Source organism: Bifidobacterium sp. FKU, assembly GCF_026016385.1.
In the GTDB taxonomy this organism is placed as follows: domain Bacteria; phylum Actinomycetota; class Actinomycetes; order Actinomycetales; family Bifidobacteriaceae; genus Bifidobacterium; species Bifidobacterium infantis.
In genome coordinates, this window is sequence record NZ_CP092888.1 from 1,729,763 (window position 1) to 1,787,433 (window position 57,671).

The 57,671-nt window shown below is 59.8% G+C and carries 52 protein-coding genes, 2 pseudogenes and 2 riboswitches (1 of these 56 cut by a window edge); of the genes and pseudogenes, 10 read left to right on the forward strand and 44 right to left on the reverse strand.

Annotated features, from left to right (window positions below; genetic code table 11):
- Positions 1–157 precede the first annotated feature (157 nt).
- Positions 158–331: a zinc-ribbon domain-containing protein gene (locus MMB48_RS11710; protein ID WP_174772733.1), complete on the forward strand. Its 174-nt coding sequence runs from the start codon at positions 158–160 to the stop codon at positions 329–331.
- Positions 332–758: 427 nt separating this feature from the next.
- On the opposite strand, the pseudogene MMB48_RS07905 reads toward MMB48_RS11710, so the two are convergent.
- Positions 759–1,257: pseudogene (locus MMB48_RS07905) on the reverse strand (N-acetyltransferase family protein).
- A 123-nt stretch (positions 1,258–1,380) separates the two neighbouring features.
- Complete coding sequence (locus tag MMB48_RS07910) at positions 1,381–4,623, reverse strand: UPF0182 family protein (RefSeq protein ID WP_032744384.1); 3,243 nt, start codon at positions 4,621–4,623, stop codon at positions 1,381–1,383.
- Between the two features lie 172 nt (positions 4,624–4,795).
- Between MMB48_RS07910 and MMB48_RS07915 the strand changes: the two genes are divergently transcribed.
- Positions 4,796–6,001, forward strand: coding sequence for a glycoside hydrolase family 3 N-terminal domain-containing protein (locus MMB48_RS07915; RefSeq protein ID WP_032744385.1), 1,206 nt, complete (start codon positions 4,796–4,798; stop codon positions 5,999–6,001).
- A gap of 96 nt (positions 6,002–6,097) precedes the next feature.
- On the opposite strand, the gene nadD is transcribed toward MMB48_RS07915, so the two are convergent.
- The 4 genes from nadD to glyA all read right to left on the reverse strand — a co-directional run bounded on the left by nadD (position 6,098) and on the right by glyA (position 10,251).
- Positions 6,098–6,883, reverse strand: coding sequence for a nicotinate-nucleotide adenylyltransferase (gene nadD / locus MMB48_RS07920; protein WP_050496263.1), 786 nt, complete (start codon positions 6,881–6,883; stop codon positions 6,098–6,100).
- Positions 6,880–7,461: a hypothetical protein gene (locus MMB48_RS07925; protein ID WP_012578135.1), complete on the reverse strand. Its 582-nt coding sequence runs from the start codon at positions 7,459–7,461 to the stop codon at positions 6,880–6,882. Before MMB48_RS07925 ends, nadD begins: the two co-directional genes overlap by 4 nt.
- Positions 7,458–8,753, reverse strand: coding sequence for a glutamate-5-semialdehyde dehydrogenase (locus MMB48_RS07930; protein ID WP_032744387.1), 1,296 nt, complete (start codon positions 8,751–8,753; stop codon positions 7,458–7,460). The genes MMB48_RS07925 and MMB48_RS07930 overlap by 4 nt, the downstream gene beginning before the upstream one ends.
- Positions 8,754–8,943: 190 nt before the next feature.
- The gene (gene glyA, locus MMB48_RS07935; RefSeq protein ID WP_032744388.1) at positions 8,944–10,251 is read right to left on the reverse strand and encodes a serine hydroxymethyltransferase; all 1,308 of its coding nucleotides are present in this window, start codon (positions 10,249–10,251) and stop codon (positions 8,944–8,946) included.
- Between the two features lie 223 nt (positions 10,252–10,474).
- Between glyA and thrC the strand changes: the two genes are divergently transcribed.
- Entirely contained in the window at positions 10,475–11,965 is a 1,491-nt protein-coding gene (gene thrC / locus MMB48_RS07940; protein WP_032744389.1) for a threonine synthase, read from the forward strand.
- Positions 11,966–12,026: 61 nt separating this feature from the next.
- On the opposite strand, the gene MMB48_RS07945 is transcribed toward thrC, so the two are convergent.
- Both MMB48_RS07945 and MMB48_RS07950 read right to left on the reverse strand, forming a co-directional pair.
- On the reverse strand, positions 12,027–13,172 hold the full coding sequence (locus MMB48_RS07945; protein WP_032744390.1) for a DUF1648 domain-containing protein: 1,146 nt from the start codon (positions 13,170–13,172) through the stop codon (positions 12,027–12,029).
- Between the two features lie 2 nt (positions 13,173–13,174).
- Entirely contained in the window at positions 13,175–13,624 is a 450-nt protein-coding gene (locus MMB48_RS07950; protein ID WP_012578140.1) for a GntR family transcriptional regulator, read from the reverse strand.
- Positions 13,625–13,949: 325 nt separating this feature from the next.
- On the opposite strand from MMB48_RS07950, the pseudogene MMB48_RS07955 reads away from it, so the two are divergent.
- Positions 13,950–14,269, forward strand: a pseudogene (locus MMB48_RS07955) (cation transporting ATPase C-terminal domain-containing protein); the annotation flags it as partial.
- 11 nt (positions 14,270–14,280) lie between these two features.
- Here the strand turns inward: MMB48_RS07955 and MMB48_RS07960 are convergent.
- From MMB48_RS07960 to MMB48_RS07975, 4 genes are read right to left on the reverse strand one after another with little or no spacing between them, the layout of a single operon-like run.
- A complete protein-coding gene (locus tag MMB48_RS07960; RefSeq protein WP_025262895.1) occupies positions 14,281–14,994 on the reverse strand; it encodes an ABC-2 transporter permease in 714 nt (237 codons plus the stop codon).
- Positions 14,995–14,996: 2 nt separating this feature from the next.
- Positions 14,997–15,710, reverse strand: coding sequence for an ABC-2 transporter permease (locus tag MMB48_RS07965; protein ID WP_003828859.1), 714 nt, complete (start codon positions 15,708–15,710; stop codon positions 14,997–14,999).
- A gap of 6 nt (positions 15,711–15,716) precedes the next feature.
- Entirely contained in the window at positions 15,717–16,637 is a 921-nt protein-coding gene (locus MMB48_RS07970; RefSeq protein WP_014485765.1) for an ABC transporter ATP-binding protein, read from the reverse strand.
- A 21-nt stretch (positions 16,638–16,658) separates the two neighbouring features.
- Entirely contained in the window at positions 16,659–17,033 is a 375-nt protein-coding gene (locus MMB48_RS07975; RefSeq protein ID WP_003828856.1) for a GntR family transcriptional regulator, read from the reverse strand.
- A 540-nt stretch (positions 17,034–17,573) separates the two neighbouring features.
- Here MMB48_RS07975 and MMB48_RS11715 point away from each other — a divergent pair.
- From MMB48_RS11715 to MMB48_RS07985, 3 genes are all read left to right on the forward strand, one after another.
- Entirely contained in the window at positions 17,574–17,984 is a 411-nt protein-coding gene (locus MMB48_RS11715; protein ID WP_080714792.1) for a response regulator, read from the forward strand.
- Between the two features lie 100 nt (positions 17,985–18,084).
- A complete protein-coding gene (locus tag MMB48_RS07980) occupies positions 18,085–18,276 on the forward strand; it encodes a LuxR C-terminal-related transcriptional regulator (protein WP_168928608.1) in 192 nt (63 codons plus the stop codon).
- A complete protein-coding gene (locus MMB48_RS07985; RefSeq protein WP_032744391.1) occupies positions 18,266–19,534 on the forward strand; it encodes a histidine kinase in 1,269 nt (422 codons plus the stop codon). The genes MMB48_RS07980 and MMB48_RS07985 overlap by 11 nt, the downstream gene beginning before the upstream one ends.
- 841 nt (positions 19,535–20,375) lie before the next feature.
- Here the strand turns inward: MMB48_RS07985 and MMB48_RS07990 are convergent.
- From MMB48_RS07990 to MMB48_RS08010, 5 genes are all read right to left on the reverse strand, one after another.
- Positions 20,376–21,620, reverse strand: coding sequence for an MFS transporter (locus MMB48_RS07990; protein ID WP_032744392.1), 1,245 nt, complete (start codon positions 21,618–21,620; stop codon positions 20,376–20,378).
- Positions 21,621–21,680: 60 nt separating this feature from the next.
- The gene (locus MMB48_RS07995) at positions 21,681–22,436 is read right to left on the reverse strand and encodes a 7-cyano-7-deazaguanine synthase (protein ID WP_080714794.1); all 756 of its coding nucleotides are present in this window, start codon (positions 22,434–22,436) and stop codon (positions 21,681–21,683) included.
- Positions 22,437–22,863: 427 nt separating this feature from the next.
- Positions 22,864–23,511, reverse strand: a complete 648-nt coding sequence (locus MMB48_RS08000; protein WP_032744394.1) for an HAD family hydrolase — start codon at positions 23,509–23,511, stop codon at positions 22,864–22,866.
- Entirely contained in the window at positions 23,508–25,310 is a 1,803-nt protein-coding gene (recN, locus tag MMB48_RS08005) for a DNA repair protein RecN (protein ID WP_032744395.1), read from the reverse strand. The genes MMB48_RS08000 and recN overlap by 4 nt, the downstream gene beginning before the upstream one ends.
- Entirely contained in the window at positions 25,310–26,332 is a 1,023-nt protein-coding gene (locus tag MMB48_RS08010; protein ID WP_032744396.1) for an NAD kinase, read from the reverse strand. Before MMB48_RS08010 ends, recN begins: the two co-directional genes overlap by 1 nt.
- Positions 26,333–26,614: 282 nt before the next feature.
- On the opposite strand from MMB48_RS08010, the gene MMB48_RS08015 reads away from it, so the two are divergent.
- Positions 26,615–27,292, forward strand: coding sequence for a hypothetical protein (locus MMB48_RS08015; RefSeq protein ID WP_032744397.1), 678 nt, complete (start codon positions 26,615–26,617; stop codon positions 27,290–27,292).
- Here MMB48_RS08015 and MMB48_RS08020 read toward each other — a convergent pair.
- The 27 genes from MMB48_RS08020 to MMB48_RS08150 all read right to left on the reverse strand — a co-directional run bounded on the left by MMB48_RS08020 (position 27,274) and on the right by MMB48_RS08150 (position 56,070).
- A complete protein-coding gene (locus MMB48_RS08020; protein WP_032744398.1) occupies positions 27,274–28,047 on the reverse strand; it encodes a TlyA family RNA methyltransferase in 774 nt (257 codons plus the stop codon). The two genes, MMB48_RS08015 and MMB48_RS08020, sit on opposite strands and share 19 nt — an antisense overlap.
- Positions 28,048–28,152: 105 nt before the next feature.
- A complete protein-coding gene (locus MMB48_RS08025; RefSeq protein WP_007051152.1) occupies positions 28,153–28,299 on the reverse strand; it encodes a hypothetical protein in 147 nt (48 codons plus the stop codon).
- Between the two features lie 4 nt (positions 28,300–28,303).
- Positions 28,304–29,344 carry an HAD-IIA family hydrolase gene (locus MMB48_RS08030; RefSeq protein ID WP_032744399.1) on the reverse strand — a complete coding sequence of 347 codons (1,041 nt, stop codon included), beginning with the start codon at positions 29,342–29,344 and terminating at the stop codon, positions 28,304–28,306.
- Between the two features lie 8 nt (positions 29,345–29,352).
- The gene (locus tag MMB48_RS08035) at positions 29,353–31,185 is read right to left on the reverse strand and encodes a tetratricopeptide repeat protein (RefSeq protein ID WP_032744400.1); all 1,833 of its coding nucleotides are present in this window, start codon (positions 31,183–31,185) and stop codon (positions 29,353–29,355) included.
- Between the two features lie 27 nt (positions 31,186–31,212).
- Positions 31,213–32,535: a tyrosine--tRNA ligase gene (gene tyrS / locus MMB48_RS08040; RefSeq protein ID WP_007051155.1), complete on the reverse strand. Its 1,323-nt coding sequence runs from the start codon at positions 32,533–32,535 to the stop codon at positions 31,213–31,215.
- 125 nt (positions 32,536–32,660) lie between these two features.
- Positions 32,661–33,428 carry a putative ABC transporter permease gene (locus MMB48_RS08045; protein WP_032744401.1) on the reverse strand — a complete coding sequence of 256 codons (768 nt, stop codon included), beginning with the start codon at positions 33,426–33,428 and terminating at the stop codon, positions 32,661–32,663.
- Complete coding sequence (locus MMB48_RS08050; RefSeq protein WP_080714796.1) at positions 33,425–33,958, reverse strand: HD domain-containing protein; 534 nt, start codon at positions 33,956–33,958, stop codon at positions 33,425–33,427. Before MMB48_RS08050 ends, MMB48_RS08045 begins: the two co-directional genes overlap by 4 nt.
- 157 nt (positions 33,959–34,115) lie before the next feature.
- Positions 34,116–34,472, reverse strand: coding sequence for a rhodanese-like domain-containing protein (locus tag MMB48_RS08055; protein WP_032744402.1), 357 nt, complete (start codon positions 34,470–34,472; stop codon positions 34,116–34,118).
- Positions 34,473–34,528: 56 nt separating this feature from the next.
- A complete protein-coding gene (gene thiF / locus MMB48_RS08060) occupies positions 34,529–35,338 on the reverse strand; it encodes a thiazole biosynthesis adenylyltransferase ThiF (RefSeq protein WP_032744403.1) in 810 nt (269 codons plus the stop codon).
- Between the two features lie 77 nt (positions 35,339–35,415).
- On the reverse strand, positions 35,416–36,285 hold the full coding sequence (locus MMB48_RS08065) for a thiazole synthase (protein ID WP_080714797.1): 870 nt from the start codon (positions 36,283–36,285) through the stop codon (positions 35,416–35,418).
- Positions 36,286–36,296: 11 nt separating this feature from the next.
- A complete protein-coding gene (thiS, locus tag MMB48_RS08070) occupies positions 36,297–36,491 on the reverse strand; it encodes a sulfur carrier protein ThiS (RefSeq protein ID WP_032744404.1) in 195 nt (64 codons plus the stop codon).
- 174 nt (positions 36,492–36,665) lie between these two features.
- Positions 36,666–36,769: riboswitch (TPP riboswitch) on the reverse strand.
- A gap of 70 nt (positions 36,770–36,839) precedes the next feature.
- Positions 36,840–38,312: an argininosuccinate lyase gene (gene argH, locus MMB48_RS08075; protein ID WP_032744405.1), complete on the reverse strand. Its 1,473-nt coding sequence runs from the start codon at positions 38,310–38,312 to the stop codon at positions 36,840–36,842.
- Positions 38,313–38,487: 175 nt separating this feature from the next.
- On the reverse strand, positions 38,488–39,726 hold the full coding sequence (locus MMB48_RS08080; RefSeq protein WP_012578162.1) for an argininosuccinate synthase: 1,239 nt from the start codon (positions 39,724–39,726) through the stop codon (positions 38,488–38,490).
- Between the two features lie 82 nt (positions 39,727–39,808).
- Complete coding sequence (locus tag MMB48_RS08085) at positions 39,809–40,321, reverse strand: arginine repressor (protein WP_013411018.1); 513 nt, start codon at positions 40,319–40,321, stop codon at positions 39,809–39,811.
- On the reverse strand, positions 40,318–41,283 hold the full coding sequence (gene argF, locus MMB48_RS08090; protein WP_012578164.1) for an ornithine carbamoyltransferase: 966 nt from the start codon (positions 41,281–41,283) through the stop codon (positions 40,318–40,320). Before argF ends, MMB48_RS08085 begins: the two co-directional genes overlap by 4 nt.
- 43 nt (positions 41,284–41,326) lie before the next feature.
- Entirely contained in the window at positions 41,327–42,622 is a 1,296-nt protein-coding gene (locus MMB48_RS08095; RefSeq protein ID WP_012578165.1) for an acetylornithine transaminase, read from the reverse strand.
- On the reverse strand, positions 42,612–43,568 hold the full coding sequence (gene argB / locus MMB48_RS08100; protein ID WP_032744406.1) for an acetylglutamate kinase: 957 nt from the start codon (positions 43,566–43,568) through the stop codon (positions 42,612–42,614). Before argB ends, MMB48_RS08095 begins: the two co-directional genes overlap by 11 nt.
- Positions 43,569–43,704: 136 nt before the next feature.
- Entirely contained in the window at positions 43,705–44,880 is a 1,176-nt protein-coding gene (gene argJ / locus MMB48_RS08105; RefSeq protein ID WP_032744407.1) for a bifunctional glutamate N-acetyltransferase/amino-acid acetyltransferase ArgJ, read from the reverse strand.
- The gene (gene argC / locus MMB48_RS08110; RefSeq protein WP_032744408.1) at positions 44,877–45,971 is read right to left on the reverse strand and encodes an N-acetyl-gamma-glutamyl-phosphate reductase; all 1,095 of its coding nucleotides are present in this window, start codon (positions 45,969–45,971) and stop codon (positions 44,877–44,879) included. The genes argJ and argC overlap by 4 nt, the downstream gene beginning before the upstream one ends.
- A 98-nt stretch (positions 45,972–46,069) precedes the next feature.
- Positions 46,070–46,756 carry a hypothetical protein gene (locus MMB48_RS08115; protein WP_032744409.1) on the reverse strand — a complete coding sequence of 229 codons (687 nt, stop codon included), beginning with the start codon at positions 46,754–46,756 and terminating at the stop codon, positions 46,070–46,072.
- Positions 46,757–46,786: 30 nt separating this feature from the next.
- Complete coding sequence (pheT, locus tag MMB48_RS08120) at positions 46,787–49,396, reverse strand: phenylalanine--tRNA ligase subunit beta (protein ID WP_032744410.1); 2,610 nt, start codon at positions 49,394–49,396, stop codon at positions 46,787–46,789.
- Between the two features lie 7 nt (positions 49,397–49,403).
- Positions 49,404–50,459 (reverse strand): phenylalanine--tRNA ligase subunit alpha, encoded by a 1,056-nt coding sequence (gene pheS / locus MMB48_RS08125; RefSeq protein WP_154536061.1) that lies wholly within the window; start codon positions 50,457–50,459, stop codon positions 49,404–49,406.
- Positions 50,460–50,524: 65 nt separating this feature from the next.
- A complete protein-coding gene (locus MMB48_RS08130; RefSeq protein ID WP_032744412.1) occupies positions 50,525–51,403 on the reverse strand; it encodes a TrmH family RNA methyltransferase in 879 nt (292 codons plus the stop codon).
- A 100-nt stretch (positions 51,404–51,503) separates the two neighbouring features.
- Entirely contained in the window at positions 51,504–52,331 is an 828-nt protein-coding gene (locus tag MMB48_RS08135; protein WP_032744413.1) for an energy-coupling factor transporter transmembrane component T family protein, read from the reverse strand.
- Complete coding sequence (locus tag MMB48_RS08140; RefSeq protein ID WP_032744414.1) at positions 52,328–53,803, reverse strand: ABC transporter ATP-binding protein; 1,476 nt, start codon at positions 53,801–53,803, stop codon at positions 52,328–52,330. Before MMB48_RS08140 ends, MMB48_RS08135 begins: the two co-directional genes overlap by 4 nt.
- Positions 53,803–54,402, reverse strand: coding sequence for an ECF transporter S component (locus MMB48_RS08145; protein ID WP_032744415.1), 600 nt, complete (start codon positions 54,400–54,402; stop codon positions 53,803–53,805). Before MMB48_RS08145 ends, MMB48_RS08140 begins: the two co-directional genes overlap by 1 nt.
- A gap of 104 nt (positions 54,403–54,506) precedes the next feature.
- Positions 54,507–54,611, reverse strand: a riboswitch (TPP riboswitch).
- Positions 54,612–54,702: 91 nt separating this feature from the next.
- Complete coding sequence (locus MMB48_RS08150) at positions 54,703–56,070, reverse strand: dipeptidase (RefSeq protein ID WP_012578175.1); 1,368 nt, start codon at positions 56,068–56,070, stop codon at positions 54,703–54,705.
- Between the two features lie 91 nt (positions 56,071–56,161).
- Between MMB48_RS08150 and MMB48_RS08155 the strand changes: the two genes are divergently transcribed.
- Both MMB48_RS08155 and MMB48_RS08160 read left to right on the forward strand, forming a co-directional pair.
- The gene (locus tag MMB48_RS08155) at positions 56,162–56,785 is read left to right on the forward strand and encodes a DUF3043 domain-containing protein (RefSeq protein WP_032744416.1); all 624 of its coding nucleotides are present in this window, start codon (positions 56,162–56,164) and stop codon (positions 56,783–56,785) included.
- A 148-nt stretch (positions 56,786–56,933) separates the two neighbouring features.
- On the forward strand, positions 56,934–57,671 hold the 5' end (the start) of the coding sequence (locus tag MMB48_RS08160; RefSeq protein WP_032744417.1) for a dihydrolipoyl dehydrogenase family protein. The gene runs 753 nt beyond the window's last position; 738 of the gene's 1,491 nt are visible here — the first part of the coding sequence; the start codon lies at positions 56,934–56,936; its stop codon lies off the right edge, out of view.

A 57,671-nucleotide genomic window follows, 5' to 3' on the forward strand; every position in this document is an offset into this window, starting at 1 on the left:
ACAAGAGATGGGGACGGGTGAATCACGTCTATTAGGAGATACCGCCAGCGACCTTTTCGCGCTGTTTGCCGTTGAGGTACCAGTAGGCCAGCGCCACGAACAGGGCCGCCGAGGATATTGCCGAGCGTGGCTGCGGACAGGTTATAGAGGATGCCCGATGGTGTCTTCACCTGCGCAACCAACTAGCGATGGATTCAACGCGACATCAGCCGTATCTCCCCTGCCTGCGCCGTCACCTGAACATATTGCAAAGCGCTATTGCACCAATTGCGGCACGCCTTGCCGAGTCTCCGCACGATTCTGCCCAAACTGCGGCAAACAGTTGGACTGATATGTCCGCCAATGCCGTATATCGGGCATCGGCGACGAGCCCTGATTGTGCAACGCCCCACGCTTCCCTGCAACCGGATGACATATTGCGGGACGGCAGCGGATTTTGGGCGTTTCTGGCGTGGCATCCCGCAAGCGTTATCGCACGTTATCTGCACCGAATCATAAGAATGGCAGAATTCCAATGATTTCGCAGGCAGAGTTGCGGGACGCTAGCTATGTGCATCGTTTGACGTGTGTGGCATCCCACGTGATTGCGGGACGCCACGTCAAAACGGACGAAAATCGCGTGCTGTCCCGCAGTTTGCCGTTATCTGGGATAAGCGCGTCCGATATATGGCGTTCGAGGAAAAGAGCTGATCCGATACAACTTTTTAGTGTTATAGGACACCGGAATCCATGGAGAGCAAGGGTAAACCGCCTCGGTGCTACAGGTCCAAATACCAGTAGGACATGTCCCGCATGGTGCCGGTGGAGTCGGTGGCAGCGGCGGGCATGAGTCCGAATTGGGTGAAGCCGAAGCGGTGCATGAGGGCAATGGAGCCGGCGTTATCGGCGAAAATGATGCCGCAGGCCTTTGCGCATGTGGCGGGCCCGCGCCTCGGTGAGCAGCCTGTCAAGCATGAACGTGCCTACTCCCCTGCCTTGCCATGCCGGATCGATGTAATAGGCCAAATCGGTGACACCGTCATATCCAGCGCGGTCATAGAACACGGAGAGCGCACCGAAGCCGATGATTGAACCGTCTTCCGATTCCACAACAAAAACGCCGTAGGGCGGCGTATGGGATTCGACCCAGGCGCGGCGTTGGTCGAGGGTGCGCGGGGTGAGGTCGGCGGTCGCACCGCCGGCCATCACTGAGGCGTTGTAGATGTCGGTGATGGCTTGGATGTCGGATTCGACGGCCGGACGGAAGGTGTATGGCATGAGGTTCCTTTGAATACGCAAATAGCCCGTCCTTATGATAAGGACAGGCTATGTCAGTTGAGGTAACCGACTCCCGTCAGTCGCCTTCTGCGATAGCTCCCCTCACCCTGAGGGGAGCCGGAACTACTTGTCGAGCTCGATGGCCTTGTTGAGGGCGTCTTCAAGCTCCTTCTGCGCCTTGCCGTAGGCGGTCCAGTCGCCGTTCTTCATGGCGGACTGGCTGTCCTTCATGGCTTGGGCGGCATCGTTCAGCGCCTGCTGGAGTTCGGGGCTGCGGTCGGAAGACGAGCCGGAATTCGACTTGCCGTCCGTGGTGCCGGACTGGCCACCATTGGTATCGGAACCAGATTGGTCACCGGATGTGCCGCCGGAAGCCTGGTCACCAGACGATCCGTCACCGGACACGTTCTCAGCATCGCCTGCGGCCGCACCGGAATCACCACCGAACACCTGATCCAAGGCCTCATCCAACGTATCCGCGAATCCAACCTGATCACCGAACGCGACCAGCGTCTTCTTGAGCAGCGGGAATGAAGTCGCGCCCGAAGACTTGACGTACACAGGCTGCACGTACACCAGTCCGCCACCGAGCGGCAGAGTAAGCAGGTTGCCGCGCATCACTTGCGTGTCGCCGGATTGCAGCAGGTTCAGTTCCTTGGACACGTCGGCGTTGGCGTTGAAGTTGTTCTGCGCCTGGCCGGGGCCCGGTACGTTCGAATCCTTGGGCAGCTCCTGCAATCGGATGGTGCCGTAGTTTGAACCTATCTTGCCCTTCTCATTGCCGGCATCCGAGTCGACCGACAGGAAGCCGGTGAGGATCTCACGGGTGGACTGTCCAGCCGGAATGTAGGTGGAGGTCAGCGAGAACACCGGTTCCTTGGTGCCACCGGTCTGCAAGGTCAGGTAGTACGGCGGCTGCAGGATGTCCTGGTCCTGCTGGGACTGGGATTCGGTCGGGTCGACCGGCGTCTGCCAGAAGTCCTCGCCGGAGTAGTACTGGCTGGCGGAGGTCACGTGGTACTTGGAGAGCAGCTCGCGCTGCACCTTGAACAGGCTTTCCGGGTAGCGCATGTGGCTCATCAGGTCGCCGGAGATATCGGAGAGCTGGTGGTACTGGCCGGGGAAGATCTTCTCCCATGCCTTGATTACCGGGTCGGATTGATCCCATACGTACAGATCCACGGAACCGTCGTAGGCGTCCACGGTGGCCTTGACCGAGTTGCGGATGTAGTTGGCCTTCTGCGAGCCCAAGGATGAGACCGTTGCGGAAGAGACGGTGGTGGAATCCTTGGTGGCGGAGCCGAGGTCGGTCATCTGCGAGTATGGGTAGGCATCAGAGGTGGTGTAACCGTCGACGATCCACTTGACGCGGCCATCGACCACGGCCGGATACACACGGCCGTCAAGCGTCAGGTACGGCGCCACCTTGGCCACGCGCTCCTTGGGGGAACGATCGTAAAGAATCTGCGATTCGCTGGTAACACGGTCGGAGAAGAGAATCTGATCGGAGCCGAAGCGGATTGCGTAGAGAATACGGGAGAACAGATTGCCAACCGAGGGGCCGCCGTCGCCCTTGAACGTGGTCAGGGCACCTTCCGAACCGGTCGGGTAGTCGAACTCCCAAGCCTGCGTGCCCTCCGGTGCGCCGACGATCGAGTATTCGGTGGCGTTCGGCGAGAAGTAGATGCGAGGCTCATACTTTTCGGATTCAGTGAGCTTGCCCTGAGCAGGGATGCCGGATTCGAAGAATTCAGGCTGGCCGTCGGCGGTCACCTTGTTACCGTAAGCGGCCACCACACCGTAACCGTGGGTGTACACGGTGTGATCGTTGACCCAATTGCGGTTGTCGTTGCCAGACAGGTCAAGCTCGCGGGCGGCAATCACGGTGTCTTGGGAAACGCCGTCGATCTCGTACTTATCGACTGCCAAAGTGTCGGCGAAGGTGTAGTACTGCTTGGACTGCTGCAGCTGCTTGAATGTGGGGCTGACGACCTGCGGGTCGAGCAGACGAATCTGCGCGGTGGTGTCGGCCTCCTTGGCCAGAGCGCCCTGCTCGCCCTTGTCGGTTACCTTGTATTGCTCGGTCTTGAGCTTGTCAAGACCGTAGGCGGCGCGGGTGGCGTCGATATTGCGCTGAATGTAGGTGGATTCCATCTCCTGTGCGTTCGGGTTGACGCGGAAGCGCTGCAACAGCACCGGCCATGCCACGGTGAGCACGAGACCCACCACGACCACGACGGCAATGGAGGTCACCGGCACACGCCAGGCCTTGAGCGCGGCGGAGGCGCGCACGCCGATGGACGCCTGGCCTTCGAGCGTGTGGGAGCGCATGAGCCAGATGCCCAGCACCACGCCGAGAATGGCGGTCAGCGCGGCCATGATGAAGGTGACGGGGATGTGGGCGTGCACGGTGGTGTAGGAGGCACCGGTGATATGCGAACCCTGCCCGGTGAGCTGGTCGAATACGCCGATCACCTGGCGCACTGCCCAAGCGAACATGTTGAGCATCAGCCAGATGCCAAGCTGGCGGCGGCAACGCTTGGTGATGGAGAACAGGCCTCGGCCGTTGGCCGGCATAGTGATGCGGATACCGCCCATCAGTACATGCGTGACCACCGAGAACACGAGGCCCACGCCCAGCAGCACGGCCACGGCGGCGAGCACGAGCTTCAGGCCCGGTAGCACAAACACGTAGAAGCCGTTGTCCAGACCGAACTGCGGATCGGTGGTGCCGAACGACTGCGCGTTGAACATGAGCAGAATCTCGCTCCAGTTCGCGTTGAACTGGGAACCGAAGATGACGCCGACGATCAGCGAAATCACCACGGCCACGCGGCGAGCGGTTTTCGAGCTGACGGATTTGCCCACCTCGACCACATCGCCGTTAATACGAATGGTGGATCCGTCTGCCGAATCAGGGCGTGCCCGGATAGCCAGCCATGCAGAGACGAAGCCGGTCAGGGCCATGAGCAGCGCGTAGGCCACCCACAGGCCGATCTTCACCCCGAGCTGGGTCCAGACCACGGACTGGAAGCCGAGCTGGCCGTACCACATCAGGTCGGTGATGAATCGGGACAGGCCGAAGAACAGACCGACGATGATGGCCAAAGCCAGCACCACGCCGATTAGAATCTTGCTGCCACGGCTGGCTCCTGAGCCACCGGACGCTGGCTTACGGGTGATACGCGGATTGGCCGGGCCACGTGGAGGGCGGGATGACCCGGAGGGGCCGGCGTTGGTGTTGCGGGCCGGACCGTCCCCATCGGCCTCGACATCGAGGATGATCGGATCGTCATTGTTCGCACTATTGCGTCGTGAATCGCCGCCATTGCCGAACAGTACTGAGAAAGGATCGTTAAAAGACATAACTCAAGCCTATCGGAAGGGCGGGAGGTAGGTTATGCCCTGAGCACAGAATGAGGCAGCGTTCTGTTCTACGTTCTGTTCTACGCTTGCCGGTATGAACAGACAACGGCCACATCATATGCGTCCCTCAGTACACGCCACACGCCAACTTCGGCACAGGAGCACTCCAATCGTGGCGACAGTATGTGCTTTGGCAGTGGTGTTGGCCGGCATGGCAGCCTACGGATGGCATGTCGGATGGTTCGCCAAATCCACATCAGACGGCAACACCGCCACTCCCCAGACCTCCCGGACAAGTGCGTTACCACGCACCGACGTTCCTTCCCCGAAGAAGAACGACGCCCCGGCCGCACAAGCCCAACGTGCGGTATCCGCCATGACACTTGAGGAACGTGTGGGACAGTTAGTGATGGTGCCGTTGTTCGCCGGTTCCGATCCCTCCTCGTTGGCTTCAACAATCGCCGACGAGCACATTGGCTCGGCCATTCTCATTGGCAATTGGAATACCGGCGTCGATACGGTCAAGACCGCGACCGCGCAACTCCAAGGATATGCGCCGGCCGGCAATCGTCTCATCATCGCCACCGATCAGGAGGGTGGTCAGGTACAGCATCTGACTGGTACCGGTTTCGACACAATGCCCAGTGCCGTTGAGCAGGGCACAATGTCCGCTGACGCATTGCGTCAATCGGCAGGCACGTGGGGTTCGCAATTAGCTGCTGCTGGCATAAATGTCGATTTGGCACCGGTGCTCGGCACGGTGGTGGGCGATCGTGCCTCGAATGCTCCGATTGGCGCGCTGGATCGTGATTTCGGATTGGATGCGGCCGGTAACGCCGAGCATGGCATCGCCGTTATTGAGGGTTTGCGAGGCGCTCAGGTCGGTGCGGCGGTCAAACACTATCCTGGGTTGGGCGCGGTAAGCGGCAATACCGACTTCACCACCGAAGGCATTCTGGATACGACCACCACGTTGGACGGGGCCGAGGCAGGTGCCTTTGACCAGGCGATCACCAAGGCCGATCCTGCAATGGTGATGATGTCGTTGGCCACGTATCAATCCATCGATCCGAATAATCCGGCGGTGTTTTCTTCTACGATTATCGACGGCCATATTCGCAACGCCCTGAAATATACGGGCGTGGTGATTTCGGATTCGATATCTGCCGAAGCGTTAAGCAGCTACGATGTAAGCCAATTGGGAGTAAAGCTCGTCGAGGCGGGCGGCGACATGTCCTGCATCGGTCAGACGGATTACGTAAAGCCAGTTGTGGACGGCCTCAACGAACGGGCGAAGTCCGATCCGGCTTTCGCTTCGAAAGTGACGGCGGCGGCGACTCGCGTAATGACATTGAAAATCAAGATGGGACTGGCCTGACCGTTCATCCCTGTACTGGCGAGGATTCATGCGCGCTGATTCGCGCTAATCCTCACCAGCCCTCGTACAAATGCACACTAGTCCTCGTACGAATCGTCAGTCCTCGTATGAATACAGACCATGCTTGCCGATGTATTGCACCACGCCGTCAGGCACCAGATACCAGACCGGCTCGTCGTGTTCAGCGCGGCGGCGTACATCGGTCGAAGAGATGGCCAAGGCCGGGATCTCAAGCGTATCGACCTTGCCTTCGGGCAAGGTCACGCCGTCCGGGCTGAAGTAGCCGGGGCGCGTGACGGCCACGAAGTGGGCGAGGTCCCACATGAGGTCGGCGTCCTTCCACTGCATGATTTCGGCCACGGCGTCGGCGCCGGTGATGAAGAACAGCTCGGCGTCGGGATGCTGGGCTCGGATATCGCGCAGAGTGTCGATGGTATAGGTGACGCCCGGACGGTCGATGTCGACACGCGAGACGGTGAATTTGGGGTTGGATGCGGTGGCGATCACAGTCATCAGATACCGATCCTCGGCGTTGGTGACGTGCTTGTCCAGCTTGAACACAGGTCGGCCAGTGGGCACGAAAATCACCTCATCGAGGTCATACACCCAGGCGACTTCAGAGGCGGCGACCAAGTGGCCGTTGTGGATCGGGTCGAACGTGCCGCCCATGATGCCGACGCGCAGGCGCGTATGCCAATTGCCACGTGCGGAAAGCCGGCCTTTGCCATGGCTGCTGGCCCCGGCCGGTACGGACAGGTCGGACATACGCCGTTCGGTTTCGCCTTGGGTGACGGCAATGATTTCGGCGGGTTCGGCGGATTCCACTGATTTTCCGGACTGAACTGACGCAGCCGTTTTGTGGCTGCCGGCAATAACACTCATGCTTGGCCGCCCTCGCTGGCGGCATCATCAGCGGATTCGGTTTCCTCTTCGATTTCGCCGGCGGTGGGATTGTCTTCCTTGGGATCGATCTTGCCCATGTCTTCATCCCATTCGTCTTGGACCACGCGGCGAATCTCGGCGAAGGTGGGCAGCGGGAAGTCCGGCTGGTAGAGGCGGCGGACCTCGGCCACACGCTCGGTGATGCGGATGAGCGTGTCGGTCATGCCGTCAAGGTCACCGTCGTGCTCCATCTGGCTGTATCTGCCGATGTAGCCTTCCATGAGTTCCATGTGTTCGCGCACGATCTTGAGCTGGGCATCGTTGAGGTCCACGACTTCGGGCGAATCGGTCTCGGGCCAACCGATGAGCACGGCGTCCGCGTATTCGAGCGACGCACGCTGGGCGGCGGAGGCGATGCCATCCTCGATCTGCACAAGGAACACGTAGCGGACAATGCTCAGACGTTCGGCCGCGATCTTCAGGCCGAGCTTGGGATCGTTGAGGTCGATGTCGGGCCGCAGTTCGCTTGCCTTGTTTGCCGTGTCAGCCGTGATGTTCATGTTGCCGTCCTCGTTCATGCGCGCACCTGTCCTGTTCCGTAACCGATCCACTTGGTGGTGGTCATCTCCCGCAATCCCATGGGACCGCGTGCGTGCATCTTCTGCGTAGAGATGCCAAGCTCAGCACCAAAGCCAAACACGCCGCCGTCGGTGAAGCGGGTGGAGGCGTTGACCACGACCACGGCCGAGTCGATGCGCTTGGTGAATTCCTCGATGGCCGCATAATCCTCGGCGATGATGGATTCGGTGTGGCCTGTGGAATGCATGTTGATGTGGTCGATGGCCGCGTCCAGGTCCGGCACCACCTTGATGCCCATTTTGAGGGCCAGGTATTCAGTGTCCCAATCCTCTTCGGTGGCGTGGTTGAGGTCAAGGCCCTCGATTGCCGCGCCGGAGATGATGTCGTACGACGTGGTGTCGGCCTGCAGTGCAACGTTCGCCTCGGCCAACGCGACGGCGATCTGCGGCAGGAATTCGGCGGCGACATCCTTATGAACCAATAGCTTTTCGGCGGCGTTGCACACGCCCACGCGCTGGGTTTTGGCGTTGATGATGATCGGGATGGCCTTGGCGAGATCACCGGACTTGTCGATGTAGATATGCACGTTGCCGGCGCCGGTTTCGATGACCGGCACTTTGGAGTTGCGCACGACGGCTTGGATTAGACCCGCTCCTCCTCGCGGCACGAGCACGTCGATATGGCCTCGCGCCTCCATCATGGCGGTAGCACCGGCGCGTCCGTACTGGTCGACGGACTGCACCAGTGCGGATTCGAAACCGTGGGCTTCAAGCACCGAGGCGATGACGCCCAGCGTGGCAGCATTGGTGCGTTCGGCGGCGTGGCCGCCTCGCAGCAGCGCGGCATTGCCGGACTTGAGGCACAGGCTGGACACGTCCACAGTGACGTTCGGCCGGGCCTCATAGATCATGCCGATGACGCCCATCGGTACGCGCGTTTGGGTAAGGCGCAGACCGTTGGGCAGGTTGTATCCGCGCACGATTTCGCCGACCGGATCGGGCAGGGTGGCCACATGGCGCACGCCTTGGGCGGCGGCGGCCACGCGCGGCACGTCGAACAGCAGGCGGTCGAGCTTGCCCGCGTCCATGCCGTTTTCCTTGGATTCGAGCATGTCCAGCGCGTTGGCGGCTTCGATGTCCGCGGCGTGCTCGTCCAGCGCGTCCGCAATGGCGAGCAGCAGTTCATTCTTGGCTTCGGTATTTGCCTGTGCAAGACGCTCCTGTGCGCGTGCGGCCTGATCGGCCTGGCGGCACACCGCGTCGAACACCTCAGGACTCAATTCATCGCTCATAACAGTCAAGCGTAACTCACAACGCGGCTGATTGCTTACTCCGACCCGCTTGTTATGGGATGTCTGACGTTTTGAATCGCAAACAGAACCGGCTCCCCTCCATCTCAGGCGGGAAGCCGGTGATGTGATGCGCTCCGGTCAGCGAATCATCACTAACCGGTACACCACGGTGGATTAGCGAATCAGCAAATCAGTGAATCTGGTCCAGGTCGGGGTAGAGCGGGAAGTCTTCGGCGAGCTTGTCGACGCGGGCCTTCAGCGCGGTCACGTCGGCGGACGGGCCGGCGGCGAGCGCGGTGCCGATGATGTCGGCCACCTCCTCATATTCCTTCGGTCCGAAACCGCGCGTGGCCAGGGCGGACGTGCCGATTCTCAGGCCCGAGGCCACCGAGGCCGGGCGCGGGTCGAAGGGCACGGTGTTGCGGTTGATGGTGATGCCGCAGGCGGCAAGCAAATCCTCGCCCTGTTGCCCGTCCATCTCGCTGTTGCGCAGGTCGACCATCACCAGGTGCACGTCAGTGCCGCCGGTCAGCACGCTGATGCCGTTGGCCTTGACATCGTCGGCCAGGAGACGTTCAGCGAGAATCTTGGCGCCGTCGAGCGTGCGCTGCATACGGTCTTTGAATTCGGGGGTGCCGGCCACCTTGAAGCTCACGGCCTTACCCGCGATCACGTGCATGAGCGGACCGCCCTGCTGGCCGGGGAACACGGAGGAGTTGAGTTTCTTGGCGTATTCCTGCTTGGCGAGAATGAAACCGGAACGCGGACCGCCGAAGGTCTTGTGCGAGGTGGAAGAGACCACGTCGGCGTATGGCACGGGGCTCGGGTGCAGGCCTGCGGCCACGAGTCCGGCGAAGTGGGCCATGTCGACCCAGAATTTGGCGCCGACCTCGTCGGCGATCTCCTTCATGGCCTTGAAGTCCTCGATGCGCGGGTAGGCGGACCAGCCGCCGATGATCATGGCCGGGTGGGTTTCGAGCGCGCGCTGGCGGATGATTTCCGGATCGATGCGGAAGGTCACGGGTTTCACGCCGTACGCCTCGGCGTGGTAGAAACGGCCAGAGAAGTTGATTTTCATGCCGTGGGTCAGGTGGCCGCCGTGGTCGAGGGCCAGACCGAGCACGGTGTCGCCGGGCTTGACGAGCGCCTGGTAGACGGCGGCGTTGGCCTGGGCGCCGGAGTGCGGCTGGACGTTGGCGTATTCGGCGCCGAACAGGGCCTTGGCGCGTTCGCGGGCGATGGTTTCGATCTGGTCCACGTATTCGCAGCCGCCATAGTAGCGGTGGCCGGGGTAGCCTTCGGCGTATTTGTTGGTCAGCACGGAGCCCTGGCATTGCAGTACCGCTCGCGGCACGAAGTTCTCAGAGGCGATCATCTCAAGGCCATTGCGCTGGCGGCCCAGTTCGGAGTCCAGCAGTTCGGCGATCTCAGGATCGGTTTCGCAGATCGGCGCGTTGAAAGCATCGGTCGCTTTCTGCGCAAGGGGTGAAGCGGTCATGGGTGCTCCTTTGGTATGTGCGACAATTGATTCGCCGCTGTCGCCTTACTGTATGGCCCGTTTGCAACCGGCCTGTTTCATGATATGGCCGGTCCCCGTTCGATGGCAATGGTGATTTTCGCCGGTGCGACCGGTCGGCTACGCGAGACGGACGACCCTTCTGCCCACGGCCCACGCTAGACTGGTGTGGATTCATCATCCCTTTCAGGCAGAAGGATTCATCGTGACAACCACCTTCCATTCCACCCGCAGCACCACCGATTCGCTGACCGCCAAGCAGGCGATTCGTAAGGGCATCGCCGATGACGGCGGCCTGTTCGTTTCGGACGCGTTGGGCAAGACCAAGGTGGACGTGGCCTCCCTGCCGGGCAAGTCGTACCAGCAAATCGCCGCCGAGGTGCTGGGCGCGCTGCTGCCGGACTTCACGGCCGAGGAGCTGGGCCAGTGCATCGCCGACGCCTACGGCGAACAGTGGTCCGATGAGCGCATCACCCCACTCAAGCCCCTGGGTGACGATTACGTGCTCGAACTGTTCAACGGTCCGACTTCCGCGTTCAAGGACGTGGCGCTGCAGATCCTGCCGCGCTTCATGGCGCACACCACGCCGGCCGATGGCGACGCGGACGAGAAAATCATGATCCTCACCGCCACCTCCGGCGACACCGGCAAGGCCGCGCTGGCCGGTTTCGCCGACGCCCCGGGCACCGCGATCACCGTCTTCTACCCGGAAGGCAAGGTCTCCGAGGTCCAGGAGCTGCAGATGACCACGCAGGCCGGCGCCAACGTGCAGGTGGCCGCCGTGGAAGGCAACTTCGACGACGCCCAGTCCGCGGTCAAGCGCATCTTCGGCGACCGCGCCCTGGCCGAGCGTCTCGCCGGCAATTCGCACGTGGTACTTTCCTCCGCCAACTCCATCAACGTGGGCCGTCTGGTGCCGCAGGTCGTCTACTACTTCTCCGCTTACGCCCAGCTGCTCGCTGACCAGGTGATCAATGTCGGCGATGAGGTCGAGTTTGTGGTCCCGACCGGCAATTTCGGCGATATCCTCGCCGGCTACTATGCCAAGCTGCTCGGTCTGCCGGTCAAGCACCTCGTGGTGGCTTCCGACAAGAACAACGTGCTGTTCGACTTCCTGACCACCGGTACCTACAACCGCCAGCGCCCGTTCTTCCAGACCATCTCCCCCTCGATGGACATCCTCATCTCCTCCAACCTGGAGCGCATGCTGTACTACTTGTCCGAGGGCGACACCCGTCTGATCTCCATGCTGATGAACGACCTCAACAAGTGGGGCACGTACGAGATCCCGGAAGAACTGCTGGCCAAGATTCGTCAGATCTTCGGCACCGGTTGGGCCGATGAGGATCAGGTACGCGAGTCCATCAAGCACTGCTGGGACGAGAACCACTACGTGATCGACCCGCACACCGCCTGCGGCTACTACCTGCTTGAGCAGATGCCGCGAGACCCGCTGACCCCGCGCGTGCTGCTCTCCACCGCCAGCCCCTACAAGTTCCCGCGCGTGGTGAACGAGGCATTGGGCTTCGACGCCACCGGCACCGACTTCGAGTGCATGGATGTGCTGGCCCACGAGACCGGCACCACCGCCCCGGCCGCCCTGCGTGGTCTTGAGACCGCCGACGTGCGGTTCAAGGACGTCGTGGCCATCGACGGCATGGAGGACTACGTGGAGAAGGCCGCCCAGGCGCTGTAAAACATACCAGCACATTGGCTCCCCTCAGAGCGGGGAGCCATTTTTTACATCAGAATTGCGTTTACATCAGTATCGCGGCGACTGGCAGTCCTATGGCGATTGCCAACAGCACGATAGTGCCGATGATCACGCTGGGGCGTGCGAGGTTGACGGTCCAGCCGACGCCGAAACGTTTGGGGATCATGATGGCAGGATCGTCACGGTTGATGTAGATGATGCCGCCAATCCAGTGCAGGTCATCGTCATACGGCATGGCATTATCGTCCGAAATGTCACCGCCGTCACTGTGCCGAACACCGGCATAGACGCGCGCCCCGTTCTGCCCGTAATACACGCCGATCATCAGCGCGCCGACCAGAGCCGCCACGGCGATGAACATGCCGATGATGCCGATTAGATTGATATCCAGCACGCCAATGGTGACAAGCTGAACGCCTAGGCCCAATCCACCGGCTGCCAGCAGTCCGATGACCAGCACGTAGATGCTCCAGACCCGCGAGAACACACCATAGGCATACCCGGTGGCGGCGGGGTGGTCGGGATCAATCGGGTGCTTGGCGTAGATGATCGCGGCATGGCTGGCCACCATCACCGCTGCCAGCACCACCTGCGCGAGCACGGCGTACCAAATCACCATCGGACTCTTCTCGGCCCAACCGTTCACATTGCCGGCGATATCCGCATGAATCGGCACCCGCTCCGGCATCCGGTCATAGCCCAGCAACCCGACAGCAATGGTGACAGCGAGACAAACGACTTGCAGCAATTCCCACTTCAAGCTCATCGGGTCGGGATTGTCCCGCTCACCTATCAATGCTGCACGGCGGGCACTGGACGCCTCCCATCCCTGATCGACTTTGATGGATAGTACTTTGCGGCGAAACATCTGCTGCAGCACGAAACCACATATCGCAATCGCCACCGCTGCGATGGACACAGTCCAGAACGCCGCGTCGACTCCGCAGAGTTGCCAAACGGCCAGCGAGACCAGTATGGCGCATACGCCAAGCGCCACCGTAATTCCCGAAAACGCGACTTTAAATCCGCGAATGCGCGTATTGACATGGGCGGCGGCCGGCACTGTGACACCGAACACCTCATGCCGGTCGGTAACCCATGGAACCCCTGCCAGGCCGGCGGTCACTATCACCGGCAACAGTAAAAACGCACACAACGCGATGTTCATCGACACGACTGTATTATTCATCGTTATCTCCCCTGATTTCCTTTTGTTGCACCGTCAGTAACGCTCTGCGAGGAGCGCACGCCGTATGCCCGTTCGCATTGCCGTTTGGTGGCATCGAGGAATGCGGCCGAATCACCGCCGCGCGCCCTGTAGGCCAAGGCAAGGCGATAGAGTTCCTCGCCCATCCGCTCATCCTGTGCTTCGGCAGTTCGGTTCGGTGCTTCTCCCCCGCCGTCATGCTCGGCGACGGTTGCACCGGCACCACGACGCATAACGATGTATCCCTCGTCACGCAACAGCGCATAGGCCTTGTTCACCGTGTGCAGGTTGATGCCAAGGTCCACGGCCAGCGAGCGCACGGACGGTAACGAGTCACCTGGCGACAGCTCATCGCCCGCGATGGCTGCGATGAGCTGCCTGTGCAGCTGCTCGTAAATCGGCACGTCACTGCGCTGATCGATTTCCACAATCACGGTCAATTCCACCCCTCTCAAGAACTGTTCTATTTGTTCTACATCAAATATAACAGTTTTGCCGTATGAGTCAAGATATGCGAATCTCGGTTGAACATCCGGCAATGGGCCAACGGCGTGTTGCTTGAATTTTCTAGGAAGGCGGGAATCGCCATGCTGCCGGCGAATGGGAAAATCCATGTGGCTTGTCAGATTCTGTTCCTGCAACTGAATAGTCCCATGAGGGAGTAGACAGCATTGCGGCGAAGGGCTCGGCCCAAACCGCAATAAAGCGTGCCGAGCGCCAAAGCCGCCAACACCGGTATGACGCCGCTGCAGGAGAAGCTCGCGAAGCTGGACGAACTTCATGGGCGGCACCGCCGAACAGCAGTCGACCATTCTGTTCACGCTGTTCGTGGTATTCCAGCTGTTCAGCAGTCGACCATTCTGTTCACGCTGTTCGTAGTATTCCAGCTGTTCAACGCCTTCAACAGCCGCGAGCTGGGCAACGCCAGCCTGTTCGCCAATCTGCTACGCAATAAGGTGATGATCGGCGTGTTCGCGCTGATGTTCGCACTTCAGGTGCTGGTGGTGCAGTTCGGCGGAGCGATGTTCCGCACCGTGCCGCTGCCGATCGACATGTGGCTGAAGATCATCGCGGTCGGACAAATGCGCGGCTAGAGTTCTTTGGCTCGGTAGATGCGGATGGCTATAAGCATGGAGCCAAAATATGCGAGCAGACACAACACGGCGAGAACAAGCGCCGTATGCCACCAGATCGTCAGGAAATCGGTAATATTCAGCAAAAGCCATTGCCAGTCAACAGGCAATCGGGCCAGCAGCGCAATGACGGCATACAAGCCAACCATGACCGCGACAGAGGCCACCATCATCTTGCGGAAGGTGAACCGGTATGCACAGGCCAGCAGCACCGACCCAAGAATGATAGCCAAAGCGAAGATGAAAGCACCTGCTGCCAAGGTACCGATCCACCCCATATCTGCTATATCGCCAAAGACAATGAAGACGCCGCCGCATATCACCACGTCCAAAGCCCAGAGCAGGCCAACCACCAACAGAAAAAGGTACCGACCTACAACTTGTGCAGTGCGTGAAACAGGAATCAGCCCTCGCATGGCACTGTGCCCTGCAGATTCCTCGGATGACGCAGGCCCCAATGCACTCATACATGCCATCGTCGATGCCAAACCTCCGAGTCCGCCCATCAGACCACTGGCAACGTGTTCATCGACGTGGGTCGATATCATCACCAGCGATACCACGATAGACAGCATCGGGAGAGCCAGCAGAAATACCATATTCGCCACGCTAAACAGACCCATCCCGGCACAATCGAATCGACATTGCTTTACTACGGATTTCCAGTTCATCGTCACCATTCCCTTGAAGCAAATATGCGAGAGGCAATTACATACGAGATTCCATATGCCACAACCGTCGTTGTCAATACCGCAATAACCAGCCACAATCGTTGCGCGATGATGGCATTCGCGGCATGGGCCAATCCTCTGGTCACCGAAGCAGGCAAAATAGATAGCAGTATGGATACAGCCAATGCAACGACATAGATCACCATCATCGTGACTTGAAGACCGCCTAGTTTGGTCCACAGATAACCCGTGGGCACGATAAGCGCGACCATCAGCGCGGTGCAGAAACCTCCCAACGGCGCCGCCCACAGATTGCCCGCGAATGACCAATCTGGATTGACCAGCACTTGCAACCCGTCAATCAGAACAATCATCGCTATCGACAATACGGAAATCACCAATCCAACCACATATCGCGCGGCCACCTGACTCTTCCTCGAAGCCGGAATAATGCCACGAAGTCGATATCCGTTCTGTAAGTCAGCAACCGCCATGGTTAGCACCCACATGGCGCAGGTGAATACCGTCATGATGACACCCATGCGATAGCCGAAGCCATCACCATAAGCTTCACCTTGAAAGATGACGGAGAACAACGGTGCCAACAACAACGAGAACACAGTCCGTACGTCGACGCACAGGTAGGCCATATCGACGCGCAATGCAGTGGTCAATGCATGTTGCCGAGACCGCGACACCCTCAGTATTGCCTCCATGGCCGCTCACCTCCCGCTCAAGTCACGATTGGAATCATGGGCATTGGTCAGTCGAATGATGTCATCAATGGAAGCCGATTCAACGACAAGCCCCGAAACCACCGACGCAACAGCATCAAGCCTGTCTGACCGGACCAGCGCATCGAATCCGGTGGCATACGTATGTGAGCCCAGCACTACGTCCGCAGGCAGTTGTGCCAGTTCGTCTGGACCGCCCTTAATCAGGCGGAACGATTCCTCAAACTCGTCTTTCGGACCGGTGTAGTAGAGACGGCCATCGGTGATGTAGGTAATGAAGTCAGCAGCACGTTCGAGGTCGGCAGTGATATGGGTGCTGAACAGTACCGAATGCTCGCCATCCTCAATGTAGGCATGCAGGATATCCATGAGTTCGTCGCGGGCAAGCACATCGAGTCCACTGGTCGGCTCGTCGAGAATCAGCAGCTTGGCATCATGACTCAATGCGATGGCCAGCATCAGCTTCATCTGCATGCCGCGGGAAAGATCCTTGATATGTTTCTTGCCGTTCTGTGCGTCACCAAGGCCAAAAGTATCCAGATACTTGTGATAGCATCCACCGTCCCATGATGGATACAGTGGCGCAACGATACGTTCAATGTTCTTGACTTGCCACTGTTCATGCATGTAGCTGAAGTCAAACACCACGCCGAGTTGTTCTTTGACGGGCTCCTCGTTGGCGATGTTGTCGAGGCCGAGCACGTGAATCGAACCGGCGTCGCGGTGGATCATGTTGAGGATGAGTTTGATGAGGGTGGATTTGCCGGCGCCGTTCGGGCCGATCAGTCCCATGATGTAGCCCTTGGGCAGGTCGAAGGTCACGTCGTCCAGCGTGAAGCCGGAATCATAGTGTTTGGTGACGTCGGTGACCTGCAACGCCATCGCGTCGGATTCGGATATGGCGGTCATGTCCATGGTCCTTTCTTGAGGTTATTCCTTGCGGTATTCCTCTTCGAGCATGCGGTCCAATGCGTTCAGCGGAATGCCGGCGGCTTTGGCGCCCCGGCTTGCCTCGGCCAGGCTTTCACGAATCTGGGTTTCGAGCTGACGTTGCATCAGTTCGTTGCCCTTGTCCATCACGAAAGTGCCTTTGCCTTGAATGTTCTGTACCACGCCCTCATCGGCCAGTTCGTTGTACGCCCTGGTGACGGTGAGTACGGAGATGCGCAGCTCCTTGGCGAGTTTCCTCAAGGAAGGCAGGGCCTCGCCCGCCTTCAACTCGCCGCTGAGCACCGCCGAACGGATTTGGGTTTTGATTTGCTCGTAGATGGGTTCACCGGACACGGATGAGATGATCAGTTTCACCTATGCCCCTTTCGATTGTGGTTGACTAGCACCCCAGCTGTTTAGCTGTTATACAACACAGTATAACTGTTCTGCTTAACTGTCAAGGTGTGTTACATAACAGTCGAACAGTAAGCAACAAGCAATGAGCAGGCAAATCCTTTGACAACGGCCGCTTTCCATTGAACAGACACGCCACGAACGCTATTTGTGCGTTGTCCAATTCCGATGAGAGCAGACGGGCGGCCTCACATTCCTTCAACCTGAACCGTTAGAACAGACGATGGAATTCGGCTGGTTCGTCCCCCGCTCCATTTCGTGGAGCGTTGATCACGGACAGCCGAATGTCCACTTGGTTTTTTCTCTCGGGGTTCTCAGCGACTTTCCATCAGGTGAAAAATCGAGAGGAGCAAAGCATCGAAGAGCAACCGCAGGAGAAAAACGTCAAGCGTAAAGAACAAATCAAAATATGACCAGCGGCTATCTGTGTCTATCCAACGAATAGGTCGTTGCAACCTATTCATAAAAAGAGACATACCATAACTATATATTATCGACAAGATGAATAATGAGCCGAGAGAAGAGGACTCTTCCGTGGAATGCTACCATAGCACGGCGGTTGCATCAGCCGCCACCCATATTACACTGCTGGATAATGACGCAATTGTGTTAAAAGGATTACAACAGATTATCGAATACAATCACTTAGGAAGCATTACGTGGACCACTCGGAGCGGGAGAGAGGCTGTACAAAGATGCTCAAGTGCCGTAGATACACCGCATTTGCTGCTGTTTGATATGTCTCTTGACGGAATGTCTGGTATAGACGTATGCCGTCAGATTCGCAAAAGAAGCGCATCCGTGCTGCTACTTGGCATCACGGCTTTCCCCCCTAGAACGGTACATTTCTCGGCTGATTCAGGCTGGGGCGCAAGGACTAGTTGCAAAAGACGAAGAAAGACAAATCGCTGAAGTTACGCGTTGGGTATTAAATAAGGGGGGCTGCGGAAATGGGTTCGAAACGGCCCGTAATGCGCATATGCGACTGAAACACGAGACAAATGACATCCGCATGCTGTTATCCGACAGAGAAGAAGAAATCATGATTCTTCTCAGCAAAGGACTATCCATATCAGAAGCCGCGAATCGCATGCAAATTGGACAGGCTAGTGCAGCAACATATCTTAATAGAGCTCGTCGTAAGCTCAAAGCGGAAACAGTGCGCCAAGCAGTAGCTATCTGGACAGGTGATTATGAACAGTAACATCAAAAAACATCCATTCAGATTAATTATAGTGTTACTCTCCTTATTTTTTTCGATAATTGATTGGACAGAGAGACCCACCACATCTGCGTATGAAATATTATTTGGCTTCATCCACATCGGATTGCTGTTAATCGCCCTATGGTTCCCACGCATTAGTTTCGTAGGATTAATTTTTATGGAATCAGTTGCGTGTAGCTTACCTGTCCTAAATGGGCCAAGCCGTTTCTGGGGCATCTATTGCACTATCGGACTCACTGCATATGAAACGGGTATCTCTATCACGACAGTTTTAGGTATATTTGTATTCTTAGGAATTCAATGCTATCAGATAGCGCGATGGAATAATGGCGAGATAGACATAATCAGCATAACAGTGTTTCTGATGTATGCAGCAGCCACCGTGATTGTCGGATATGGTTTTCATTGGTGGAAGACGACAAATGAACAACACCTTCAAAATTATCAAAGCAAAGAGCACGAACTGCAACATTCTTTTTCTCTGCAAAATAGCGACAACGCTATCATGCTTCATGACTCCGTTGCCCAGTGTTTGACGAGTATACGATTGATTGCGCAACGGCAATCAAATGATCCCCAGAATGATGCCTGGGAGAAGATAGATAAAATTGCACGAAAAGGATTAGAAGCAACCAGAGATATTATCGATACAATGATTCAAGATAATAATGAAAATGGAATACCCATAGAGTCGTCCGAATGGTGGTTAGCGGTAAAACGGTTAACCGACGAATGCGACTATATACTCCACCAACATGGGTTTACTGGCACTACTGAAATCATTAATGGTGGGTTTACGGTACAGCAACAGGTGACCGTAAAGAATATCGATATTCTGCATGAAGTACTGAGAGAACTATGCTCCAACATTATTAAACACGCGCCAGAGTATAGCGAATTCCAGTCCAGCATAGCCCTGCAGAAATCACAAACAGAAATAGTCATGTCCAATAGCATGTCCACAATACCGGACGAAGAAAGGTCGGGCCGCGGGCTAGAGTCACGCAGGCGCAAGCTTAACCTAATCGGTGGTGAAATTGATCACGAAGTGGATGGCGACACATGGATTGTTTATGCGCGTATACCTTTAACTATGGTTTCACCGGACAAAGCAGCCACGGAATCCATGGAGGACAACGAACACGAGAAATATTCACCGAGGAAAAGGGGAAAGACGCGCTCTGTTGAATGCCAAAGGGAACAGATGGCACGGAAGGAGCACAAAGCGCAAAAGTAGTGATTACAGATATAACGAAGCTCATTAATACTCCTAGAACAATAACAACTGGTTTAATTGAAACCTATTATATAGGTACAATGACCGAGTCGTATGGAACCGTGTAATCGTCAGAATTACATCATAATTACCTGAGAGGATGTCATATGTATTGAAGGTATTTAGCGACTTACCTCTATATGCGCACGTTCTACAATCATATAAAAGTCATGTATTTTGCGAAGACATTAATGGAGAGAACCCTAGCCCAACTTCGCGCTTCATAACCGATTTTTAGCATAGCAGCAGAGGGTATCCAAGACACTAATATTTATCATATTCTACCATCACCAGAAAAAAAGGGCTTCCTGTTTTCCGAATGTTCGACTAAACAAGCAGATTCACAGCACCGAATGGATACCCAACCACAACAAACATATCAACACATCCAGCCGGATAACACCTTGAATCGTTCACTGTCAGGGAGTACTAAATACCCCATAAACTCCATCTCCGTTCATCGAAAAACGATGTTTGTCACGGGAAACCCCTATGCGAAGCAATACGAAACGGCATGTTCTAGCCGCCTCCAAGAACGTTTATTGGTCAAAAGACGACGGCACACCTATGTGAGCGATGACATTAATGCCCGAACATGGCAACTGTTGAGACGTAACGCGCAAAGCGCATCTGGTAAGGTCAGTTATCAGCTAGTTCACGATATCTTTGTTTCCCCAAACGACGTAGTATACTGCTTCACCGTCCTTGGCGTTTCGCGTAAACGGACCTTTTCAGGATGTTCGACCTTGCACCGTGTGGGCCGCAATCGGCTATATCGTTGTGAACATCGAGCTAATGGCGATTAAACATCGCTACTATTAATAATCCCTGAGGAATTCGAACGGTGATCTATAAGGTAACAAAATGGGAAAACAATGATGACCAGGACAATCATTATTGAGGAGGATACAGTAAGTACGACGGCAGCATGAATAGTGCCAGTGAAGCCGTATAAACCGTAGGCGAGAGGAATTAGACCGAAGCTAATTGCATAATCAATTGAGGAAACTCGTCCCATGTGCCGCTTATCGACGCATGTCTGCATAGTAGATCCCCAGAACACGCCAGACAATTCCAGTCCAAGCCCAGCAACAAATGACGCCACATACCACAGTACTTGGATGTCCAAAGTACCTACAACAAAAATCGGCATAATAGCTAAAGCGCCAAATAACACTGATTTAGAAAACATGTGCCTAGGCCTTTCCAACTTTAACGCGATGAGACTGCCGCAAATGTATCCAGATGAGGTGATAGATGCCATCAGGGACCATGCGCCCCGGCCACTCTCTTGCACGACCCACAAGGGCATTGTGACGTCTGTTGCCCCGGATTGTACGGCAAGGAACAACGCCCAGAACGGCACTCCCACTGCTAACCAAATATAAGTATGGAACAAACTGGGAATAGAACGTAATGCAGAAATCATGGAAGCATCATCATCGTTGTTATTAGCCTCGTCATCGCAGCTGGGCATGAGTTTCAACGATAGAACAAGCGGCATGGAGACAGCCAGACACACAGCACCATCCAGAAATAGAAAAGAAGGTGATATCAGTTGAGCAAGCCATGCACCAAGAAGTGGACCGACCACCGAGCCGGCATTGCGAAACGTACGTATCAAGCCGTTGGCACGTACAATATCTTCAGGGGGAGCAACCGAAGGCAATAAGGCGAACAAGGCTGGCGAGCCGACCGCACCAATGATACCTGCGGCCAAACTGATTGCTTGCACGGGCCATCCAAGACCACTCAACTGCACGACCCATGTTCCGACTCCATAGGAAATAGCTAGACCACCCAGCATTCCTGAGGCAAGAGTTTTCCGCGGCAATCGATCCGCTAAAACACCACCCAGAAAAGCCATGACCAAGGTGGGCAGCGTCTTGAACATGAGTACCAAGGCTAGGCCCAAGCTGTCAGATGAAGCTGCTCCAGTGAATACAACACCGCATGTGAAGAACGCCGAGGACATTGCTTGCATGCCCTGGACCAATGCCAGTTTGGCTACCTGCCAGCGTACGACACTCCCGACATTCTTCACCATGCTCGAACAGCCTCCTTTTGTTTTATCATGTATTTAAAACGTAACTATATTGCCTTTTATTCAGGCCACTACCGAAATATGCTTTGGGGATTCTAAAATATTCACTTCTTCGCGAGATTCGGCGAAAATATCGTGCTCATATAAGACGGGATCTTTAATTCCAAGAATCTCAAAAGAAGTTCGTCGATCACGACACGGGTCACATACTCCACAATGAACTGTCCCGCCCAAGGCACAGCTCCACGTATCGCCGAACGGCACGCCAAGACCCATACCTTTTTGAATGACGGCACACTTATTGATACTAAGATAAGGAGTATGGAACGTTACCCCGTATTCATCTCCTTCACATTCTACGGTAACCGTATGAAGAGCTTCAAAATATGATGCATGATTATCGTGGAACACAGCATCGTTACTATGAACTGCGTAATAAACATCAACGATATCATGCTTAAGCGCCCATGAAGCCATTAGCATAAGCGCAATTGCCGATCCAAAAGGCTGAACATGCTCTTCCTTATTAGGGGCAACGACAAATGGCCCAAATGCTTTGCGGAGGAACTGAGGCTGAGGCAATTCATAGAAACGCTTCAATTGCTCGGAAAAATCATATTGATAATGATGGAGTCGTTCAGAGTGGAGATTTGTAACGATTCTTTGCGCATGTTGACTCTCATTACATCCCTCAGTTTCACCAAAATTGAAAGTAACGGCATATATTTCTTTCCCCTGATTTAATAGGTCATACAAGAGAGTAGTAGAGTCCGGGCCTCCTGATAGAAGCAACGCGACACGATTATGATTCTGAATCATTGTTTAATCCTTTGACTTTGTGAAATTCAGCGAATCTGTTGAACTTCTGTATAGAAGTTATTCTGTTAATCGACGTTTGAGAAGTAGTCATGTAAACGTCACAATGACAAATGCGCGACGATTCCTGGGTCTGATGAAAGATCTTGGTGCTTGGCTTTCAGAGTCTCTCCTCATTTTTTCAATTGTTGTATGTCGTTTCCGTGCAACAATACAGCACCGAAACACAGCCAGCGCCTACAATGGCCTCGGAAAGGGGGACTTATGCCGAACAACGCCGTTACGCTACACCACACCGAACCGACCGATTATCCGGAACAAGGGCGAGGAACTGGAGCGGCAGCGGTTTGAGGCGCAACGGCGGTCGGATAGGATCGCGCGGCGGTAGGGGCTTCATATATGGCTCCCCTCAGGGAGGGGAGCCAGTTTTTTACAACACCCGTGGGGCGTTGTGGAAATCGAAGAGGACGCCGTCGGCGAGCCGGCAGATTTCGGGCCAGTCGGCCGCGGAGGAATCGTCGTGCATGGCCCAGACCGTCATACCGACCGATTTGGCCGATTTCATGGCGACCAGCAGGTCCTCGAACACCGTGCAATCGGTAGGTTTGACGCCCAGACGTTTAGCGGCAAGCAGATAGACGTCGGGCTGGTCCTTGCCGACGTCGTTCACATCGTCAACAGAGACGATGTCATCGAATAGCCCGAACATGCCCACATGCCGCAGCGCCGGTTCACGCAGGTGCGGGGGCAGCGAGGTGGCGACGCCAAGCTTGACGCCGGCGGCCTTCAGGTCGTGCAGATAGCCGAGCGCGCCCGGCTTGGCCTCCACCGTGGTGGAGTAGGCGACACTGGCCATGTCATCCCACTCCTGCATAAGCTCCTCGGGGGTATCTTTCAGGCCGAATCGCGCGATGGTGTATTCGGCGATCTGGCGAAACTGCATGGCGGAGACCGTGGTCGTGTAGTCGGGCGGAACCGCGATGCCACGCTTGTTGAGGAAGTCGATGTCGACTTGGTCCCAGACTCCCATGGAGTCGAGGAGGGTGCCATCGAGGTCGAATATGGCGGCTTTGGTCATAGGACACTTTCCTTCAACAGTTCTCGGGCGTGGTCTAGGGAGGCTTCGGATTCGCTGCCGGAGAGCATGCGGGCGATTTCGTGGACGCGGGTTTCGCCGTTGACTTCGGCGATGGTGGTGACCACGCCCAAATCGTCGTCATCGGCATCCGGCGGCTCCTTGGTGACCACGAACTGCGCGTCCGCCCACGAAGCGACCTGCGCCAAGTGGGTGACGACGATGACCTGCGCGCTGCGGGCCAGCCGTGCCAGACGTTTGCCCAGTTCGACCGCGGCCTTGCCACCCACGCCGGCGTCAACCTCGTCGAAGATGAAGGTCTGGTCGGCACCGCCGCGCGTGTCGGCGGCCACCAGCTCCAAGGCCAGCATCAGTCGACTCAGTTCACCGCCCGAAGCGCTTTTGCCCATCGGCAACTGCGGCGACCCCTCGAACGGCGTAAACAGGAACGCGATATCGTCGCGACCATACGGGCCGAGCGGATCATCGGCCTTGTCTCGCGGCGTGACACGCACTTCCAAGGAGGCGCCCAGCATGGCGAGCGAGCCGAGTTCTTCAGTGACGCGCGCGCCCAAGTCGGCAGCGGCAGCCACGCGCGCGGTGCTCAGCACGTCGGCGGCGGCGAGGGCCGCAGCGTACAGCGTCTGCCGTTCGGATTCGAGTTCGGCGACCTTTTCCGGCGAGGCGTCCAGATCCTCCAGATCGAACGCCGCCTTGTCCCGCCAAGCGAGCACGTCGGCCAAGGTGGGGCCCCACCGACGGGTGAGGTCGCCAAGCTCGTGGACACGGCCGTTGATCTGGTCCAGATCCTCCACGCTGCCTTCGTCGCCCAGCTCCTGGCTCAGGGCGAACACCACGTCGCCCAAATCGGCATTGATGGATTCAAGCCGATCGGCCTGCTCGGCGAACGTGCCGCCGACGCGAATCGCGCGCAACGAGGTCACCGCATGATTGATGAGTTCCACGGCCGAAGCGCCGTCGGCGGCGTCCACATCCACCTGCGAGGCATCCAGCGCGCCCAGCGCCGAACCCACGCCTTGGGCGATGTCAGCCGCGTTTTCGATGCGTTCGCGGCGCGCCTTCAGCTCCTCGTCCTCCCCCGGCTGCGGGTCGGTTCGGTTGATGCGGTCGATGGATTCGCGCAGGTAGTCGGCCTGTTGGCGGGCAGAGGATTCCTGCGAGCGCAGGCGTTCCAGCCGCTCATCCATGGCGGCCAGCGCATCCCACGCCTTGCGGTAGGCGGCCAGTTCGGCTTCGTCTCCGGCCACCCGGTCCAGAAACTCGCGTTGCCGTGCGGCGGCCGCGATTTTCAGCTGATCGGTCTGGCCATGAATGGTAACCAGTTCGCCGGCGATGGCCCCCAGCACCGAACGCGGTACGGACTTGCCGCCGAGCACGGCCCGCGAACGTCCGGAAGCGCGTACGGTGCGGGAAAGGAACAGTTCGCCGTCTTCGGGGTCGACGCCCGCGTCATGGGCCTTGGTCACGGCCACGGCAGCACCGGTGAACCCGCTGTCGGCATCGCCAGAACCGGCATCGTCACCGGCATCGTTGGTGTCGCCGGAATGTTCAGATGCGACGGCATCATCCGAGAGCGCGAAAATCGCCTGGGCCCAAGCCTCGTCCGCCCCGGCCGAGACGCGCGAGGATTCGGCGGCCCCGCCGGAGACCAGTCGGATCGCGGAGAGCAGCATGGATTTGCCGGCGCCGGTCTCACCGGTGATGGCGGTCATGCCTGCGGCCGGCGCAATGGCGGCTTCTCGAATCGGCCCCAGATTGCGGATATCGAGTTCTTCGAGCATCAGGCTCCTGCCTTGCCGTCACGTTCGCCCGGCTTGTCGGGCTCGGTACCAGCGACGCCAGCGTCACCGGCAACGGCAACGCCAGCCGCATACGCGGCCGCCGGGAACGTGTGCCCATGATGCAGCGACTGCCCCGAGGCCTCGTTGCGCGCATGCTCGCGCCAACCGACCACGGGCAGATCGAACTTGGAGACCAGACGGTTGGTGAACGGCATGCCGGAGAGTCGAGCGAGGCGCAAGGTATCGCGCGATTCGCGCACCATGACGCGCGTACCCTGCGGCAGGGCGCGCTGACGGCGTCCATCGCAGCAAATCCAGCCTTCGGACATGGAATCGTCCAGAATATCGATGGTAAAGGTCGAACCGGAGCCGATGATCAGCGGCCTGGCGAACAGGGCGTGCGCGGCCAACGGAATCAACTGCAGGGCCTTGACGTTCGGCCACATGACCGGACCGCCCGCGGAGAAGGCGTAGGCGGTGGAACCGGTGGGCGTGGAGACGATGACGCCGTCCGCGCCGAACGAGTTCATCTCCACATCGTCCACGCGGATGGACAGTTCGACCATCTTGCCCCGGTCGGCGCGTTCCAGCGTGATGTCGTTCAGCGCCCAATCCTCAATGGGCTTGGTGGCGCCAGGCAGCCAGACGTCCACATGGGCGATCATGCGTTCGTCGATCGAATAGTCGTGGGTGGCGACCCGGCGGATCGCCTCGTCGATCTGGAAGCTTTCGAATTCGGCCAGGAAGCCGACATGCCCCATGTTCACGCCGAGAATCGGCACCTGGGTGCAGTGGACGAGTTCGGCGGCGCGCAGTATCGTGCCGTCGCCGCCCAGGACCACGACGATTTCGGTGTCGTCCGACACGCACGGCGGCTGCACGCCGAAATCGGGGGCCTCGGTGTTGTCGATGATGGTGACTTCGAAACCGGCCACTCGCAGCTGGCTCACCGCCTCGGCCACTACGGTTCCGGTCTGCCTGAGCCTGGTATGCGTCACCACCACCGCGTTGCGCTTGGCCATGGCATCCTCCTGTCGATTCGGTCGCACTGCTCATTATTCTAGCCGCAGACACCGTCATCACTCGTACAGGTGTTCGAAAAGTGCTGCTTCGTGGCGCGTCGCCGGCAACGTTCCACAGAGCCGATTATCGTAAGGCTTCGGCATGCAATGGCATACAGCCGTGCAATCACCCCCCCCATCTGCTCACATCGTGACCGATATAACCCCCTCAACATGGATGCGCTCATTATTGTGGCAATAAGCCATAAAGCTGTACGTCCATATTGAGGGAGTTTTATCATCATGGGCAAGCATACGCAGAATTGCACGTTGATAGGCAAAGGAGTCTACGGCACCATAGGAGTAGACCAACGTTCCCGTCTTGCCGATGGCGCGCATTTTCACACCATGATTGTGACCAGCACCCTCGAGGCCTCAGTTATAGAAGGGGACAAACTGGTCATCAAGAGTGGCATTGTGCGGTGTGATGGTGATATTCGCGTATCCGGCATCAGTGGCAGCGGCGACATCGAAGTCGGCGGCGACATTATCTGCGATGAAGTAACCTTTACCGGCAAACTACGATGCAACGGCGATATCGTCTGTTCCGGAAATCTGTCCGTCAATGGCTCCCTGCAAGACCCCCGTCATATTAGCGGTCAGACAGTTCACTTGAACGGTGTGCTGAAAGGTCATGACATCAACAGCAGGGCGCTGGAAGTTCATCCACTGCGCAGTACGATGTTTTCTCGTTTTGATATGGATGGGTATGAGGATGGCAGCACGGTTCGTCATATCACAGCCGTCACGGTTGAAGCCAACCATCTGCAATGCCAGACTTTGACGGCGGACTCCGCCATGCTACGCAACGGCAGTGCGGTGGAAAGCGCCACGTGCGCCACCGCAATAGGTATCGACCGTACCTCCAGCGTGCTGCTGGTGAACGGAGACTGCCAACGCATTCATCTCAAGACAGCGTAAAGCAGGTATTCCTCATTACCGTGGGTGCCGATGATGGGACTATCGGCAGTGGCCACCACGTCAAGTCCGTGCTGTTCAGCACAGGCGACCACGTCGTGTAATGCCCGCTCCCGCAATGCCGGATCTTCCACGATGCCGTTTTTGCCGAGTCCTGCCCGGCCGACCTCGAACTGCGGTTTGACCAGTAACACAATCTGCGCACCGGGAGCCGCGATGCGCGCGATTACCGGAATCACATAGGTCAGGGAAATAAAGGAGACATCGGAGACGATCATCGCCGGCCGGTAAGGCAGGTCGTCGGCCTCAACTTCGCGAATGTTGACGCCGCTCATTTCGATGACGTGCTCGTCATTGGCGATGCGCGGGTCGAGCTGGCCGTGGCCGACGTCGAGCGCCACGACTTTGGCCGCTCCCCCACGCAACAGTACGTCGGTGAAGCCACCGGTGGAGGCACCGATGTCCAGACATTCCAAGCCTTCCGGCCCGGTAAGGCCATTGTCGGCAAAGGTTTCGAACGCGCCCAAGAGTTTGTAAGCGCCTCGGGAGACGTAGTCGTCGCCCTTATCCACGGCGAGTTTGCTGTGCCCGGCTTTGACCATGAACGATGGCTTGGTGATGGTCTCGCCGTCCACGCGCACATGCCCGGCTTTGATGAGTCGCTGCGTTTTGGCCCGCGATTCGACCAGTCCCGAAGCCACGAGCATCATGTCGAGTCGGTCAAGTGGGGTCGCGGGATCGATATGTTGCTTGGTCATATACCTTCCTTCCGACCCACCATCTACCAACGGGGTGGCTCGGCATGGAGCCACCATCCAGCACTTCACGTCATCTTCCGCTGGCGGGAGAATGAATCTCCTCTGCTAGCTGCGGCTGTTATCAAGCTCGTGTTGTAACGATTCCAGCACGTTGCGATAGGTCTCAAGCTTGCGGTCGTTGTCTTGTTCATCGATATCCGCAAGTTCGGGGTATCGCTCGGTGACCGGCGCGTGTTCGCTATCCGTAGGCATAGGACTATGCCTCGATGGCGAACACCGGTACCGTGGCCTCGCTGAGCTGTGCGCCTTGGTCGGCGGCTTCCCATGCGGCGCATACGGCGGCACGCAGGCCGTCCATACTGGTGGGGTCGCTGACGTGTACCTGGCCGTTTTCAAACCAAGCGCTAGCCTTGCGGCATTCCCAAGTACCGCTCTCGTCGCGGACCGGCTCCGGTTGAGCTTCGCCGAGTTCACGCAGATCAAGGGCGATGAATGTGGGCCTCAGGTGTGCCGGTGCCAGCATCAGTTCGGTCGGGTTGGTGACACCGGTCAGCACCGCCAGCGAATCGTAGTCACCGCGGTTACCGGCCTCGATATCGGTGTCGAGGCGGTCGCCAATAGCGATGGACGCCTCCTTGGGCACCAGATCGTGGCCTTCGGCGGCGTTCAGTTCGCGGGCCTCATCGTACATGTACGCTTCCGGCTTGCCAGCGGAGGCGACAGGTTCGACGCCGGTGGCCGTGATCACGGCGCGAATCATCGATCCGCAACCGGGGGCGATGCCCAGTTCACGAGGAATCGTCAGGTCGCGGTTGGTCACGAAATACGTGGCTCCGGCCTCGACCGCGAACGCGGCGTCGGCCATCATCTGCCAGGTCATATCCGGATACCAGCCCTGAATGACGGCCTGTGGGCGGTCCTGAGGACCGTCCACGATGGTCAGGCCGTTGCGGGTGACCTCATCGCGCAAATGCTCGGTGCCCAATACCTGTACGCGCGCGCCGGCGGGCAACGCCTTGGCCACCACACGGGCGGCCACCACCGAAGAGGTGATGACCTGCCACGGCTCCACGTCCAAGCCGAAGCCCTTGAGCTGGTCGGCCACCACGTGCTGGAAGCGCGAGGAGTTGTTCGTGGTGTATTCGATGGTCATGCCGGCGGCTTCGGCCGCACGAATGGAATCGGCCGCGTATTCGACCGGATTCTTGCCGCGATACACCACGCCATCGAGGTCCAGCAGCGCAAGCTGATAGGCCTCGGCGAGCGGGCGATCGGTGCCTTTGAGGAAACGGGTCATTACGCCGCTCACTCCTCGGTTTCGGTCTCGGTCTCGTCGGACTCAGCCGGTTCAACGGCATCGTCAGCGGACTCGGAAGACTCCTCAGCTTCAGATTCCTCAGATTCTTCCGATGCATCCTCGGACTCAGCATTTTCGACATCGGCCTCATCAGACTCGGCATCGCCGTCTTCAGCCTCGTCGTCCTCATCGCCGTATTCCTGCTCCAGATCCGGGGCGTACTGCGCCTCGTCCGGATCGATGCCGAGCTTCTCGAGCACGTCGGAGTCGTCGGTGATGTCTTCGAGATCGTGGTCAATCACCACGTCGTCGCTGTTTTCGTCAATCTCCTCGTCGGCATACTGATCCTCAAGACGGTCCAGCAGGTCATTAAGCTGCTCGGCTTCCTTGCTGCGGCCGGCCTCTTCAAGGAAGTACTGCTCGGCCTGCACGGCACGCATACGGTACTCACCCGGCAGACCCTGAGAGCGGCCGACGGTATGAACCACTTCAATGGCCTTGTCCCACATCTCCAAATCGCCAAGGGCACCGGCATACACCAGGAACATCTCGACCTTGGGAGCGCCATGCAGCTGCTTGCCCTCATCGGACAGCGCCAGTTCCACGGCCTTCTTCGGTTCACCGACACCACGCTCGCAGTCAGCGATGAACGGCAGGTAGTCGAGGAAGCCGTTCATACGGTAGGCGGTACGGAACTCACGCAGGGCCAGCTTGTAGTCGCCCTGACGGTAGGCCACGAACGCGAGCGTCTCGCGGGCAAAGTCGATGCGGGAGGCCTGACGGGCCACCCACTTGGCGTGCTCCAAGGCAAGTTCGGGATCGCTCTCCTCCAGCGCGAAAGCGGCGAGGATGTGCAGACCAATGTTCTCCGCATGCTCCTTGGACAGGCCGCGCAGACGTTCGCGCTCATCCTTGGACAGCATCGACCATTCCATGCCCTTGGGCATCTTGGGCTCGTCGGGACGACGGTCGGTGTACGGGTTCTGCGAGGGGAAGCTCATCGTGCCGTCGGAGTTACGGCGCGGACGCCTCATGTATTCAGAGCGCTTCTCCTCACGGTACTGGCGCTTCTCTTCCTGCGAAAACTCGCGGAATTCGCCGTCACGACGGTTGTTGTCGCGGCGATCGTCACGGCGGAAGTCACGACGATCATCGCGGCGGTCGTCCCTGCGGAAGTTGCGGCGGTCGCCATCACGGCGATCGTCGTCGCGACGGAAGTTGCGACGCTCACCATCGCGGTGGAAATCACGGCGATCGTTATCCCTGCGGTCATCGCGACGGAAGTCACGACGGTCATTGTCACGACGGAAGTCACGACGGTCATTGTCACGACGGAAATCACGACGGTCCCCATCGCGACGGTCGTCCCTACGGAAATCTCGGCGGTCGTCGTCGCGGCGGAAGTTGCGACGCTCACCATCGCGGTGGAAGTCACGGCGGTCGTCGCGGCGGAAATCACGACGATCGTTATCACGGTGCTGGTAGCGCGGATTCTCGCCGTTCTCGCCTTCGTGGGAACGGTAGCCGCCTTCGCGGCGCGGCTTGAAGCCTTCGCCGTCACGGCGCGGACCATTGCCGCGGTAACCGCCCTTGTGGAAGCCGCCGGACTTGCCGTACGACTTGCGGTAGCCGCCTTCGCCATCGCCGTCGCGGCGCGGCGCGTAGCCCTCGCCATCCTCACGGCGACGCGGCTTGAAGCCCTCACCGTCATGACGCGGCTTGAAACCGCCCTTGCCGCGCGGCTTGAAACCCTTGCCGCCGCGGTTGCCCGGTCGGCGATCGCCATACCCCTTATGGCCGCCGCCGTAGGACTTGCCGGAACGCTCGTTACCTTCTGCCATTACTTGTTTTCCTTAATTCGTTGTTGATTAACGGTTTTCCACGGCGCCGAGCGCCTTCTTGCCACGACGGATGAGCGCGAAGCGGCCTGCCAGGAAGTCGGCTTCGGCCAGCACCTGCTCCTCATCCTCGATACGGTTGTTGTTGAGATACACGCCACCGGACTTGATGGCGCGGCGTGCCTCGGAAGCGGACTTGAACAGTCCGGCAGCCTGGGCGGCGTCGATTACGCGATCGCCCGGCTTGGAGACGGGGAAGACGTGCTCGCCGTTCTCGTCGACCACCTTGAAGCCGTCGAGCACGGATTCCAGCGTTTCCTCGTCGATGTCTTCGAGGTTGCCACCGCGGCCGAACAGCGCACCGGAAGCATCGATGGCAGCCTGGGTAGCGGCCTCGCCATGCACGAAGCTGGTGACCTCCCAGGCGAGGGTCTTCTGGGCCTCGCGCTTGCCGGGGTTGGTCTTGGATTCCTCGACCAGTCGTTCGATTTCGGCCTTGGGCAGGAAGGTGAACGCCTTCAGCAGGCTTTCCATCTCCACGTCCGGGCGGTTGATCCAGAACTGGTAGAACTTGTACGGGCTGAGCATCGTGGCGTCGAGCCAGACGGCGTTGCCCTCGGACTTGCCGAACTTCTTGCCGGAAGCATCAGTGATGATCGGGCTGGTGAACACATTGACGTCCACACCGCGCACCTTGTGGATCAGGTCCAGACCGGAGGTGAGGTTGCCCCACTGGTCGGAGCCGCCGAGTTCCAGCGTGCAGTGGTATTCGTCAAACAGGTGGAGGAAGTCGTTGCCCTGCAGCACCTGGTAGCTGAACTCGGTGAAGGAGATGCCTTCCTCAGAGTTCAGGCGGCGGGCGACCGTGTCCTTGGCGAGCATGGTGCCCAGACGGAAGTTCTTGCCGACGTCACGCAGGAAGTCGATGACGGTCATCGAGGCGGTCCAATCGTAATTGGACACGAAACGTACGGCGTTCGCGCCTTCGGTGTCCAGAATGCCGCCGATCTGGTTCTTCAGACGATCGGCCCAGCCGGCCACCACGTCCTTCGGGTTGAGCGTGCGTTCGCCGGACTGGCGCGGGTCGCCGATGAGTCCGGTGGCGCCGCCGACCAGGGCGATTGGATGATGGCCCGCAAGCTGCAGGTGACGCATGTTGATGAGCTGCACGAGGTTGCCGATATGCAACGATGCAGCGGTGGGGTCGAAGCCGCAATAATAGGTGATGGGCTCGCCGTTCAGTGCTTCTGCGAGTCGATCCCGGTCCGTGGACTGGGAAATCAACCCGCGCCATTCCAGTTCCTCAAGCAGGGTGTTGAAACCCGCTTCCTTGAAGTCGGTGACGTGAGCCATAGCTTGTCGCTTCTCCCTATCGAATTGTGAATGAGACTGCCCAATTGGGCACAGTCAAGTTTCGCAGAACATGGCGACAGTGCCGAACACCAGCCGAGCCGCGCGATTCAGTAAAACGCCTTATTCTAGCGGCGCGGGCCCATAAGTTCGCGCAAAGAGTCGATGATGTCCTGACGATCCGGCACCTGGAACTTCGGGAAGGACTTGAGCATACGCTTCTGCTGTGCGTTGATGACGCCATTGACGGCCCAGCGCAGACGCTCAACCGTATCCTGCGAAAGCTCACGCATCCTGTCGGATACCGCACTGGAGCCCCGCTGCCACGTGTCACCGGCGCGTGCCGCCACATCCTGCACCACCTGAGCGACGGAATCGAGCACCTGCTCGAATCCGAGCATGCCCGCAACCGTGACCGCCAAGTCGATGATGGTGATCAGGGCCAGTACCGTGACCAGCGTATGCAGCATCGGCAGCGGAATCATATCCGTGACCCGCTCGACATATGGCTGCGAACCAAGTACCACGCCCACGCCGCCGAGGCCGAAAATCAACGCGCCCAGCAGGCAGACGCGGCCTTGGAGGTTGAAGCGGAAGTTCGAGTAATCCCACCAGCGGGCGTGGAACAGCTGCTCCATGACCCATGAGGTTGTGTATTCGAGTATCGTGGCGCCCACCATCGAAATCAGGAAGATGATGATCGGGTTATGTACGTTGCCGAGAATGGCGACGCCGAGTATCGCGCCGGTGCCGTAGATCGGGCACAGCGGGCCGTTGAGGAACCCTCGGTTGACCAAGCGGTGCTGTTGGCAGGAGACGAGAATGGACTCGTACATCCAGCCGACGAAACTGTAGAACAGAAACCAGAGGAAATAATGTTCGAGTGTGGTGATCATCGACGGGCTTCGATCTCGGCGTAAGGCTTCGCGGCGGGCAACGCGCGCTTGTTGAACCGGTCGAACGAGAAGGTCTCGGCGGTGGCGGAGCATTTGTCCGCCAAGGTGACCAGATAGCCTTCGATATAGCGCGGCGGCACCAGGGTCATCGGGAACATGTGGTTCTCGATGCTGTTGCGTTCGATATCGTTGAGCTTGAAGTCCTTCAGGGCATTGGCCAGGGCGGCGTGGCCATGGGTGAAGCCATGCCACTGGTGTTCGCCGTTATCCCAGTCGTGCCAGTCGTACAGGAAGTAATCGTGCAGGAGGGCCGCGCGAATCAGGGATTTGAGGTCGACGCGGTACCACAGGTGCGCGCGGTCGGCCATCCACACAGCCAGGCAGGCGACACGCACGGAATGTTCGAACGTGGTGACGTTGCCGTGCTGGTAGTAGCAGCGTTCGATCTGCATGTGGCGATGCTCGATGACCTCACGGCCGTGCTTGGCGACCAGGCGTTGAATCTGCGTTCGGGTGAGCAGATGTCCCACGGTTTCGACCCTCCGTTCGGGTTGGTTCAGTGCAATCCCTTGTTGTGAATTACGATTACCCGACGATATTCAAGAATCCATCGAGTAATACCGTGACCGATTGTAGGGCACACGTATGTCCGTGCACACTCATCCAAAAGAACGACAACGGGAACCGTTAATCGTGGTGGGTTTCAAGATAGTCGAGATAACCCTGAAAACCGCCATCTAGGCTTGCTACATCGTAACCGCGATCGGCAAGGATTTCAGCTACTTCCTCGCTCCACCATCCTTGAGCACAATAGACTACGACAGTTCGATCTGTGGGCACGGTTTTGAGCACATGGGCCAGAGGGTCGAGTGGTGCATTGATGGCACCTTCGACCGGGTGGGCGGCGAAGTCGGCTGGTTCCCTCAAGTCGAGCAGCGTGACCGTATTCGGGTCGAGCTTGGCAAATTCCGCCGGCGTGATGCGGCGGTACGATGATTCACTGCTCTCATCGTCAACGACCGCATTATGCAAGGCAATAGGCATGTTCTTCCCCTCTCGTTCTGATCTTGGCTCCCCTCAAGGAGGGGAGCCACATAGCTCTAAATCGCGCAGGCCGGCTGAATATAGTTGGCCGGATCAATAGCAGTAATGGTCGGCTGCTCACCGCACACCGGGCAATCCGGCACATGCTTTGGCAGTGGGACCCGTCGAATATTCATGGTCAGCGCATCCACGGTGAGCATGCGCCCCACCAACGGCTCCCCCACGCCGGCAATCAACTTCACGGCTTCGGTGGCTTCCAGACTGCCGATCACACCGACCACCGCGCCCAGCACGCCGGCCTCCTTGCAGGTCGGAATCTCACCGGCGGCGGGCATGTCGCGGAAGATGCAGCGGTAGCAGGGGCCTTCGCCGGGAATGACGGTCATCACCTGACCGGCGAATCCGACCACTCCGGCATGGATGTACGGCTTGCCGGCCAGCACGCAGGCGTCATTGATGAGGAATTTTGCGGCGAAGTTGTCGGTGGCATCGATCACCAGATCGTACGGTTTGATGAGGCCGGCGATGTTGCTCGCGTCGACGAGCTCGTAGTAGGTGTCGACCGTCACATCCGGGTTGAGCGCGCGGATGGCTGTGGCCGCGGATTCCACTTTGGGCGCTCCGACACGTGCGGTGGTATGGATGATTTGGCGTTGCAGATTGCTCATATCCACCACATCGCCGTCCACCAGTCCGATATGGCCGACGCCGGCCGCCGCCAGATACAGGGCGGCCGGAGAACCAAGCCCGCCCGCTCCGATGATGAGCACGCTGGAGGCCAACAACCGCTTCTGCCCTTTGACGCCCAGCCCCTTCAAAATCAGATGGCGCGCGTACCGCTCCACCTGTTCATCAGTCAATGCCATGTTTTCTCCATGTTTCCAGCTCCCCTCAGTCCGCTACGCGGCCAGCTCCCCTCAGAGAGGGGGAGCTAATAAAAGTGTCAGTGCAAATACCCCGTAGTCGGGCTGGACGGCACAGCCTGTCCCTCGGTCACCTTGCCAAGGCCAGACAAATACGCCGCACGGCCGGCATCGATGGCGTGCTTGAACGCCTCAGCCATCAGGGGGATATTGCCGGCAGAGGCAATGGCCGTGTACGCCATCACCGCATCCGCACCCATCTCCATCGCATCGCAGGCCTGGCTCGGACGGCCGATACCAGCGTCGATGATGACCGGCACATGCGCGTTGGCGATAATGATTTCGATGAAGTCACGCATGCGCAGGCCCATATTGGAGCCGATCAACGAACCGAGCGGCATAACGGCAGCGGCACCGGCCTCCTCCAGCTGACGGGCCGCAATCGGGTCCGGGAACATGTAGGGCATGACCACGAAGCCTTCCTTGGCCAGCATCTCGGTGGCTCGGATGGTTTCGGCGTTGTCCGGCAAGAGGTACTTGGTCTCGTGTTCGATTTCGACCTTGACGAAGTCGGTGTGGCACACTTCGCGTGCCAGTCGGGCGATACGCACGGCTTCCTCGGCGTTGCGCGCGCCGGAGGTGTTGGGCAGCAGCGTAATGCCTTCGGGAATGTAGTCGAGCACGCTGTTCTCGGTGGTCTGCGCGCGGCGCAGTGCCATGGTGACGATCTGCGTGCCGGCATGTTCGACCGTGGCCTTGATGAGGTTCAGGTCGTAGCGGCCGGAGCCCAGGATGAATCGCGACTGGAACTCGTGACCGCCCAAGTTCAGCGGCTTGTCTTTCACCGGGAGAATCGGCGCGGCGGTGCCGACCGGATTGGTGACGGCGGGCTGCGGCGGCAGCGGAGTCGCCTCAACAGATGCTTCAGTAACCGGATTAATATTGCTCATAGCTTTTCCTTTCATCCACCCTGTACAAACTGCACAATTTCCATGACGCACTGGTCGTCGAGCATGGCGTCGGCACGCTTATCGCGCGGGATAATCTCACCATTGAGTTCGATGGCCACACGCTCGGCGCGGAATCCGCGCGCTTCGAGATAATCGGCGACGCTGACCGGCGTCTCGAGCGTGACCTGCTCTCCGTTGACCTGCATAATATCCTTTCAGATAGTAAAAAAGGGTGCACGAAACGAACCGTACCTTAAGTGGTGCGCCCATTCATGAACCCAATCATGCGACCGTTCGACCGTTGTGATGTATTGGCTCCATCACGACCGTCTCACGGCTGAATTATGCAAACGGAATGAAAGCTGTATTGGAGAACCCGGCAAATCTGCAACAACGATTCCTTACGGCGGCATGACCCGCGTCAAGTTCCCCGGTCGAAGTCTGGCAACTTCCTCTCAGCCTCACGGCTCCCGTTCGTTACGATTTCTCAGTGTATGCCGTTGCAGTGACAACAGCAAAATAGAGCTCCCTCTGACGAGGGAGCTCTATTGGGACTAGAACGTGCCGGGGGCTTTGTAGGCGGAGCCATCCGACGTGGATGCGGGGAAGAGCTTGAGTTCTTCGACCTCGGCCTTGGCGTCGGCGATCTGCTCGCGCACGCGACCGTAAGCGGTGCCGCCCTTGCCGTTGCGGGAGTCGACCGAACCGTGGCTGGAGAGCACTTCGCGTACTCCCGGAGCCTTGTCGGCCGGCAGGAACGCGGCGAAGGTCTCGATGAAGTCATTGTCGGTCAGATCCCACAGTTCCTGGCCGCGGCCTTCGGCGAGCTTGACGCAGGCACCAGAGAGCTCGTGCGCGTGGCGGAACGGCACACCGTTCTTGACGAGCCATTCGGCGATGTCGGTGGCCAGCGCGAAGCCGGTCGGAGCTTCCTCTTCCAGGCGGTCGCCGTCGAAGTGCATGGTCTTGACCATGCCGGTGAAGGCGGGCAGCAGCACTTCGAGCGTATCGACCTGGTCGAACACGGCCTCCTTGTCTTCCTGCAGATCGCGAGCGTAGGCGGTGGGCAGGCCCTTCAGGGTGGCCAGCAGACCGGTCAGATCGCCGATGAGTCGGCCGGACTTGCCGCGGGCGAGCTCGGCGATGTCCGGGTTCTTCTTCTGCGGCATGATGGAGGAGCCGGTGGAATAGCCGTCGTCGAGCTTGACGAAGGCGAACTCCTGGGTGTTCCAGATGATGATCTCCTCGGACAGGCGGGAGATGTCCACGCCGGTCATGGCGGCCACGAACGCGAATTCGGCCACGAGATCACGTGCGGCGGTGCCATCGATGGAGTTGTCGGTCACGCGGGAGAAGCCGAGCTCACGCGCCACGGCCTCCGGGTCGAGGCCGAGCGTGTTGCCGGCCAGCGCGCCGGAGCCGTACGGGGAGGCGTTGATGCGCTTGTCCCAGTCGATCAGTCGCTGCACGTCGCGGATCAGCGGCCAAGCGTGGGCCATGAGCTGGTGCGCGAGCAGCACGGGCTGGGCGTGCTGCATGTGGGTGCGGCCAGGCATCACGGTGCGGCCGGCCTTTTCGCTTTGCTCGATCAGGGCGTTGACGAGGTCAAGCAGGAGTCCGGCGATTACGCGGGAGTGGCGGCGCAGCCACATACGAATCAGGCAGGCGATCTGGTCGTTGCGGGAACGGCCGGCCCTGAGCTTGCCGCCGAGTTCGTCGCCGGCAATGTCAATCAGTCCGCGTTCGAGGGCGGTGGCCTCGTCCTCATCGTCTTCGATGGGGGCGAAGGAGCCGTCATCGACGTGGCGCTGGAGCGTGTCGAGCGCATCCTCCATGCGCTGCAGCTCGTCGGCGGTCAGGAGTCCCGCACGGCCGAGAGCACGGGCGTGGGCGCGCGAACCGGCGATATCGTCGTCGGCCAAGCGCCAGTCGAACTGCGTGGACTTGGACAGTCGGGCCAGTTCCGGCGACGGACCAGACGTAAAGCGACCACCCCACAGGGCCAGATGTTCGTTGTTCTCAGTCATGAAGGCTCCTTGAAAAGTGAAAATAGCTGTGTTTAAGCGTAGCAATGTGTTCAAACATACAGTTGCCCCCGCTGGCGAGGGCTGTCACATGGAGTGTGACTGAGGACAGTCCTTTCAAAGACCACTCCCAGTCAGCTATGCCGACAGCCTCGCAGCGGGGGCGACTGAGTAAGAATCACTCGACGGTGTTCTTCGGGACCTCGATGCCGTTGCCGAACTTGACGTCGCGCGCTGCGGCCACGCGGGACGGCAGACCGTAGATGTCGATGAAGCCGTTGGAGGACTTCTGGTCGAAGGTATCGCCGGAATCGTAGGTGGCGAGCTTGTAGTCGTACAGCGAGGAGTCGGAACGACGGCCGGTCACGACGGCGCGACCGCCGTGCAGGACCATGCGAATCTCACCGGACACGTACTTCTGGGTGTCCTCGATGAACGCGTTGAGCGACTGGGTTGCCGGGGAGAACCACTGCGCGTCGTAGACCAGCTCGCCCCAGCGCTTGTCGATGTCGCGCTTGATGCGGTGCTGTTCGCGTTCGAGGCAGCAGTTCTCGAGTTCCTGATGCGCGGTGATCAGGGCCACGGCGCCCGGCGCCTCGTACAGCTCGCGGGACTTGATGCCGACCAGGCGGTCCTCGATGAGGTCGATGCGGCCGATGCCCTGGGCTCCGGCGCGGCGGTTCATCTCTTCGATGGCCTGCAGCGGGGTGACGTCACGTCCGTCGATCTTGACCGGCACACCTTCCTTGAACTCGATGACGACTTCATCTTCGACCGGCGGGAAGGCCGGGTCGTCGGTGTAGGAGTAGCAGTCCTTGGTCGGGCCGTTCCACGGATCCTCAAGGAAGCCGGTCTCAATGGCGCGGCCCCATACGTTCTGGTCGATGGAGTACGGGGACTTCTCGGTCTGGGTGATCGGCAACTTGTGCTCCTTGGCGAACGCGATCTCGACATCGCGGGTCAGGGACAGGTCACGAATCGGGCTGATGGCCTTCAGCGTCGGGTCAATGGAGGCAATGGAGACCTCGAAACGAACCTGGTCGTTACCCTTGCCGGTGCAACCGTGGGAGATGGTGTCGGCACCGAACTGGTGGGCGGCGCGCACGAGGTGCTTGGAGATCAGCGGACGGGAGATGGCGGAGACCAGCGGGTAGACGCCTTCGTACATGGCGTTGGCCTTGAGGGCCTTCATGCAATATTCGTTGGCGAACTCGTCACGGGCGTCGACCACGTAGGATTCAACGGCACCGCAGGCGAGGGCGCGCTGCTTGATGGTCTCAAGGCTTTCACCACCTTGGCCGACATCGAGGGACACGGCCACGACGTCCTTGCCGGTGCGCTCCTTCAGGTACGAGATGGCGACGGAGGTGTCAAGACCGCCGGAGTAGGCCAGAACAATGCGCTTGTTATCTGCCATTGGTTCCCTTTCGTTCAAGGTCTGAAAAACAAACTGATGCAAGTATATACAGAGGACTGTATATTTATGCACGGCGTGTTGGTTATTTGGAAGCGAGGCTTAGCAGCCAGTCGGAGCGGGAGACGGCGGTGTCGTCATTGGTGCAAATCACCATGACGGTGTCGTCTCCGGCGATGGTGCCCAGCACGCCTTCGATCGGCTGCTTGTCAATCACCGAGGCCACGTATTGTGCGGCACCGGAAGGCGTGTGCACCACAACCAGATTCCCGGCGGCGGCCACCGAGGTGACCAGTCCGTTCAGCACGCGGGACATCTGTGCCTCACCGCGCTCCCCTACATCCTCACCTTCTGAAGCAACGACGCTGCGACCCACCGTGTAGGCCACCGTGCCGTCCTTCAGCCGGGTCTTCACCGCATGCATCTCGTCAAGATCGCGGCTCAGGGTCGCCTGAGTCACCGCAATGCCCTCGTCGATAAGGATTTTGGACAGCTGTGATTGCGAGGTGATGATATGCGTGGCGAGCGCCTGTTCTATGGCACTCAGCCGCGCCGCCCTGGTGGCAGGGCGCTGCAGGGACGGACCGGTTTCACTCATGCGAGCAGGCTTTCGTCTCCACGGGCCTTGCCGGTCAACCAAGTCAGCAACGCTTTCTGTGCGTGCAGACGGTTCTCGGCCTCGTCCCACACCACGGACTGCGGGCCATCGATCACTTCAGCGGTGACTTCCTTGCCGCGGTAGGCGGGCAGGCAGTGCTGGAAGAGCGCATCCGGCTTGGCCAATGCCATAAGTTCGGTGTTGACCTGGTAATCCCAGAACGGCTTGGAACGGATGGCGTATTCGGCCTCCTCGCCCATGGAGACCCAAGTGTCGGTGAACACGCAGTCGGCGTCCTTCACCGCTTCCTTGGCATCGGTGGTGACCAGGATGGAGCCGCCGGTCTCGGCCGCGACGCGCTTGGCGTCGGCCACGATGTCCGGGCGGGGCAGGTAGCCGTGGGGGCCGGCCACGCGCACGTCCATGCCGGCCACGGCACCGCCGAGCAGGTAGGAGTTGGCCATGTTGTTGGCCGCGTCACCGAGGTAGGCGATGGTCTGGTTCTTCAGGTTGTCGACGCCGCCTCGGTGCTCGGCGATGGTCTGGAAGTCGGCGAGAATCTGGCAGGGATGGAAGTCATCGGTCAGGGCGTTGACCACCGGATGGGTGGAGTACTTGGCCATTTCTTCGACGCGGTCCTGGCCGAAGGTGCGCCACACCACGCCGTAAGCCATGCGGTCGAGCACACGAGCGGTATCGGCCACGGGCTCGCCACGGCCCAGCTGGGAGCCGGACTTGTCGATGACCAGCGGGTAGCCGCCAAGCTCGGCAACGCCGATGGAGAAGCTGGAACGGGTGCGGGTGGATGGCTTGTCGAACAGTACGGCGACGGCCTGCGGACCGGCGAACGGCTGCTTGTAGAAGCGGTCATGGTGGAACTTGATGGCAAGTTCGAGCACCTGCTTCTGCTCCTCATGGTTGAGGTCGTCGTCACGCAGCATGTGGCGAAGTTCTGGGGTCATGATGATCTCCTTGGATCGGTGGGTCGGCAGTGACGGCGAGAAATCAGTCGTCGGGCAGGTCCGTAGGCACATCCTTGAGGATGGCAAGTGCCTGATCCACGTCTTGAGCGGTTACAATCAGCGGCGGTGCGAAACGCAGCGCATTGGGAGCCACCGCGTTGACGATGAGCCCGTGTTCGAGGCAGTAGTTCATCACCGCGTGGGAGCAGGGATGCTTGAGCTCGACGGCGTCCAGCAAACCACGGCCGCGTACGGAAACGAACAGCGGATTACCGGTGGCCATAATGCCATCGCGCAGCTGTTTGCCGCGAGCTTCGGCGTTGGTCACCAGATTCTCGTCTTCAATCACGTCAAGAGTGGCGAGTCCCGCAGCCGCACCCAGCGGATTGCCGGCAAAGGTGGAGCCGTGGGAACCAGGAGTGAACAGAGCCGCAAGTTTCTCGCCAAAAGCGATCATGCCGCCCATCGGGAATCCGCCTGCCACACCCTTGGCGAAAGTCACCATATCCGGCGTCACGCCGCCGGACAGATCGTCACGCTGGAATGCGAACCACTTGCCGGTACGTCCGATACCGGTCTGTACTTCATCGATGATGAGCAGCGCGTGGTTGATATCGCACAGTTCACGCACGAACTTGACGTAATCGGCGCCCAACGGCTGCACGCCGGCTTCGCCTTGGATAAGTTCCAGAATCACAGCAGCCACCGGACCCTTGCCATAGCGACCGAGACCGGTCTGTGCAAAAGCGTCGTGCAGGGCGACCTTGTCGCCGGCGCGCACGAATTCGATGTTCGGCACCAGCGGATCATACGGCTTGCGGATACCGGGTTTCCATGTGGCGGACAGCGCACCCATCGTACGGCCATGGAAGCCGTGAGTCATTGCGAGAATGCGTGCGGGCTTGCCGCCGATGGAAGGCAGGGCATCAGGCAAGGTGCGGCCATACAGCTTGGCGAGCTTGAGGGCAGCTTCATTGCCTTCAGCACCGGAGTTGCCGAAGTAGACTTTGGAGCCTTCAGGTGCACCAGCCAGCTTGACCAGTTTGGACGCCAATTCAATTTGCGGCTCGGACGCGAAATAGTTGCTGATATGAGCCACCTTGGCAGCCTGATCGGCAACCGCTTTGACCCACTTGGGGTGGGCGTATCCGAGGGAATTGACGGCGATGCCTGCCAGGAAATCGAGGTATTCGTTACCGTCAACATCCCAGATGTGGGCACCTTGGCCGTGATCCATGACGCGCAACGGCGTACCGAACACATTCATGTGGACCTGAGAGTACTCTCCCAGCCACTTGCTGTCTTCCGTACCTAGTTTTTCCTCATGCTCAGTAGCCATAAGAGCTCCTCATTCCCAGTCCTTCATCGGGCATAACCATGGTACCGATGCCTGCGGAGGTGAATATCTCGTTCAAAATCGAATGCGGCTTGCGCCCGTCGATGACATGGGCTTGGGGCACGCCACCGTCGATGGCCCTGACACAGGCCTCCATCTTGGGTCGCATACCGGATTCCAGGTCCGGCAGCATATCGCGCAGGTTTTCCACACCGATCCGGCCAATCAGAGAATTCTTATCCGGCCAATCGGCGTACAGACCATCCACATCAGTCAAGATAACGAGCTTGTGCGCGCCCACAGCGGCAGCCAAAGCGGCGGCGGCGGAATCAGCGTTCACGTTGAGCACTTCAGTGGCATCTTCTTCGTTCGGAGCCACGGAAGAGACGACCGGGATACGACCGGCGGCCACCAGATCCTCGACTGCCGAGGCATCGACGGAAACCACGTCGCCGACCAGGCCGATATCGGTGGGCTTGCCATCGATGACGGGCCTGCGCTGCATGGCCGAGAACAGGCCGCCGTCTTCACCGGACATGCCTACGGCCAGCGGGCCGTGCGCGTTGATCAGGCCTACCAGTTCGCGTGACACCTTGCCGGTCAGAACCATGCGCACCACATCCATGGCCTCGGGGGTGGTGACCCTCAGGCCGCCTTTGAATTCGGATTTGATGCCGAGAGCCTTGAGCATGTGGGAAATCTGCGGACCGCCGCCGTGCACGACGATCGGGTGTAGACCCACCTGACGCAGAAAGACCATGTCTTCGGCGAAGCACTGCTTCAGATGGTCATCGACCATGGCATTGCCGCCGTATTTGACGACGATACGCTGGCCGGCGAACTCCTCCAGCCATGGCAGCGCTTCAATAAGCACTTCTGCCTTCTGATCGGCGCGCAAATCGGTGTGCACGTCGAAATGGAACCCAGGTCCCTTCAATTCTGTAGACAATTTTTCTCTTTTCTGCGACGCCGGCGACGCTATCGCTGCCGGCTGCTACAAACAGCCCACTGGGCTGTTTGCGTTATATGCGGCACCGGCAACGCTATCGCTGCCGGCTGCTACAAACAGCCCACTGGGCTGTTTGTCAGCTTTCGTAGTCGGCGTTGATGTGGACGTATTCGTGGGTGAGGTCGTCGGTCCAGACGGTGGCCTGCGCACTCGAGCCGGTGTTCAGGTCGATGTCGATGTGGACTTCGCGCGGGGTCATGTCGACCTCGCTACGGTCGCGGCCGGCACCGCCGTTCTCGCAGATGCGCACGCCGTTGACGTCCACGGTCACCTTGTTCGAATCGTAAGGCGCGACTTCAGGCAGCACAGTGCCCAGGGAGCTGACGATGCGACCCCAGTTCGGATCGTTGCCGGAGATGGCGCACTTGAGCAGGTTCGAGGCGGCGACGGCACGACCACAGGCAAGTGCCGCGTCTTCGCTGGTGGCACCGGTGACGGTGATACGGATGTCGTGGGAGGCACCTTCGCCGTCGCCGACGATCTGGCGGGACAGGGATGCGCAGGCCTCACGCACCAGCTTGTTGAATTCGTCCTTGTCCGGTTCGACGCCGGAGGCACCGGAGGCGAGCAGCAGGACCGTGTCGTTGGTGGACATGCAGCCGTCCACGTCGATGCGGTTGAACGAATGTTCGGCGGCCACGGCGAGTGCGGCCTGCATCTGGCCGGCGGAGACGACCGCATCGGTGGTGATGACGCACAGCATGGTGGCCAGCTGCGGGGCAATCATGCCCGAGCCCTTGACCATGCCGCCGATCTTCCAGCCGTTGGAGCCGGTCAGTTCGACCGTCTTCGGCTTGGTGTCGGTGGTCATGATGGCGTGGGAGGCGTCGGCGCCGGCTTCGGCGGTGGCGGCAAGAGCCTCATGGGCACTCTTGGCACCAGCCAGCACGTTGTCCAACGGCAGCAGTTCACCGATGAGACCGGTGGAGCAGACAGCCACATCATTCGGTTCGGCGCCGATGAGACCGGCGACCGTTTCCGCGGTGGCGACGGACTGGGCGTAACCGGCCTCGCCGGTGCAGGCGTTGGCACCGCCGGAGTTCAGAATCACGGCCTTGACGTGACCGTCGGCGACGACTTTACGGCTCCACTGCACCGGGGCGGCGCAGAAACGGTTCGAGGTGAACACGCCTGCAGCCGCGTCGAGCGGGCCGTTGTTGACCACGAGGGCCAAGTCCTTCTTGCCTTCGACGGATGAAATACCAGCCGCCACGCCGGCGGCGGAGAAACCTTGTGCAAATGTAACGCTCACGGTGCTACTCCGATCTTGGTCAGGCCCGCGTCTTCCGGCAGGCCGAGTGCGATGTTCAGTGATTGGACCGCTTGTCCGGCGGTGCCACGGTTGAGGTTGTCTATGGCGGCAAAAGCGTAGATGCGGCCGGCCTTGCGGTCGGCGACGACCTGCAGGTGGGCTGCGTTGGATCCGATGATGTTGCCGGTGGCGGGCAGTGTGCCCTCGGGCAGCAGCACCATGAAGTCCTGGCCTTCATAGGCCTTGGACCATACGGCGCGAATCTTCTCATCGCTCAGTGCCTTGGCCTTGTCCGTCATGCGGGCGGACACGGTGGCGAGGATGCCTCGGGACATGGGGGCGAGAATCGGCGTGAAGCCGAGCGTGAATTCGCTGGCTTCGGCCGCGCTCTTGCCGGCCGCGTGAGCGAAGTTCTGCAGAATTTCGGGAATGTGGCGGTGCTTGCCGCCCACCGAATACGGCAGGGCGGATTGCAGGGCCTCGGCGGCAAGCAGGTTGGTGCGCTTGAGATTCTTGCCGGCACCCGAGTATCCGACGACCAGATCGGCCACGATATCCTGCGATTCAACCAGTCCTTCGGCGATGCCGGGCTGGAGGGCCAGCGTGGTGGCGGTGACGTTGCAGCCAGGGCCTGCGATGCGCTTGGTGCCAAGAAGCGCCGCGCGCTGGCGGGTGTATGAGCCGTCCGCGGCTTTGCCGGTGATGAGCTCGGGCATGCCGTAGGTCCAATGCTCATAGAAATCGCCGCCGTAGAACTCATCCCAAGCGGCCTGCTCTTCGAGACGATGGTCGGCGCCCAAATCCACAACAACGGCATTCGGATCGAGCTGCGAGGCGAGCTTGCCCGAAGCACCGTGCGGCAGTGCGAGGATGATAACGTCATGCCCGTTCAGCACTTCGGGCGTGGTATCTTCGACGACCAGATTGGCCAGTTGGGGAATATGCGGCATGTGCTTGGCCATCGACTCCCCCACTGAGGAATGGCCTGCCACGCAGGTGATGTCGAAGTCGGGGTGCGCGGCCAGAATGCGCAGCGCTTCACCGCCGGCATAGCCCGTGGCCCCGGCCACGGCCACTGTATATTTCGCCATACTCATCTCTTTTCACTGATGTGTCTTGGGATGAGTATACGCGATTATGCAGACTATTGCATATTTATGCAGTGGGTGTGTTGGTATGTGAACGCTACTTATGCGGAGATGGAGTCGGAGGAGGAGCCGGTGCCGCCGGTGAGTTGCTGGAGGGCTTCCTGGTAGAGGCTCATGGCGTCATAGCCATTGAAGGCCATCCAGATGACGGCGATGGTGTATAGCACGTTGATCACCACGGCGGCCACGGCCAAACCGAAGCCCTTCATATGGAAGGTGCGCGTGCGCCACATTGCCACCGCGCCCATCAGTGCCGAGAGTACCGGCACAGGGAAGAACAGGGCGAGGATAAAGGAGATGATCGCATACGAATCCCAGTGCCCGTAGAGCGGGTTCTGGTTTGGATCGTTCAGGTCGATGCCGTGGTAATAATGCGGCTGGTGAGGCTGACCGTTCGGCTGTTGACCATACGGCTGGCCCTGCATGCCCGGGTACCCGCCCGGATATGCGCCCGGACCGGACTGTTGGCCGCCTTGAGCATACGGCCAGCCGCCCGCCTGCTGATTGCCGGGCCACGGCGTCTGCTGGCCGTACGGCTGGCCGGCCTGCTGAGATTGTGCCGCGCCACCGTTGTTGCCAGCGGCTGCGGCGGAATCCTTCTTGGTATCCGGCTCGGGAGCGCCATAAATATACGGGTTGTAATTCGGCCCGTATTGGCCAGACATAGCACCATATTCAGGCTGCTGGTACTGCCCGTATTTCGGCTTGTCCTGCTCCGGTTGGCTCATGGCGCTCCTCGATTCGGATGATTGGTTGGGTCAGGCGCGCAGCTGGGCGCCGATTTCGGCGGCCTCAGCCACGATGGCCTTGCGGATGGCGTCGCTGTCTTCGGCGGACAGCGTTTTACTCGGCGAACGGAACACCACCGCATAGGCCAGGGACTTCTTGCCCTCGCCCACCTGTTCGCCGGTGAACACGTCGAACAGTTCGATGGATTCGAGGTTCGCGCCGGCGGCCTTGCGAATCACGTTCTCAAGCTGGCCTGCGGTCACGGTCTCGTCCACGGTGAAGGCCAAATCCTGCTTGACCGGCGGGAACGTGGAGATCGGCTTGGCCTGGACGGGCTTGCCGGTCAGCGTGGCGAACAGCGCGGTGAGGTTCAGCTCGAAGGCCGCGGAATGGGCCGGGAAGCCGAGCGCCTCGTTGACGCGCGGGTGCAGTTCACCAACCCAGCCGGTGAAGACGTCGCCCACCATGACGCGGGCGACGCGGCCGGGGTGCCATTGGACGGGCACATCGTCGGCGGCGGGCTGGTCGAGTTCGATTGCGGCACCGATACGGCCGGCGATGCGGCGCACGGCCTCGACGGCGTCGGACCAGTCGACCGGGCGCTTGCCGCCCATCCAGCCGTCGTCCTCGGCCAGACCGGTCAGGATGCCGGCCACATGGTCGGGCTGTTCGGGCAGACCGGCGTCAAGCGCAGCGAGCTGTTCGTCGGTGGGGCGCACGCCACCGGGCAGTGCCGGGATGGCGGGCGCGTTCGAATCCCACAGGTAGACGTGGCCGAGCTCATACAGGGACACGTTTTCGATGCCGCGGCGGATGTTGCGCTGCACGGTGGTGGCCAAGGTCGGCAGAATCTCGCGACGCAGGTACGGACGGTCGCCGTAGAGCGGGTTGGCGATCTCGACGCTGACCTTCTTGGTGGCTTCCGGGTCGAAGCCGAAGGCCTTGTAATCGTCGTCGCCCACGAACGGGTAGCTCAGCGATTCGACCATGCCGAACTCGGCGAGCTCGTCCGCCACGCGACGGCGACGCTGCTGGTCCGGGGTCAGGCCCACCAGACCCTCGACCGGTGCCGGCGGCACGGTAATCGGAATCTGGTCGTAGCCGATCAGTCGGGCAATCTCCTCGACCAGGTCGCACGGCTCGTTCAAGTCCGGGCGCCAGCTCGGCGCGGTTACGGCGAACTCGCCGTTGCCGCCGCCGGCCACCGTGCAGCCAATGTCGGTCAGGATGTCGGAGATGCGGTTGATGTCCACGTCGAGGCCGGCCACGCGGGCCACTTCGGAGGCCTTGAAGTGGATGACCTTGGCGCGCGGCGTGTTGTTCACGTCGTTCGGGTGTTCGCTGGGCTCGCCGTTGCCGTACTTGGCCATGAGCTCGGCGGCCATCTGGGTGGCGGCGGGCTGCAGCGCGGTGTCGACGCCACGTTCGAAGCGGCGGGAGGCCTCGGATGGAATCTTGTGGCGACGGGCCGAACGGGCGATGGTCACCTGATCGAAGTGCGCTGCCTCCAGAAGAATGTTCTTGGTGTCAGCGGTCACTTCGCCATACAGGCCGCCCATCACACCGGCAAGGCCGAGGATGCGCGAGCCGCGTTCGCCGTTCGGCGAATCGGTGATAAGCAGATCTTCGACGCTCAGGTCATGTTCCTTGCCGTCCAGGGTGGTGAGTTTCTCACCCTCGTTGGCGCGGCGCACGACAATCGGGCCTTCGAGCTTGTCGAGGTCGTAGGCGTGCATCGGCTGGCCGAGGTCAAGCATCACGTAGTTGGTCACGTCCACGGCCAAGGAGATGGAGCGCATGCCGGCGCGGATCAGGCGGCGGCGCATCCAGTTGGGCGTGTGGGCGTTGGGATTGAAGTCCTTGACGATACGCGCGTAGTAGCGGTCGCAACCGGGCACGCCGTGAATCGGATTGTTATCGTCGATTTCAACATCGATGTCCACCGGGGTGCCGGGCTGATAGTCAGCAGGTTCCGGGGCCTTCTCGTTGAGTGCCACGGCCGGATCGGTGTAGGCGGCACCGGTGGAGTGGTGGTATTCGCGGGCCACGCCACGGTAGGACAGCGTGTAGCCACGGTCCGGGGTGATGTTGATCTCAAGCAGAGGCTGGTCGAGGTGCAGCAGGTGCATGGCGTCCTGACCAGGCTTCAGAGCCTCGTATTCAGCCTCGGAGAAGCCGTACTGACGCAGCAGGATGATGCCATTGTGGTTGTCGCCCAGACCCAGCTCACGTTCGGAGGCGCACATGCCGTTGGAGATGTGGCCGTAGGTCTTGCGCGGCTCGATCTTGAAGTCGCCGGGCAGCACGGCACCGGGCAGGGTGACGACGACCTTTTCGCCGGCCTTCATGTTGGGCGCGCCGCAGATGATGCCGCGCGGCACCTTGTTGCCGTCTTCGTCGGTCTCGTTCCATTCGTCGCCGCAGTCCACGTGGCACCAGTTGATGGTCTTGCCGTTCTTCTGCGGTTCGGGGGTGGCGTCGACCACGTAGCCGACCACAATCGGGCCGGTCACCTGGGAGGAGTGAATCTCCTCTTCCTCAAGACCCACCTTGACAAGGTCCTTGGCGAGCTGTTCGTAGGTCAGGCCTTCGGGAACCTCGACATGGTCCTTGAGCCAATCGATATCAATCATAGGCATGGCTGAATCACTCCCCCATCACAAACTGTTCGGCGAAACGCACGTCGCCTTCGACCAGGTCGTGCATGTCGTTGATGTCGCTGCGCAGCAGGAGCGTGCGCTCCATGCCGACGCCGAAGGCGAAACCGGTGTAGACGTCCGGGTCGATGCCGGCGGACTTCAGCACGTTCGGGTTCACCATGCCGCAGCCGCCCCACTCGAGCCAGCCGGGGCCGCCCTTCTTGTCGGGGAACCACAGGTCGAGTTCGGCGCTCGGCTCAGTGAACGGGAAGTAGCTCGGGCGCAGGCGCGTCTTGGCTTCAGGGCCGAACATGGCGACGGCGAGCTTGTCCAACACGCCCTTCAGGTCGGCCATGGTCAGGTGCTTGTCGACGGCGAGGGCTTCGCACTGGTGGAATACCGGAGTATGGGTGGCGTCCAGCTCATCGGTGCGGAACACACGGCCCGGGGACGCGATGTACAGCGGCACGCCACGGGTCAGGAGGGCACGGACCTGATCGGAGGAGGTCTGCGTACGCACCACCATGTTGGAGCCGACGAAACCGGCGGCGTCCTTGGCCTGATTGCCCTTGACGTAGAAGGTGTCCTGCATCTGGCGGGCCGGATGGTCCGGGCCGAAATTCAGGGAGTCGAAGTTGTACCATTCGGCTTCTATTTCCGGGCCGGAGGAGATCTGCCAACCCATGGAGATGAAGAAGTCCTCGACGTCCTCCATCAGCTTAGGCAGCGGGTGACGGGCACCCAGAGGCTTACGGTTCACCGGCAGCGTCATATCCACGGTTTCAGCGGCAAGCGCGGCCTTCTCGGCGGCTTCCTTGAGCTCGACTTCCTTGGGACCATAGGCACGGCCGAAATCGGCGCGCAGCTTGCCCATGAGCTTGCCGGCTTCCTTCTTCTGGTCGGCGGGCAGGGAGCCAATGGCCTTGCTGGCCTTGGTCATCGCCGAATCGGCACCTGCGTACGTTGTCTTGATGGCCTTGAGCTCCTCCAGGTTGGAGGCGTTCTGGATTTTCTCGATGCCCTCGGCAACCTCAGCAGTCACCTGGTCGGCGTCGAACACCATTTGTTCTGCCACGAGAACCCTTTCGTCTGATGTTTTCTCAGCGTTTCACAGCGTTTTTACCGGTTTCACATTCTTTCAACATGACCCGACATAGACAGCGACATCAGCATCACCGCGGCCGAGGTGCCGAGGTTCAGCGATTCGGCCTTGCCATAAAGCGGGATGGAGACGATGCGGCCGCAGCGCGTGAGGATGTCCGGTTCCAAGCCACGCGCTTCATTGCCGAACAACACGGCTTTCGGAGCCTCGACCGCCGCCTTGTCCGCCAGTACTGCGGGCAGGCTTTCCGGCTTGCGTTCTTCGGTGCCGTATACGTCGGCGGCCCAGACGTCCAAATTATGGTCGCCTGTCCAGGTGAAGAATTCGTCGGTGCTCATGGCAAGTACCGGCAGATGGAACAGGGAGCCTGCGGTGGAGCGGATGACCTTGGGGTTCAGCACGTCCACGCAGTCGTCCACGAAGATTACGGCGTCACAGCCGGCCGCATCGGCCGCACGAATCACGGTGCCGGCGTTGCCCGGGTCGCGCACCTGCCAGAAGACGGCAATCTGCGGGGCCCGACCGTTCTTGCCAAGTTCGACGTCATCGGCACCGGCGTGCATGGACTCGGCATTGCCGACGGCCGCGATGCCTTGGGCGTCCGGACTGATGCGGTGCATCACGTCGCCGATGCAGTAGTGCACATAAATCGTGGCATCCTGCGAGGTTTCGACGATCTTCTCCAACGTGGAGGAGATGATACGCGGATGTTCCAGCGCCTGCGAAACCTCTACATACAGGTCCCGTACCACGTCCGGCCGCCAAGTGACGGCCTCGCGCACGGATTGCGGGCCTTCGATAAGAAAACGGCCCGAACGTTCGCGGCCTTTGGTGCGGGTCAGATCGGCGATGCGGCGCACGCGGTCGGATTTCGGATTATCAAGAATCTGGGCGTTGATGGGCATAGCCACTACCCTACTGCCGGGGCATTACGTCAGTCGTGGCTCGCTCCCCGCTGGCGGAGGCATCGTAACCCTGAAAGGCACTGTGCCAGTCTGCCGCCTTTCAGGCACCCTGAAAGGCGAAGTGCCAATTCCCGGTGCCGACGGCTACGCCTATGGAGGCCAGCGGGACGGCCAGACAGATGACGTAGAAGATCCAGTCGACAGGCTTCAGACGCGAGATGCGGGCTTGGGAGCGTGGGGCGCTGGAGCCGAAGCCGCGCGCTTCCATGGCGGTGGCAAGTTTGGTGGCGCGCCGGATGGAGAGCACCAGCAGTCCGAACGCCTGGGAGAGGGCACGGGCGATGGCGTTACCGTCGCCAAGGCCGCGCGAACGCTGGGACAGGCCGAGTGCGCGCCAATCTTCCTGCAGCAGCGTAAACATGCGCAATCCAGCCAACCCGCCGTATACGAATCGCGGTGAGAAGTGCAGAATCTCAACCAAACCGTCCGCCAAATCAGTGGGATCGAGGCCCAGGGCCAGAATCACGCCGGGTACGGCAATGGCCGCCACCCTGATAGCCGTGGCGATGGCCAGATTAACGGATCCCTCGCTGATCACAATCCAGCCGCCCTGCCACAGGATCTCGCCCGAGGTGCGGCCGTAGAGAAACACGGAGATAAAACTGCCGGCGACGGCGATCCATACCGGCCAGGTCTTACGGCATACGGTCCACGGAGCCACGCCACCAATCCACAGCAGCACGAATTCGATGCCGAGCGCCGTGGACGCGGATACCACATCCAGACTGATGAACATCGGAATACACAGCAACAGCGCACCGATGATGCGGCTGACCGCGTTGATGCGCGCGATGAACCATGAGGGCGATGAGGCTTTGACCGGCTCCACGCGCGTTTCCTGCGGACTGACGATTACCACGTCACTCATGCCTTCGCCTCCTCGAACATCACACGTCGCGCGCCCAGCGCATCCACCAGCGCCTCATCGTGCGTCACCATGATCACGCACGAGCCTTGATCGCGGATGGCGGCAATCAGCTTGACCATCTCATTCCACGTACTGAAATCCTGTCCGAATGTCGGCTCATCCATCACCAACACTTTGGGTGCGGCGGCCAGCATGGAGGCCACGGACAGTCGCCGCTTCTCCCCGCCAGACAAGGTATACGGGTTGGCTTTGGCGAAGCGCGTGAGATTCATCTGCTCAAGCATGCGGTCGGCGGTCCGATAAGCCTCGTCTTGGCTTTGCCCCATCGACTTGGGGCCGATGGCGACTTCGTCACGCACGAAATTGGCAGCGAACTGGTGCTCGGGCTCCTGGAACACCATGCCGATACGGCCCAGCAGTTCCTTGCTTTTCCAGTCGATCGGCTCACGCCCGGCATGCGCGGGCTTGAGGTTGTCGGCGATGAGCACCTTGCCGGCGATAGGCTCGAGTAGCCCGGCCAAGGTCAAGGCCAAGGTCGATTTGCCCGCGCCGTTCGGACCCATCAGAGCCGTTACTTCGCCGGGATAAAAATCCAGATTGATACCAACGCCAAGAGCGGTTCCACGGCCAAAGCTTAAGTTCTCAGTGCTGAGCACCGGCGCATCGTGCGCAGGCTCCTGCTTCGGCGAGTAATCGGGAATCGCACGGCCCGGCACCCACGCGCCACCGGCGGCCAATACGTCGCCCATCTCGGCGAACACCTCGTCCGGCTTGCCGTCGGCAATGACCGCACCCGTGGGCGAACTTGCATCGGGTCGACCGAGCACAATCACGCGATCGACCAGATCGAGCCATACATCGATATGATGTTCGACCACAACCATGGTCTGTCCGGTGGCCTCGATGACCTTTTTGACCGCGTCATGCACTTCGACCACGCCTTCGGGGTCGAGGTTGGCGGTCGGTTCGTCCAACAACAGCAGACCGGGCTTCATAGCCAGCACGCCGGCCAACGCGAGACGTTGGCGCTGACCGCCGGACAGATGGCGGGTGGACCGATCCAGTTCGAGTCCGCCGAGTCCCACCATATCCAATGATTCGCGCACTCGCTGCCGAATCTCCTCGCGCGGCACGTTGAGGTTTTCGCAGCCGAAGGCCGCGTCATCGCCTAGTCGTTCAAGAATGATCTGCGAGTCCGGGTCCTGAAGCACCAGTCCCACGCGGCCTCGCGCCTCGCGCGCATCGACGCCATCGATGGTGAGCGAACCCTCCTGCTCGCCTTCCTCATCGCCGCCAAGTACGCCTGCGAGACCGGCCATCATCGTGCTTTTGCCCGCGCCCGAAGCGCCGAGCATCAGCACACGTTCACCTGGCCGGATGGTGAAATCGACGGCACGCAACGCGAAGTCCTTACGCGTGGCGTGCCGCCAGCCCCAGCCGCTGGCCTCTACCGCAGCCGGATTAATCTGCATCAGACGCGCGCCTTGCTACGGCCGGATTCAAAGCGCTCCAGAGCACCGGTGGCAGCGAGCGCACGAGACAAGTACCAGACCACCACGCCGGCGATCACGACGCCGGAGATGATGGAGCCCACCAGATACCAAGTGACGCGCAGGCCGTTCCAGCCCGGGTTGGTGGACCAGTAGTAGGCCCAGCAGCCCACGCCGGCGAGCGCACCGGACAGGATGGTAGTGCCGATGTTCCACTTCTTCCAGGCGAAGACGGCGAAGGCAATTTCGGCACCCAGACCCTGGATGATGCCGACGATCAGCGAGCCGCCGACGCCCCACTGGTTGCCCAGCGTAAGTTCAAGGAAGGCGGCGAGGGTTTCGGCAAACAGTGCGGCACCGGGCTTGCGCACGATGATTGCGGCGAGCGGGCCGGCGAACAGCCAGAATCCGTTGAGCAGACCCTCGAAACCGGGGGTCACGCCTTCGAACAGGGCCAGCGGGGCGGAGCAGACAATGTCCCAGCCCCAGAAAATGACGCCGGATGCGACGGCGATGATTGCGGCGACGACGATATCGACGACGCGCCACTTGTAATTGGCTTTGGCCACAGCTTCAGTCATGAATGTGCCTTTCTTCTGCTCGTACGCAGGCCGAACATACATGGATATATGTACGCACATGATGCACATGTTCGTGGCCACGCGCAGGTTGGTTCAGGCACGGGTGGGTAAGAGCGACATTTCCGTGCGCCGGCATTATCCGGTCACGTTCCATCGGTCGAGACTATGAGTCTCCTCTCAGCCGCCTAACGGCAGCTCCCGTGTCAACTCCCCGACTATAAAGCAAGCCGCCGTCAAAGGCAATAGCCACATCTGTGACCTACCGGACGGCGGCTCGCTACCATTACCGATACAGTTCGTCTACTTGCCGAGCTTGTCCAGCAGCAAAGCCTCGGTGATCACGTTGTTCTTGAGGCCGGGCAGGGAGATGGACTCATTGGGACTGTGGGCGTTGGCCTTCGGGTCTTCGGGACCGGTGACCAGCACCTGAGCGTTGGGGAAAATGCGCTGCAGTTCGGGGATGAACGGAATGGAGCCGCCTTCGCCCTTGTTGATGGGCTCAACGCCGAAAGCCTCGGTCATGGCTTCCAGCGCGTCCTTGGTGGCCACGGCAGTCGGGTCCATGGCCCAGCCCATGCCGTTTTCGCCGCGTTCGACAGTGACCTTGGCACCGAACGGCGCGTGGGATTCGAAGAATGCAGCCAGTGCTTCCTGCGCTTCTTCAGGGCGCTGGGTGGGCGCGGTGCGCAGCGACAAACGGAAGCGGGTCTCCGGGGCGATCACGTTGAAGGATCCCTCGACCGGGTGGGCGTCGAAGCCGATCACGGTCACGGACGGCTTGGTCCACAGGCGTGAGGCCAGCGAACCGGTGCCGGCGAACTCGTAACCGGCCACCACGCCGGAATCCTCGCGCACAGTGGTTTCGTCAAGGTCGTGCTGCAAACCGCCGATCGGCTCTTCCGCGGCCACGCCGGGTACGGCCAGATCGCCGTTCTCGTCATACATGGAAGCGATGAGCATGGCGGCCAACGTATTGGAGTCGAGAATCGGGCCGCCGTACTGGCCGGAGTGCACCGGATGCTCAAGGCCCTGCACGGTCACGTCCACACAGGTGTTACCGCGCAGCGAGGTGGTCAAAGAAGGAATGTCCGCCGACCAGTTGCCGGAATCAGCCACGATAATCACGTCAGCGGCGAATTCGTCGCGGTGAGCCTCGATGAAGGGAATGAAGCTTGGCGAACCCATCTCCTCTTCGCCTTCGATGAACACTTTGATATTGACGTTGAGGTCGTCGCCCAAGGCCTTCAGCGCACCGGAGTGGATAGCGATGCCGCCGCCGTCATCGGCGGAGCCACGGCCGTAAAGGCGGCCGTCGATTTCGGTGGCCACGAACGGGTCGGTGTCCCATTCGGCCGGGTCCGGAACAGGCTGCACATCGTGATGGGCGTAGAGCAGCACGGTGGGGGCGTCCGGAGAAACGATATGCGAGCCGATGACCTCCCATGCGCCCGGAGTGCCGTCGGCATTGGAAGCCTGGACCACCTTGGCATCCACACCCACGAGGCGCAGTTCGTCTGCCACGAATTCAGCGGAGCGCTTCATATGTTCGGCGGTGATGCCCTTGGCGGAGATCGACTGCAGCGCGACCTTTTCGGCCAGCACCTTGACGATGCGGTTCCAATCGGTTTCGACGCGCGAACGAATCTCGTCAGCGGTGAACGTTGCCATGATGATCCTCCTTTATATATGTGCGTGAGCGGCGTCATTGCAATGACTGCGCCAGTGTACAAGTGTCTGAACGTCACCGTAACCTCAAAGCATGACATGGAATCCGTTTAAGAAAAAAGAAGAGGCCCAAGTTCCTGTTGAGCAGGCCCCGAAGAAGGCCGCCGATCCTTCTGAGAAAAAAGGCCGTCCTACCCCGAAGATGAAGCAGGCTCAGGCCGCCGGTATCCGTCCGCTGGTTCCGGTGGACCGCAAGGCCAGCGCCAAGGCCGCCAAAGCCCGTCTGCGCGAGAGGGAGAACGCCGAGTACGAGGCGATGCAGAAGGGCGACATCAACCACATGCCCAAGTCGGAACGCCTGCCGTGGCGCATCTACATCCGCGACTACGTGGACGCCCGGTTCAACCTCGGCGAATGGTTCATTCCGGTGAGCTTCGGAATCCTGATCGTCTCCATGTTCGCCGCCTCGTTGATGCGCAACCAGTGGGCGTCGGTCACCATGATGGCGCTGATGTACGGCTATCTGATCGCCGTGATCATCGACGTGTGGCTGATGTGGCGCAGGCTCAAGCCCAAGCTGATCGCCAAGTACGGCGAATCGTCCGTAGCCAAGGGCTCCCGCTCCTTCTCCTACGCCTGGAGCCGTTCCATCCAGATGCGTCGTTGGAGACTTCCCAAGCCGCGTTACCCGAAGCGCGGTCACTGGCCGGCGGACTGATTGTTCATATACACTCCGGCTCCCCTCGTTGAGGGGCTGAGCCGTAAAGAAAACAGTCCAGTGGACTGTTTTTAGGCGAAGTGGCGGCGATAGCCGCATATGGCTCCCTAGCATGGGAGCCATACTTATATGTATCAAGGAGGCAATCATGAGCGAACAGTTTGATCTGGTCATCATCGGGGCCGGCCCCGGCGGCTATTCCACAGCTCTGCGCGCGGCCGAACTCGGCATGAAAGTGGCACTCGTCGAGCGTGACGCCACCGTGGGCGGCACATGTCTCAACCGTGGCTGCATCCCCTCCAAGGCGCTCATCACCGCCACCCACACCATCGACACCGTGCACCGTGCAGCCGAACTCGGCGTCAACGCCTCGGTGAATGGCATCGACTTCGGCACGCTGCGCGACTATCGCCTGCGCGTGGTCAAGACGATGGTGGGAGGACTGGCCGGACTGCTCGCCCATCGCGGCATCACCGTGTTCCGGGCCAATGCCGCGTTCCATGCGGATGAGATCGCTCCAGCAACTTCCAACCGCATCGTCCGCCTCGTCCCCTCCCCCGGCCAAAGCGACATCCTCACCTATCACAAGGCCGATGTCCCCGAACCCAGCGGCCCAACGATGGACCTCACGGCCACGAACATCGTCATCGCCACCGGTGCCAAGCCACGCCCATTGCCCGGCAACCCGTTCGCCGGCGCCCTCATCGACTCCACACAGGCGCTGGAAGTCAACGAATTTCCCTCTTCGGCGGTGATTATCGGCGCCGGGGCCATCGCCCTTGAATTCGCCTCGATATGGAACGCCACCGGTTCGAAGGTGACCCTGCTGATTCGCAAGGACCGCGTGCTCTCAGCCTGGGACCGGAGAGCCGGCACCACGCTGACC

Bases quoted from the DNA above. Each gene is read 5' to 3' on its own strand.
- MMB48_RS08095 (WP_012578165.1), bottom strand. From the start codon at position 42,622: ATGGCTACTGAGCATGAGGAAAAACTAGGTACGGAAGACAGCAAGTGG.
- MMB48_RS07930 (WP_032744387.1), bottom strand. From the start codon at position 8,753: ATGAGCGATGAATTGAGTCCTGAGGTGTTCGACGCGGTGTGCCGCCAG.
- MMB48_RS08115 (WP_032744409.1), bottom strand. From the start codon at position 46,756: ATGAGCCAACCGGAGCAGGACAAGCCGAAATACGGGCAGTACCAGCAG.
- pheS (WP_154536061.1), bottom strand. From the start codon at position 50,459: ATGGTGTTCGACGCCGACCAGGTGACTGCTGAGGTTGCCGAGGGCATC.
- MMB48_RS07980 (WP_168928608.1), top strand. From the start codon at position 18,085: ATGCTGTTATCCGACAGAGAAGAAGAAATCATGATTCTTCTCAGCAAA.
- MMB48_RS07970 (WP_014485765.1), bottom strand. From the start codon at position 16,637: ATGACCGCCATATCCGAATCCGACGCGATGGCGTTGCAGGTCACCGAC.
- MMB48_RS08030 (WP_032744399.1), bottom strand. From the start codon at position 29,344: ATGACCCGTTTCCTCAAAGGCACCGATCGCCCGCTCGCCGAGGCCTAT.
- nadD (WP_050496263.1), bottom strand. From the start codon at position 6,883: ATGAGTGTTATTGCCGGCAGCCACAAAACGGCTGCGTCAGTTCAGTCC.
- recN (WP_032744395.1), bottom strand. From the start codon at position 25,310: ATGCTCGAAGAACTCGATATCCGCAATCTGGGGCCGATTCGAGAAGCC.
- MMB48_RS08155 (WP_032744416.1), top strand. From the start codon at position 56,162: ATGACATGGAATCCGTTTAAGAAAAAAGAAGAGGCCCAAGTTCCTGTT.
- glyA (WP_032744388.1), bottom strand. From the start codon at position 10,251: ATGACCGCTTCACCCCTTGCGCAGAAAGCGACCGATGCTTTCAACGCG.
- MMB48_RS07910 (WP_032744384.1), bottom strand. From the start codon at position 4,623: ATGTCTTTTAACGATCCTTTCTCAGTACTGTTCGGCAATGGCGGCGAT.
- MMB48_RS08085 (WP_013411018.1), bottom strand. From the start codon at position 40,321: ATGAGTGAAACCGGTCCGTCCCTGCAGCGCCCTGCCACCAGGGCGGCG.
- MMB48_RS08135 (WP_032744413.1), bottom strand. From the start codon at position 52,331: ATGAGTGACGTGGTAATCGTCAGTCCGCAGGAAACGCGCGTGGAGCCG.
- MMB48_RS08145 (WP_032744415.1), bottom strand. From the start codon at position 54,402: ATGACTGAAGCTGTGGCCAAAGCCAATTACAAGTGGCGCGTCGTCGAT.
- MMB48_RS07965 (WP_003828859.1), bottom strand. From the start codon at position 15,710: ATGGAGGCAATACTGAGGGTGTCGCGGTCTCGGCAACATGCATTGACC.
- MMB48_RS08025 (WP_007051152.1), bottom strand. From the start codon at position 28,299: ATGCCTACGGATAGCGAACACGCGCCGGTCACCGAGCGATACCCCGAA.
- MMB48_RS08035 (WP_032744400.1), bottom strand. From the start codon at position 31,185: ATGGCAGAAGGTAACGAGCGTTCCGGCAAGTCCTACGGCGGCGGCCAT.
- MMB48_RS08055 (WP_032744402.1), bottom strand. From the start codon at position 34,472: ATGCCTATTGCCTTGCATAATGCGGTCGTTGACGATGAGAGCAGTGAA.
- MMB48_RS08020 (WP_032744398.1), bottom strand. From the start codon at position 28,047: ATGACCAAGCAACATATCGATCCCGCGACCCCACTTGACCGACTCGAC.
- MMB48_RS07945 (WP_032744390.1), bottom strand. From the start codon at position 13,172: ATGAATAATACAGTCGTGTCGATGAACATCGCGTTGTGTGCGTTTTTA.
- MMB48_RS08140 (WP_032744414.1), bottom strand. From the start codon at position 53,803: ATGCAGATTAATCCGGCTGCGGTAGAGGCCAGCGGCTGGGGCTGGCGG.
- argH (WP_032744405.1), bottom strand. From the start codon at position 38,312: ATGACTGAGAACAACGAACATCTGGCCCTGTGGGGTGGTCGCTTTACG.
- MMB48_RS07925 (WP_012578135.1), bottom strand. From the start codon at position 7,461: ATGAACGAGGACGGCAACATGAACATCACGGCTGACACGGCAAACAAG.
- MMB48_RS08065 (WP_080714797.1), bottom strand. From the start codon at position 36,285: ATGAGCAATATTAATCCGGTTACTGAAGCATCTGTTGAGGCGACTCCG.
- MMB48_RS08045 (WP_032744401.1), bottom strand. From the start codon at position 33,428: ATGATCACCACACTCGAACATTATTTCCTCTGGTTTCTGTTCTACAGT.
- MMB48_RS08080 (WP_012578162.1), bottom strand. From the start codon at position 39,726: ATGGCAGATAACAAGCGCATTGTTCTGGCCTACTCCGGCGGTCTTGAC.
- MMB48_RS08010 (WP_032744396.1), bottom strand. From the start codon at position 26,332: ATGGCCAAGCGCAACGCGGTGGTGGTGACGCATACCAGGCTCAGGCAG.
- MMB48_RS08130 (WP_032744412.1), bottom strand. From the start codon at position 51,403: ATGCCCATCAACGCCCAGATTCTTGATAATCCGAAATCCGACCGCGTG.
- pheT (WP_032744410.1), bottom strand. From the start codon at position 49,396: ATGCCTATGATTGATATCGATTGGCTCAAGGACCATGTCGAGGTTCCC.
- MMB48_RS07960 (WP_025262895.1), bottom strand. From the start codon at position 14,994: ATGAACTGGAAATCCGTAGTAAAGCAATGTCGATTCGATTGTGCCGGG.
- argC (WP_032744408.1), bottom strand. From the start codon at position 45,971: ATGGCGAAATATACAGTGGCCGTGGCCGGGGCCACGGGCTATGCCGGC.
- MMB48_RS07995 (WP_080714794.1), bottom strand. From the start codon at position 22,436: ATGATTCAGAATCATAATCGTGTCGCGTTGCTTCTATCAGGAGGCCCG.
- MMB48_RS08000 (WP_032744394.1), bottom strand. From the start codon at position 23,511: ATGACCAAAGCCGCCATATTCGACCTCGATGGCACCCTCCTCGACTCC.
- tyrS (WP_007051155.1), bottom strand. From the start codon at position 32,535: ATGGCTCACGTCACCGACTTCAAGGAAGCGGGTTTCAACACCCTGCTT.
- MMB48_RS08150 (WP_012578175.1), bottom strand. From the start codon at position 56,070: ATGGCAACGTTCACCGCTGACGAGATTCGTTCGCGCGTCGAAACCGAT.
- argF (WP_012578164.1), bottom strand. From the start codon at position 41,283: ATGACCCCAGAACTTCGCCACATGCTGCGTGACGACGACCTCAACCAT.
- MMB48_RS11715 (WP_080714792.1), top strand. From the start codon at position 17,574: ATGAATAATGAGCCGAGAGAAGAGGACTCTTCCGTGGAATGCTACCAT.
- thiS (WP_032744404.1), bottom strand. From the start codon at position 36,491: ATGCAGGTCAACGGAGAGCAGGTCACGCTCGAGACGCCGGTCAGCGTC.
- MMB48_RS08015 (WP_032744397.1), top strand. From the start codon at position 26,615: ATGGGCAAGCATACGCAGAATTGCACGTTGATAGGCAAAGGAGTCTAC.
- thiF (WP_032744403.1), bottom strand. From the start codon at position 35,338: ATGGCATTGACTGATGAACAGGTGGAGCGGTACGCGCGCCATCTGATT.
- MMB48_RS11710 (WP_174772733.1), top strand. From the start codon at position 158: ATGGTGTCTTCACCTGCGCAACCAACTAGCGATGGATTCAACGCGACA.
- MMB48_RS07985 (WP_032744391.1), top strand. From the start codon at position 18,266: ATGAACAGTAACATCAAAAAACATCCATTCAGATTAATTATAGTGTTA.
- MMB48_RS07990 (WP_032744392.1), bottom strand. From the start codon at position 21,620: ATGGTGAAGAATGTCGGGAGTGTCGTACGCTGGCAGGTAGCCAAACTG.